General features: G+C 64.1%; 51 protein-coding genes (1 of these 51 running past the window's edge). 14 read left to right on the plus strand and 37 right to left on the minus strand.

From position 1 onward, the window contains the following. Positions 1-171: 171 nt before the first annotated feature. From rpoS to ACFW0B_RS09870, 8 genes are all read right to left on the minus strand, one after another. Positions 172-1,176, minus strand: a complete 1,005-nt coding sequence (rpoS, locus tag ACFW0B_RS09835) for an RNA polymerase sigma factor RpoS (RefSeq protein WP_449147725.1) — start codon at positions 1,174-1,176, stop codon at positions 172-174. A gap of 107 nt (positions 1,177-1,283) precedes the next feature. Continuing rightward, positions 1,284-2,156, minus strand: a complete 873-nt coding sequence (locus ACFW0B_RS09840) for a peptidoglycan DD-metalloendopeptidase family protein (RefSeq protein ID WP_449147874.1) — start codon at positions 2,154-2,156, stop codon at positions 1,284-1,286. Between the two features lie 158 nt (positions 2,157-2,314). After that, positions 2,315-2,992, minus strand: coding sequence for a protein-L-isoaspartate(D-aspartate) O-methyltransferase (locus ACFW0B_RS09845; RefSeq protein ID WP_459251699.1), 678 nt, complete (start codon positions 2,990-2,992; stop codon positions 2,315-2,317). Beyond that, a complete protein-coding gene (gene surE, locus ACFW0B_RS09850) occupies positions 2,992-3,741 on the minus strand; it encodes a 5'/3'-nucleotidase SurE (protein ID WP_449147726.1) in 750 nt (249 codons plus the stop codon). The genes ACFW0B_RS09845 and surE overlap by 1 nt, the downstream gene beginning before the upstream one ends. Next, positions 3,729-4,787 carry a tRNA pseudouridine(13) synthase TruD gene (truD, locus tag ACFW0B_RS09855; protein WP_449147727.1) on the minus strand — a complete coding sequence of 353 codons (1,059 nt, stop codon included), beginning with the start codon at positions 4,785-4,787 and terminating at the stop codon, positions 3,729-3,731. The genes surE and truD overlap by 13 nt, the downstream gene beginning before the upstream one ends. After that, positions 4,784-5,257: a 2-C-methyl-D-erythritol 2,4-cyclodiphosphate synthase gene (gene ispF / locus ACFW0B_RS09860; protein ID WP_449147728.1), complete on the minus strand. Its 474-nt coding sequence runs from the start codon at positions 5,255-5,257 to the stop codon at positions 4,784-4,786. The genes truD and ispF overlap by 4 nt, the downstream gene beginning before the upstream one ends. 43 nt (positions 5,258-5,300) lie before the next feature. Beyond that, a complete protein-coding gene (gene fghA, locus ACFW0B_RS09865) occupies positions 5,301-6,146 on the minus strand; it encodes an S-formylglutathione hydrolase (protein ID WP_449147729.1) in 846 nt (281 codons plus the stop codon). 61 nt (positions 6,147-6,207) lie between these two features. Then, positions 6,208-7,320, minus strand: a complete 1,113-nt coding sequence (locus ACFW0B_RS09870) for an S-(hydroxymethyl)glutathione dehydrogenase/class III alcohol dehydrogenase (RefSeq protein WP_449147730.1) — start codon at positions 7,318-7,320, stop codon at positions 6,208-6,210. Between the two features lie 103 nt (positions 7,321-7,423). Between ACFW0B_RS09870 and ACFW0B_RS09875 the strand changes: the two genes are divergently transcribed. After that, positions 7,424-8,338, plus strand: coding sequence for a LysR substrate-binding domain-containing protein (locus ACFW0B_RS09875; protein WP_449147731.1), 915 nt, complete (start codon positions 7,424-7,426; stop codon positions 8,336-8,338). Here ACFW0B_RS09875 and ispD read toward each other — a convergent pair. The 23 genes from ispD to rpsB all read right to left on the minus strand — a co-directional run bounded on the left by ispD (position 8,314) and on the right by rpsB (position 34,239). Next, entirely contained in the window at positions 8,314-9,024 is a 711-nt protein-coding gene (gene ispD / locus ACFW0B_RS09880) for a 2-C-methyl-D-erythritol 4-phosphate cytidylyltransferase (protein ID WP_449147732.1), read from the minus strand. The genes ACFW0B_RS09875 and ispD overlap by 25 nt on opposite strands. Then, a complete protein-coding gene (ftsB, locus tag ACFW0B_RS09885; protein WP_151136325.1) occupies positions 9,021-9,305 on the minus strand; it encodes a cell division protein FtsB in 285 nt (94 codons plus the stop codon). The genes ispD and ftsB overlap by 4 nt, the downstream gene beginning before the upstream one ends. A 318-nt stretch (positions 9,306-9,623) precedes the next feature. After that, positions 9,624-10,913 carry a phosphopyruvate hydratase gene (eno, locus tag ACFW0B_RS09890; RefSeq protein ID WP_449147733.1) on the minus strand — a complete coding sequence of 430 codons (1,290 nt, stop codon included), beginning with the start codon at positions 10,911-10,913 and terminating at the stop codon, positions 9,624-9,626. Between the two features lie 144 nt (positions 10,914-11,057). Further along, positions 11,058-11,903, minus strand: coding sequence for a 3-deoxy-8-phosphooctulonate synthase (gene kdsA, locus ACFW0B_RS09895; protein WP_449147734.1), 846 nt, complete (start codon positions 11,901-11,903; stop codon positions 11,058-11,060). A gap of 3 nt (positions 11,904-11,906) precedes the next feature. Next, positions 11,907-13,538 (minus strand): CTP synthase, encoded by a 1,632-nt coding sequence (locus ACFW0B_RS09900; RefSeq protein ID WP_449147735.1) that lies wholly within the window; start codon positions 13,536-13,538, stop codon positions 11,907-11,909. A gap of 175 nt (positions 13,539-13,713) precedes the next feature. Continuing rightward, positions 13,714-15,027 (minus strand): tRNA lysidine(34) synthetase TilS, encoded by a 1,314-nt coding sequence (tilS, locus tag ACFW0B_RS09905; RefSeq protein ID WP_449147736.1) that lies wholly within the window; start codon positions 15,025-15,027, stop codon positions 13,714-13,716. Between the two features lie 68 nt (positions 15,028-15,095). After that, positions 15,096-16,046, minus strand: a complete 951-nt coding sequence (gene accA / locus ACFW0B_RS09910; RefSeq protein WP_449147737.1) for an acetyl-CoA carboxylase carboxyl transferase subunit alpha — start codon at positions 16,044-16,046, stop codon at positions 15,096-15,098. Positions 16,047-16,174: 128 nt separating this feature from the next. Further along, entirely contained in the window at positions 16,175-19,699 is a 3,525-nt protein-coding gene (dnaE, locus tag ACFW0B_RS09915; protein WP_449147738.1) for a DNA polymerase III subunit alpha, read from the minus strand. 106 nt (positions 19,700-19,805) lie between these two features. Next, entirely contained in the window at positions 19,806-20,408 is a 603-nt protein-coding gene (gene rnhB, locus ACFW0B_RS09920; protein WP_449147739.1) for a ribonuclease HII, read from the minus strand. Then, positions 20,408-21,541, minus strand: coding sequence for a lipid-A-disaccharide synthase (gene lpxB, locus ACFW0B_RS09925; RefSeq protein ID WP_449147740.1), 1,134 nt, complete (start codon positions 21,539-21,541; stop codon positions 20,408-20,410). Before lpxB ends, rnhB begins: the two co-directional genes overlap by 1 nt. Positions 21,542-21,545: 4 nt before the next feature. Further along, positions 21,546-22,322 (minus strand): acyl-ACP--UDP-N-acetylglucosamine O-acyltransferase, encoded by a 777-nt coding sequence (lpxA, locus tag ACFW0B_RS09930; protein WP_449147741.1) that lies wholly within the window; start codon positions 22,320-22,322, stop codon positions 21,546-21,548. Further along, the gene (gene fabZ, locus ACFW0B_RS09935; protein ID WP_449147742.1) at positions 22,319-22,759 is read right to left on the minus strand and encodes a 3-hydroxyacyl-ACP dehydratase FabZ; all 441 of its coding nucleotides are present in this window, start codon (positions 22,757-22,759) and stop codon (positions 22,319-22,321) included. Before fabZ ends, lpxA begins: the two co-directional genes overlap by 4 nt. A gap of 48 nt (positions 22,760-22,807) precedes the next feature. Continuing rightward, entirely contained in the window at positions 22,808-23,869 is a 1,062-nt protein-coding gene (gene lpxD / locus ACFW0B_RS09940) for a UDP-3-O-(3-hydroxymyristoyl)glucosamine N-acyltransferase (RefSeq protein WP_449147743.1), read from the minus strand. Then, positions 23,869-24,372 carry an OmpH/Skp family outer membrane protein gene (locus ACFW0B_RS09945; protein WP_449147744.1) on the minus strand — a complete coding sequence of 168 codons (504 nt, stop codon included), beginning with the start codon at positions 24,370-24,372 and terminating at the stop codon, positions 23,869-23,871. The genes lpxD and ACFW0B_RS09945 overlap by 1 nt, the downstream gene beginning before the upstream one ends. A gap of 42 nt (positions 24,373-24,414) precedes the next feature. Continuing rightward, positions 24,415-26,766 carry an outer membrane protein assembly factor BamA gene (gene bamA, locus ACFW0B_RS09950; RefSeq protein ID WP_449147745.1) on the minus strand — a complete coding sequence of 784 codons (2,352 nt, stop codon included), beginning with the start codon at positions 26,764-26,766 and terminating at the stop codon, positions 24,415-24,417. A 74-nt stretch (positions 26,767-26,840) separates the two neighbouring features. Next, a complete protein-coding gene (gene rseP / locus ACFW0B_RS09955; protein WP_449147746.1) occupies positions 26,841-28,193 on the minus strand; it encodes a sigma E protease regulator RseP in 1,353 nt (450 codons plus the stop codon). A gap of 39 nt (positions 28,194-28,232) precedes the next feature. Further along, positions 28,233-29,423, minus strand: coding sequence for a 1-deoxy-D-xylulose-5-phosphate reductoisomerase (gene ispC / locus ACFW0B_RS09960; RefSeq protein ID WP_449147747.1), 1,191 nt, complete (start codon positions 29,421-29,423; stop codon positions 28,233-28,235). Further along, the gene (locus tag ACFW0B_RS09965) at positions 29,420-30,235 is read right to left on the minus strand and encodes a phosphatidate cytidylyltransferase (RefSeq protein WP_449147748.1); all 816 of its coding nucleotides are present in this window, start codon (positions 30,233-30,235) and stop codon (positions 29,420-29,422) included. The genes ispC and ACFW0B_RS09965 overlap by 4 nt, the downstream gene beginning before the upstream one ends. Next, positions 30,229-30,990 carry a polyprenyl diphosphate synthase gene (gene uppS, locus ACFW0B_RS09970; protein WP_449147749.1) on the minus strand — a complete coding sequence of 254 codons (762 nt, stop codon included), beginning with the start codon at positions 30,988-30,990 and terminating at the stop codon, positions 30,229-30,231. The genes ACFW0B_RS09965 and uppS overlap by 7 nt, the downstream gene beginning before the upstream one ends. 14 nt (positions 30,991-31,004) lie before the next feature. After that, complete coding sequence (gene frr / locus ACFW0B_RS09975; protein WP_449147750.1) at positions 31,005-31,562, minus strand: ribosome recycling factor; 558 nt, start codon at positions 31,560-31,562, stop codon at positions 31,005-31,007. Next, on the minus strand, positions 31,559-32,302 hold the full coding sequence (pyrH, locus tag ACFW0B_RS09980; protein WP_044873768.1) for a UMP kinase: 744 nt from the start codon (positions 32,300-32,302) through the stop codon (positions 31,559-31,561). The genes frr and pyrH overlap by 4 nt, the downstream gene beginning before the upstream one ends. 200 nt (positions 32,303-32,502) lie before the next feature. Next, entirely contained in the window at positions 32,503-33,372 is an 870-nt protein-coding gene (gene tsf / locus ACFW0B_RS09985) for a translation elongation factor Ts (protein WP_449147751.1), read from the minus strand. Between the two features lie 126 nt (positions 33,373-33,498). Then, complete coding sequence (rpsB, locus tag ACFW0B_RS09990) at positions 33,499-34,239, minus strand: 30S ribosomal protein S2 (RefSeq protein WP_449147752.1); 741 nt, start codon at positions 34,237-34,239, stop codon at positions 33,499-33,501. A gap of 265 nt (positions 34,240-34,504) precedes the next feature. Between rpsB and map the strand changes: the two genes are divergently transcribed. From map to ACFW0B_RS10025, 7 genes are all read left to right on the plus strand, one after another. Continuing rightward, positions 34,505-35,287 carry a type I methionyl aminopeptidase gene (gene map / locus ACFW0B_RS09995; protein ID WP_449147753.1) on the plus strand — a complete coding sequence of 261 codons (783 nt, stop codon included), beginning with the start codon at positions 34,505-34,507 and terminating at the stop codon, positions 35,285-35,287. Positions 35,288-35,317: 30 nt separating this feature from the next. After that, entirely contained in the window at positions 35,318-38,020 is a 2,703-nt protein-coding gene (locus tag ACFW0B_RS10000; RefSeq protein WP_449147754.1) for a [protein-PII] uridylyltransferase, read from the plus strand. A gap of 76 nt (positions 38,021-38,096) precedes the next feature. Further along, on the plus strand, positions 38,097-39,290 hold the full coding sequence (dapC, locus tag ACFW0B_RS10005; protein WP_449147755.1) for a succinyldiaminopimelate transaminase: 1,194 nt from the start codon (positions 38,097-38,099) through the stop codon (positions 39,288-39,290). A 19-nt stretch (positions 39,291-39,309) separates the two neighbouring features. Further along, positions 39,310-39,657, plus strand: a complete 348-nt coding sequence (locus ACFW0B_RS10010) for an ArsC family reductase (protein WP_449147756.1) — start codon at positions 39,310-39,312, stop codon at positions 39,655-39,657. Between the two features lie 76 nt (positions 39,658-39,733). Next, entirely contained in the window at positions 39,734-40,768 is a 1,035-nt protein-coding gene (gene dapD, locus ACFW0B_RS10015) for a 2,3,4,5-tetrahydropyridine-2,6-dicarboxylate N-succinyltransferase (RefSeq protein WP_449147757.1), read from the plus strand. A gap of 154 nt (positions 40,769-40,922) precedes the next feature. Beyond that, positions 40,923-42,128 (plus strand): aminotransferase class V-fold PLP-dependent enzyme, encoded by a 1,206-nt coding sequence (locus ACFW0B_RS10020; RefSeq protein WP_449147758.1) that lies wholly within the window; start codon positions 40,923-40,925, stop codon positions 42,126-42,128. Further along, positions 42,125-42,529 carry a SufE family protein gene (locus ACFW0B_RS10025; protein WP_449147759.1) on the plus strand — a complete coding sequence of 135 codons (405 nt, stop codon included), beginning with the start codon at positions 42,125-42,127 and terminating at the stop codon, positions 42,527-42,529. The genes ACFW0B_RS10020 and ACFW0B_RS10025 overlap by 4 nt, the downstream gene beginning before the upstream one ends. 231 nt (positions 42,530-42,760) lie before the next feature. Here the strand turns inward: ACFW0B_RS10025 and tcdA are convergent, their stop codons facing one another. Further along, on the minus strand, positions 42,761-43,564 hold the full coding sequence (gene tcdA, locus ACFW0B_RS10030; protein WP_449147760.1) for a tRNA cyclic N6-threonylcarbamoyladenosine(37) synthase TcdA: 804 nt from the start codon (positions 43,562-43,564) through the stop codon (positions 42,761-42,763). Positions 43,565-43,716: 152 nt separating this feature from the next. On the opposite strand from tcdA, the gene ACFW0B_RS10035 reads away from it, so the two are divergent. From ACFW0B_RS10035 to ACFW0B_RS10055, 5 genes are all read left to right on the plus strand, one after another. Further along, entirely contained in the window at positions 43,717-44,868 is a 1,152-nt protein-coding gene (locus tag ACFW0B_RS10035) for an iron-containing alcohol dehydrogenase (RefSeq protein WP_449147761.1), read from the plus strand. Positions 44,869-45,122: 254 nt separating this feature from the next. After that, positions 45,123-47,717, plus strand: coding sequence for a glycosyltransferase (locus ACFW0B_RS10040; protein ID WP_449147762.1), 2,595 nt, complete (start codon positions 45,123-45,125; stop codon positions 47,715-47,717). Between the two features lie 103 nt (positions 47,718-47,820). Next, on the plus strand, positions 47,821-48,963 hold the full coding sequence (dapE, locus tag ACFW0B_RS10045) for a succinyl-diaminopimelate desuccinylase (protein ID WP_449147763.1): 1,143 nt from the start codon (positions 47,821-47,823) through the stop codon (positions 48,961-48,963). After that, the gene (locus tag ACFW0B_RS10050) at positions 48,960-49,766 is read left to right on the plus strand and encodes a putative RNA methyltransferase (RefSeq protein WP_449147764.1); all 807 of its coding nucleotides are present in this window, start codon (positions 48,960-48,962) and stop codon (positions 49,764-49,766) included. The genes dapE and ACFW0B_RS10050 overlap by 4 nt, the downstream gene beginning before the upstream one ends. A 10-nt stretch (positions 49,767-49,776) precedes the next feature. Further along, positions 49,777-50,148, plus strand: coding sequence for a hypothetical protein (locus ACFW0B_RS10055; RefSeq protein ID WP_449147765.1), 372 nt, complete (start codon positions 49,777-49,779; stop codon positions 50,146-50,148). Between the two features lie 77 nt (positions 50,149-50,225). Here the strand turns inward: ACFW0B_RS10055 and ACFW0B_RS10060 are convergent, their stop codons facing one another. The 5 genes from ACFW0B_RS10060 to ACFW0B_RS10080 form a co-directional block, all read right to left on the minus strand. After that, positions 50,226-50,435, minus strand: a complete 210-nt coding sequence (locus ACFW0B_RS10060) for a cold-shock protein (protein WP_004421058.1) — start codon at positions 50,433-50,435, stop codon at positions 50,226-50,228. Between the two features lie 328 nt (positions 50,436-50,763). Then, positions 50,764-51,756, minus strand: a complete 993-nt coding sequence (locus ACFW0B_RS10065) for a DUF4340 domain-containing protein (protein ID WP_449147766.1) — start codon at positions 51,754-51,756, stop codon at positions 50,764-50,766. Positions 51,757-51,767: 11 nt separating this feature from the next. After that, a complete protein-coding gene (locus ACFW0B_RS10070) occupies positions 51,768-53,603 on the minus strand; it encodes a GldG family protein (protein ID WP_449147767.1) in 1,836 nt (611 codons plus the stop codon). Between the two features lie 2 nt (positions 53,604-53,605). Beyond that, entirely contained in the window at positions 53,606-54,340 is a 735-nt protein-coding gene (locus ACFW0B_RS10075) for an ABC transporter permease subunit (protein WP_449147768.1), read from the minus strand. Beyond that, the gene (locus ACFW0B_RS10080) at positions 54,337-55,260 is read right to left on the minus strand and encodes an ABC transporter ATP-binding protein (protein WP_449147769.1); all 924 of its coding nucleotides are present in this window, start codon (positions 55,258-55,260) and stop codon (positions 54,337-54,339) included. Before ACFW0B_RS10080 ends, ACFW0B_RS10075 begins: the two co-directional genes overlap by 4 nt. A gap of 229 nt (positions 55,261-55,489) precedes the next feature. Between ACFW0B_RS10080 and plsB the strand changes: the two genes are divergently transcribed. Next, a protein-coding gene (plsB, locus tag ACFW0B_RS10085) for a glycerol-3-phosphate 1-O-acyltransferase PlsB (protein WP_449147770.1) crosses the window boundary here: on the plus strand, positions 55,490-56,702 show its beginning. Its footprint extends 1,286 nt past the window's final position; the window shows 1,213 of its 2,499 coding nt (coding positions 1-1,213); the start codon lies at positions 55,490-55,492; the stop codon falls past the right edge of the window.

Consider the following 56,702-nt stretch of genomic DNA (forward strand, 5'->3'; position numbering starts at 1 on the left):
GCCTTCCGCTAGCACTTCCCCTTGCCGGGCGTGCAGAGGACTTCCACCTCCAAGTCGTCCAGTTCACCACCACAGTGAACCGAACAGCGCCAGTCACGGCGCTACGCGCCATGCCTGGCGCACCCATGAAAAAACCCGGCCAGGGCCGGGCTTATTCGAATCTTTCAACAGCTACTGGAACAGCGCATCGCTGGACAAGCCATTCTTCTCCAGGATTTCCCGAAGACGCTTCAGCGCTTCGACCTGGATCTGCCGTACCCGTTCGCGGGTCAGGCCGATCTCCTGGCCCACTTCCTCGAGTGTGCAACTCTCATGGCCACGCAGGCCGAATCTACGCACCACGACTTCACGCTGCTTGTCGGTCAGTTCGGACAGCCACTGATCGATGCTTTGCGAGAGGTCGTCATCCTGCAACAGCTCGCAGGGGTCGGTGGGACGATCGTCGGTCAGGGTGTCCAGCAAGGTCTTGTCGGAATCCGGGCCAAGGGAAACATCCACCGAAGTCACCCGCTCGTTGAGACCGAGCATGCGCTTGACCTCGTCCACCGGCTTTTCCAGCAGGTTGGCGATTTCTTCAGGCGAGGGCTCGTGATCCAGCTTGTGGGTCAATTCACGTGCAGCCCGCAGGTAGACGTTGAGCTCCTTGACCACATGGATCGGCAGGCGGATGGTCCGGGTCTGGTTCATGATGGCCCGTTCAATGGTCTGACGGATCCACCAGGTCGCATAGGTAGAGAATCGGAAGCCCCGCTCGGGATCGAACTTTTCAACCGCGCGAATCAGGCCGAGGTTACCCTCCTCGATCAGGTCGAGCAGCGACAGGCCGCGGTTGACGTAGCGTCGCGCGATCTTCACCACAAGGCGGAGGTTGCTTTCGATCATACGCTTGCGCCCGGCAGGATCACCGCGCTGCGCGAGGCGCGCGAAGTGCACTTCTTCTTCCGGGGTTAGCAGGGGGGAAAAGCCGATTTCGTTGAGGTAAAGCTGGGTCGCGTCAAGTGCGCGACTATAGTCGATGTACTTGTGCTGCTTGGGTGAGCTCGAATGCCGGGATTTCACGGTGGGCAGAGGCGCGTCGTTCTCCTCGCTCAACGCTTCATCCAGAATGACGCCTGGCTCAAGAATGAGCAGTTCGTCATCGACGTCAAACTCCGGCGCTTCTTTATTGAGTGCCATTGTTGTTGTCCCTTGCTGAGTTCGACAACAAGCCCCGGCGAAGCCTCATATCCCTGGCGCCGCCTGAGCCCGTCCTTACCACGTGGTGGAACGGGCTGGAAAACGGATCAACGACGTGGCAGGTATTGCAGCGGATCTACAGGTTTACCTTGACGGCGAATTTCAAAATGAAGCTTCACCCGGTCAGTTCCCGTTGAGCCCATCTCGGCAATTGTCTGCCCGACCTTGACCTGCTGTCCCTCCCGCACTAGCAACCTGCGGTTATGACCATAGGCGCTTACGTAGGTATCGCTGTGTTTGATGATGACCAATTCGCCGTAGCCCCGTAATCCACTTCCGGCATAAACAACTGATCCGTCTGACGCAGCCAAGACAGGCTGGCCTAATTCCCCAGCGATATCAATCCCTTTATTCAAACTGCCGTTTGACGAAAAACGCCCGATCAGAGGGCCGTTTGCGGGCCACACCCAACCGGCTGCAGAGCGCGAAATAGACGTGTTCGACGGAGTTGCTGGCGCGCTCACCACCGGTTTCGGCGCCGGCGTTTGAGGGCGGACGGCCGGTTGTTGCGTCTGCACAGGCGGGCGGGTCGAAATAGTGCTTCCAGTCCTTGGATTGGTCACCACAGGGGCGGCGGCAACCGCAGTCGGACGCGCCTTGCTCGGCTTTCCATCGAAACGGATGATCTGGCCTGGACGAATCACGTAGGGTGCAGGGATGCCATTGCGCGCGGCGAGGGCTTTCCAGTCCCAACCGAAGCGGAATGCGATGGAATAGAGGGTATCGCCACGCTGGACGCGGTACTGGCCACTGGTGACGGGTTTCCGTTGCTGCGCGGAGGTCGATCCCGAGTAATTGCGGTCGACCACGTTGACATTGCCCTTCTGAGTGCTGGAACAGCCGGCCAGCAGGATGCCCGCGGCGACCGCGGGCAACCAGGTGAGCCCATTCCCCATGCGAATCCACTGCCGAATGGCCATCAGGCTCACTCTAGTCCCCTTTACCAACATTCCAAGGTGTCATTTATTGTGCCGGAAATATCCGGACGAGCCAGCCGCCTGCCGCACAAAGTGCAGCAGGTGGACGACTTGGCGGTGCATCAGAAAGTTGCCCGCGATCCGGGTTCCCCGCTTGCGGATCAGGCCAGGGGCCCGCTCAGTAACGGAACGAATCGCACCGCATCGAGCACGTGGCGGGTGAAGCCCTGTTCTTCGCGAATGATCAGCATCAGTTGCTGGACGTCACCGGCGCCCACCGGAATCACCAGGCGCCCTCCCGGGGCCAACTGGTCCAGCAGGGCCTGGGGCACATCCGCAGCGGCAGCCGTGACAATGATGCCGTTGTAGGGCGCCAGCGCCGGCCAGCCTTCCCAACCATCGCCCCAGCGGAACACCACGTTGCGCAGGTTGAGTTCCGCCAGGCGCTCCTTGGCCTTGTCCTGCAGGACCTGGATGCGCTCCACGGAAAACACCCGCTCGACCAGCTGCGCAAGGATCGCGGTCTGGTAGCCCGAGCCGGTACCGATCTCCAGCACCTTGTCCAGCGGCCCCGCGGTCAGCAGCAACTCGGTCATCCGCGCAACCATGTAGGGTTGGGAAATGGTCTGGTTGTGCCCGATCGGCAGTGCGGTGTCTTCGTAGGCGCGATGGGCGAGTGCCTCATCGACGAACAAGTGGCGCGGTGTCCGGCGAATGGTTTCAAGCACGCGGGCGTTGGACAGCCCTTCTTCGTACAGGCGCTGGATAAGGCGCTCACGGGTGCGCTGGGAGGTCATGCCGATCCCGTGGCGCATCAGGTCGTCCTGTTCCCGGGACATCAGAGCAGGCCCTCCAACCAGCTGTCGAGACCCTGGAAGGCCTCGTTGAAAGTCCGATCGAGCTGCAGAGGCGTGATGGACACATAGCCCTGCATCACCGCATGGAAATCCGTGCCCGGACCGCCGTCTTCGGCGTCACCGGCCGCGGATATCCAGTATCCCTCCTTGCCCCGTGGATTGACCACCTTCACCGGAGCGGCCGCGCGCGCGCGATGGCCGAGACGGGTCAGCTGGATTCCCCGGATGCGTTCCAGCGGCAGGTTGGGAATGTTCACATTGAGCACGGTGCGCGGAGGCAGGTCGAGCCGATCATGGGCGGCCACCAGTCGGTGTGCGATGTAGGCAGCCGCGGGCAGGTTGTCCGCCTGGCGCGACAACAGCGAAAAGGCGAACGCCGGCAAGCCGAGGAAGCGCCCTTCCAGGGCGGCGGCCACGGTGCCCGAATAGAGCACGTCGTCCCCCAGGTTGGCGCCGAGGTTGATGCCCGACACCACCATATCCGGCAGCTCCTCGAGCAGGCCGTTGAGTCCGAGATGGACGCAATCGGTCGGCGTGCCGTTGAGGCTGATGAATCCGTTCTCCAGCGTGCTGGGGTGAAGCGGGCGGTCCAGGGTCAGGGAACTGCTGGCACCACTCTTGTCCTGGTCCGGTGCGATGACCACGCAATCGGCGTAATCCTTGAGCGCACCATGCAGAGCGGCGAGACCGGGTGCGTTCACCCCGTCGTCGTTGGAAATCAGAATGCGCATGGGTTTTCCGTCTGCCCTGCCGGCAGCAGATCGACGAGCTCACGCACCACTGCGGTGGCGAAGCATCCAGCCGGCAGGACGAATTCCAGTTGCAGAACGTCAGGCTCGGGATAATGCCACGTCAGATCGCCGATGGGGAGGCGCAGGATGCGCCGTTCGTGCGCCATTCCCGCTTCTGCCAGCCAGTGGCAAAGTGCCTTCTCGCCCGCGGTTACCGCCGCTTCCAGCGCATGGGCGTGTCCCTGGGCGGGTGAATCTCCCTCGCCCCAGAGCGGGCCGGTCGGGTGCAGGTCGAGCAGGGCGAGGCGCGGGTCATTGCACTCGGTCTCACCGGCCATGAAGAAGCTGCGGCTGTCGGTGAAGGCCAGCAGATCACCGACCTGGGCCTGGTTCCAGGTACCGGCAGCGATGCGCTCGGCCAGCACCCGGTTGAAGAGGAAACTGCGTCCGGCGGAGAGCAGGCGCGAACGCACATTGCGCTGTACCGGCAGCTCCTTGCGTTCAGCGAAGTGGCGGGCTTCGACCAGGTTGCCGCCGCCATGGCCGAAACGCTGCAGGCCGAAGTAGTTGGGTACCCCGGCCTCGGCCAGCCGCTTCAGGCGTGCGTCCAGCGCGCCCCGGTCGGCGACCAGGCGGGTCAGGCGCAGGGTGAAGCCGTTGGCGGAATGGGCGCCACGCTGCAGCTTGCGCTTGTGGCGGACGCTCTTGAGGATTCGCAGGCTGGCATTCTCGGCGGCAGACAGGTCCGGATCGGCCTTGCCCGGCAAGTGCAGGCTGAACCATTGACGGGTCAGTGCCTGGCGATCCTTGAGGCCGGCATAGCTGACCACCTTCAACGGCACACCGGCCGCACGGGCAATGCGCCGCGCGGCCTCCTCGGTGTTCAGCTCGCGCTTTTCCACCCAGAGCCAGAGGTGCTCGCCCTCGCCTTCCAGCGGGATATCCAGAACCTCGTCGACCTGGAAGTCCTCCGCCACGGCCTTCAGTTGCGCGTGTCCGAGGGCTTCGCCATGGGCACGCGGGCCCAGCAGTTCCAGTTCGGTCATGTGGGCAGCAGCAGGGCCACCGCATGCACGGCGATCCCCTCCTCGCGGCCGGTGAAACCGAGCTTTTCGGTGGTGGTCGCCTTGACGTTGACCTGGTCCGGTTCAACCTCCAGGTCAGCGGCGATGTTCGCGCGCATGGTCTCGATGTGCGGTGCCATCTTCGGCGCCTGGGCAACGATGGTCCCGTCGACATTGCCGACCTTCCAGCCCTTGGCCTTCACCAGGGACACCACATGGCGCAACAAAGCACGGCTGTTGGCGCCCTTGAACTGCGGGTCGGTATCCGGGAAGTGCTTGCCGATGTCGCCCAGCGCGGCAGCGCCCAGCAAGGCATCGGATAACGCATGCAGAAGCACGTCGCCATCGGAGTGGGCAACCAGTCCGAACTTATGGGGAATGCGCACGCCGCCCAGGGTGATGAAGTCGCCTTCGCCGAAGCGGTGTACGTCGTAGCCGTGGCCAATTCGCATAAAGAAGAACGCCCTGAAAAGTCAGGGCGTGATTCTACCTGCTTTAACCCTTCAGGGCCTCGGCGTGATGCTTCAGGTGGTCGCCGATGAAACTGGCGATGAAGTAGTAGCTGTGGTCGTAGCCCGGCTGCAGGCGCAGGGTCAGCGGATGCCCCGCTGCCTTGGCCGCAGCTTGCAGCGCTTCGGGCTTGAGCTGGGTGGCGAGGAAGTCATCGCGGTCGCCCTGGTCCACCAGGATCGGCAAGCGTTCGCTGGCCTCGGCGAGCAGCACGCTCGCATCCCATTCACGCCAACGGGCACGATCATCACCCAGGTAGCGGCTGAAGGCCTTTTCGCCCCAGGGACAAGCCATCGGGTTGCTGATCGGCGCGAATGCCGACAGCGACTGATAACGCCCCGGGTTGCGCAAGGCGCACACCAGCGCGCCGTGGCCGCCCATGGAGTGACCGCTGATGCCGCGCTTGCCGGAGACCGGGAAGTTGGCCTCGATCAGCGCCGGTAATTCGTGCACCACATAGTCGTACATACGGTAGTGGCGCGCGTAGGGCTCCTGGGTGGCGTTCAGGTAGAAACCCGCGCCCAGGCCGAAGTCCCAGGCATTGTCCGGGTCGCCGGGCACTTCGGCGCCACGGGGGCTGGTGTCCGGAGCGACGATGATCAGTCCGAGTTCCGCCGCCAGGCGCTGCGCACCGGCTTTCTGCATGAAGTTCTCGTCGGTGCAGGTCAGCCCCGACAGCCAGTAGAGCACTGGCAGCTTCGCACCCTGCTCCGCCTGGGGTGGCAGGTACACGGCGAACACCATGTCGCAGTTGAGACTGGTGGAGCGGTGGCGATAGCGCTTGTGCCAACCGCCGAAGCTCTTGTTGCTGGAAACGATTTCGAGGGTCATGGAGCGTTCTCCCCTGAGCCGGCCCGGCACCGGACGAAACGGTTCCGGGCTGGCAACCAGATCAAAAGTGGACGACCGAGCGAATGCTCTTGCCTTCGTGCATCAAGTCGAAGGCCTTGTTGATGTCTTCCAGACCCATGGTGTGAGTGATGAAGGTGTCCAGCGGAATCTCGCCTTTCTGCGCCTTCTCCACGTAGCTCGGCAGCTCGGTGCGGCCCTTCACGCCGCCGAAGGCCGAACCGCGCCAGACGCGGCCGGTCACCAGCTGGAACGGACGGGTCTTGATCTCGGCACCCGCCGGCGCCACACCGATGATCACGGATTCGCCCCAGCCTTTGTGGCAGCACTCGAGCGCGGCACGCATCAGGTCGACGTTGCCGACGCACTCGAAGCTGTAGTCGACGCCGCCATCGGTCATCTCGACGATGACGTCCTGGATGGGCTTGCTGTGTTCCTTCGGATTGACGAAGTCGGTGGCGCCCAGCTCGCGGGCCACGGTGAACTTCTCCGGATTGATGTCGACGGCGATGATGCGCGAAGCCTTCGCCATCTTCGCCCCGATGATCGCCGCCAGGCCGATGCCGCCCAGGCCGAAGATGGCCACGGTAGCGCCCTCTTCCACCTTGGCGGTGTTCAGCACGGCGCCGATGCCGGTGGTCACGCCGCAACCCAGCAGGCAGACTTTTTCCAGCGGTGCGTCCTTCGGAATCTTCGCCAGGGAGATTTCCGGCAGCACGGTGTACTCGGAGAAGGTCGAGCAGCCCATATAGTGGTAGATCGGCTGGCCGTTGTAGCTGAAGCGGGTAGTGCCATCGGGCATCAGGCCCTTGCCCTGGGTGGCGCGCACCGCCTGGCAGAGGTTGGTCTTGCCGGACTTGCAGAATTTGCACTCGCCACATTCTGCGGTGTACAGCGGGATCACGTGGTCGCCCACCTGCAGGGAGGTTACGCCCTCGCCCACTGCCTCGACGATGCCGCCGCCCTCGTGGCCGAGGATGCAGGGGAACACGCCCTCGGAATCCGCGCCGGACAGGGTGTAGGCATCGGTATGGCAGACGCCGGTGGCCACGATCCGCACCAGGACCTCGCCAGCCTTGGGCGGTGCAACGTCCACTTCGACGATCTGCAGCGGCTGGTTGGGCGCGAAGGCCACAGCGGCACGGGACTTGATCATGGTCATACTCCAGCTGATTGAGATGGCCAGGGAGTGTAGTGGAGCCGCCAATGGTAAATAATCCATGGCAAAGCAAAACATTCTTGCTATGGAGGGATAATCCATGAGTCGCTGGGAAGGCCTGGACGAGTTCGTTGCGGTTGCAGAGACAGGCCAGTTCACGGCTGCGGCGGAGCGTCTGGGCATCTCTTCGTCCCACGTCAGCCGACAGATCGCCCGGCTTGAAGAGCGCCTGCAGACGCGCCTGTTCTATCGCAGCACGCGCAAGGTGGCGCTTACCGAAGCCGGGCAGACCTTCCTGCAGCATTGCCAGCGCCTGATGGACGCCCGCGAGGAAGCGCTGCGCGCGGTCAGCGATCTCACCAGCGAGCCCAAGGGCCTGCTGCGCATGACCTGCGCGGTGGCCTATGGCGAGCGCTTCATCGTGCCGCTGGTGAATGAGTTCATGGCGCGACACCCGCAGTTGCGGGTAGAGATCGAACTGAGCAACCGCACCCTGGACCTGGTGCATGAAGGCCTCGACATGGCGATACGCCTGGGTCGCCTGCAGGACTCGCGATTGGTGGCGACGCGATTGGCGCCACGGGTCATGTACCTGTGCGCGGCGCCCGCCTACCTGGAACGCTATGGCCGCCCCCACAGCCTTTCGGAACTGGCCCGGCACAACTGCCTGGTCGGCAGCTCGGACCACTGGGACTTCTTGCAGCAGGGACGCGAGCACTCCATCCGCGTTCAGGGAAACTGGCGCTGCAACAGCGGCCAGGCAGTGCTGGATGCCGCCCTGCGGGGTTTCGGCCTGTGCCAGCTGCCGGATTACTACGTGCTGGAGCACCTGCAGAGCGGCGCCCTGGTGTCATTGCTGGAACAGCACCGCCCGCCGAACACCGCGGTCTGGGCACTTTATCCACAGCAACGGCACCTCTCACCCAAGGTGCGGCAGCTGGTGGATCTGTTGAAGGAAGGGCTGGCCCAGCGGCCGGAGTACGCAGCAGCTCAGCTGCGCGTCGACCAACGCTGACGCAGCCAGTCGAGGTCTTCAGGGCGAGTGATCTTGAGGTTGTCGGCGCGGCCTTCCACCAGCCTGGGGGCATTGCCGGCCCATTCCATGGCGGAGGCTTCGTCGGTGATGGCGACACCCGCCACCAAGGCATCGGCCAATGCGCGGTGCAGTGCGCCGAAGCGGAACATCTGTGGCGTGTAGGCCTGCCAGATCAGGCTGCGATCGACGGTTTCCGCCACACGCCCGTCTGCGCCGACGCGCTTCAAGGTATCCCGTGCGGGAACGGCCAGCAGGCCGCCCACCGGGTCATCGGACAGTTCGGCCAGCAACAGGTCGAGGTCGAATCGCGACAAGTTCGGCCGCGCCGCATCGTGCACCAGCACCCAGTCGTGCGCTCGGGCACCGTGTTCGGCCAGGCGCAGCAGGGCACTGAGTACTGAGTCCGCACGCTCCTTGCCACCGTCGGCGCGGATGATGCGCTCGTCATTGGCACAGGGCAGCGCCGGCCAGTAGGGGTCATCCACCGAAAGGCTGATCACCAGCCCCTTGAGTTGCGGATGGTCGAGGAAACAATCGAGGCTGTGCTCGAGGATGGTGCGCCCGGCGAGCTCAAGGTACTGCTTGGGACGGTCGGCGCGCATGCGGGCACCGACGCCGGCGGCGGGGATCACCGCCCAGAAGAAGGGAATATCGGCCTGGTTCATTCGGCAATCTGGTAGAGGGTTTCGCCTTCCTTGACCATGCCCAGTTCGTGACGGGCACGTTCCTCGACGGTTTCCATCCCCTTTTTCAGCTCCATCACTTCCGCTTCGAGGATACGGTTGCGCTCCAGCAGGCGCTCGTTCTCGCCTTGCTGCTCGGCGATCTGCCGTTGCAGGTCCTGGACTTGCGCCAGGCTGCCGTCGCCCACCCACAGGCGATACTGCAGGCCAGCCAGCAGCAGGATCAGGACAACGAACAACCAGTAAGTGTTAGGGCGAGTCATTTTGCCAGGGAGTATCCATGCGAAAAGGGCAGCTTGCGCTGCCCTTTTACCATTCCTGAACGGATTACGTCGCTGCCGCGCGGCGGGAGACGACCGGCCAGGAGAAATCAGGTATGGCTGCGAAGTTTACATGAAGTAAAGGTGCATTCAGCGCCTGATTTCAACGTGGATCCGCTGAGACTTGCTCACGATCGAACGAGCTAGAGAAAAACAAGGCGAGAATGGCTGAGGGCGCGGAGTTTACAAGCTGTAAATGAGCAAGCCCGAAGCCATTCTCAACGCAGTTATTTCGACGCGCAGCCGATCGTAGCCAGTCTCTTAGCCGCGAAACTCGGCACGACCGCGGTACGGAGCCTTCTCGCCCAGCTGCTCTTCGATACGCAGCAGCTGGTTGTACTTGGATACGCGGTCGGAACGGCACAGGGAGCCGGTCTTGATCTGGCCGGCGGCGGTGCCTACAGCCAGGTCGGCGATGGTGCTGTCCTCGGTCTCGCCGGAACGGTGGGAGATCACCGCGGTGTAGCCGGCAGCCTTGGCCATCTGGATCGCTTCCAGGGTTTCGGTCAGGGAGCCGATCTGGTTGAACTTGATCAGGATCGAGTTGGCGATGCTCTTCTCGATGCCTTCCTTGAGGATCTTGGTGTTGGTCACGAACAGGTCGTCACCGACCAGTTGAACCTTGGCGCCGATCTTCTCGGTCAGGCCTTTCCAGCCGGCCCAGTCGGACTCGTCCATGCCGTCTTCGATGGAGATGATCGGATAGCGCTGGGTCAGGCCGGCCAGGTAGTCGGCGAAACCGGCGGCGTCGAACGCCTTGCCTTCACCGGACAGTTCGTACTTGCCATCCTTGAAGAATTCGCTGGAAGCGCAGTCCAGGGCCAGGGTCACGTCGGTGCCCAGCTTATAGCCGGCGTTGGCAACGGCTTCGGCGATGGCGGCCAGGGCGTCTTCGTTGGAAGCCAGGTTCGGGGCGAAACCACCCTCGTCACCGACTGCGGTGTTCAGGCCACGGGCCTTCAGTACGGCTTTGAGGTGGTGGAAAATCTCGGCGCCCATGCGCAGGGCGTCGGCGAAGTTCTTGGCGCCAACCGGCTGCACCATGAACTCCTGGATGTCGACGTTGTTATCGGCGTGCTCGCCACCGTTGATGATGTTCATCATCGGTACCGGCATGGAGTACTGGCCGGGGGTGCCGTTCAGGTCGGCGATGTGGGCATAGAGCGGTACGCCCTTGGCCTGCGCAGCGGCCTTGGCGGCAGCCAGGGACACGGCGAGGATGGCGTTGGCGCCCAGCTTGGCCTTGTTCTCGGTACCGTCCAGCTCGATCATCGCGCGGTCCAGAGCTTTCTGGTCAGCAGCGTCCTTGCCCAGCAGCAGGTCGCGGATCGGGCCGTTGATGTTGGCCACGGCCTTCAGAACGCCCTTGCCCAGGTAACGGCTCTTGTCGCCATCACGCAGTTCCAGTGCCTCGCGGGAACCGGTGGAAGCACCGGACGGCGCGCAAGCGCTGCCTACGATGCCGTTCTCGAGGATCACATCGGCTTCCACGGTGGGGTTGCCGCGGGAGTCCAGAACCTCGCGGCCCTTGATGTCGACGATCTTTGCCATTGTTATTAGCACTCCAAAAGTTGACGAAAACGCTCAGCAGAAAGTGAGGCGACTCGCCGGGTCTCGGGGTCGGCCGACCCGGCGAATGTCCTGACCAATCGGTCAGATTGTGCCCACGCGGCACTTTACCGGAGAACGGCCGGTTCAGGCAGTCTCGATTGGCGGAAAACTCTTGACCAGCTCGTCCAGCTGCTTGAGCTGGGACAGGAAGGGTTCGAGTTTGTTCAGGCGCAGGGCACACGGGCCATCGCACTTGGCGTTGTCCGGGTCCGGATGGGCCTCGAGGAAAAGGCCTGCCAGGCCTTGGCTCATGCCGGCCTTGGCCAGGTCGGTGACCTGGGCACGGCGGCCGCCAGCGGAGTCGGCACGACCGCCCGGCATCTGCAGGGCGTGGGTGACGTCGAAGAATACCGGGTACTCGAACTGCTTCATGATGCCGAAGCCGAGCATGTCCACGACTAGGTTGTTGTAACCGAAGGACGAACCGCGCTCGCAGAGGATAAGGCGATCATTGCCGGCCTCCTCGCACTTGGTGAGGATGTGCTTCATCTCCTGGGGCGCGAGGAACTGGGCCTTCTTGATGTTGATCACCGCACCGGTCCTGGCCATGGCGACCACGAGATCGGTCTGGCGGGACAGGAAGGCCGGTAGTTGGATGATGTCGCACACCTCGGCCACCGGAGCCGCCTGATAGGACTCGTGGACGTCGGTGATCACCGGCACGCCGAAGGTCTTCTTCACTTCCTCGAATATCTTCATGCCCTCTTCCAGGCCCGGGCCACGGAAGGAGTTGATCGAGGAGCGATTGGCCTTGTCGAAGCTGGCCTTGAATACGTAGGGGATGCCGAGCTTCTCGGTCACCCGTACGTATTCCTCGCAGACCTTCAGTGCCAGGTCGCGGGACTCCAGCACGTTCATGCCGCCGAACAGCACGAACGGCTTGTCGTTGGCGATATCGATGTTGCCGACGCGGACGATCTTCTGCGCCATGGCTCAGGCCTTCTTCGCTTTCTGCGCCAGGGCGGCGTTGACGAAGCCACTGAACAGCGGGTGGCCATCACGCGGGGTGGAGGTGAATTCCGGGTGGAACTGGCAAGCCACGAACCACGGGTGATCCGGAACCTCAACCACCTCGACCAGCGCACCGTCGCCGGAGCGGCCGGTGACTTTCAGGCCGGCTTCCTGCAGCTGCGGCAGCAGGTTGTTGTTCACTTCATAGCGGTGGCGATGGCGCTCGACGATCTCGTCCTTGCCATAGCAATCGTGTACCCGCGAACTGTTCTCCAGCTGGCAGGCTTGGGCGCCGAGGCGCATGGTGCCGCCCAGGTCGGAGGCTTCGGTACGGATTTCGGTAGCGCCGGTGGCGTCCTGCCACTCGGTGATCAGGCCCACGACCGGGTGGCCGCTGGACTTGTCGAATTCGGTGGAGTTGGCGTCGGACCAGCCCAGTACGTTACGGGCGTACTCGATCACCGCCACCTGCATGCCGAGGCAGATGCCGAGGTAGGGGATCTTGTTCTCGCGGGCGTAGCGCACGGTGGAGATCTTGCCTTCCACGCCGCGCAGGCCGAAGCCGCCCGGAACGAGGATGGCGTCGACGCCTTCGAGCAGGCCGGTGCCCTGGGTCTCGATGTCTTCGGAGTCGATGTAGCGCAGGTTGACCTTGGTACGGTTCTGGATGCCGGCATGGCTCATCGCTTCGATCAGCGACTTGTAAGCGTCCAGCAGCTCCATGTACTTGCCGACCATGGCGATGGTGACTTCCTTCTCGGGATTCAGCTTGGCGTCCACCACGCGGTCCCACTCGGAGAGGTCGGCGCTGCCGCATTGCAGGCCGAAGCGCTCGACGACGATGTCGTCCAGGCCCTGGGCGTGCAGTACGGAGGGGATCTTGTAGATGGTGTCGACGTCCTGCAGGGCGATCACCGCGCGCTCTTCCACGTTGGTGAACAGCGCGATCTTGCGACGGGAGGACAGGTCGACCTCATGGTCGGAACGGCAGATCAGCACGTCGGGCTGCAGGCCGATGGAGCGCAGCTCCTTCACCGAGTGCTGGGTCGGCTTGGTCTTGGTCTCACCGGCGGTGGCGATGTAGGGCACCAGGGTCAGGTGCATCAGCATGGCGCGCTTGGCGCCCACTTCCACGCGCAGCTGGCGGATGGCTTCGAGGAAGGGCTGGGACTCGATGTCACCGACGGTACCGCCGATTTCCACCAGGGCCACGTCCGCACCAGCGGCGCCCTTGATGATGCGGTGCTTGATCTCGTCGGTGATGTGCGGGATCACCTGGATGGTGGCGCCCAGATAATCACCACGGCGCTCCTTGCGCAGCACATCGGCGTAGACGCGGCCGGTGGTGAAGTTGTTGTTCTGGGTCATGGTGGTGCGCACGAAGCGCTCGTAGTGGCCCAGGTCGAGGTCGGTCTCGGCGCCGTCCTCGGTCACGAAGACCTCACCGTGCTGGAAGGGGCTCATGGTGCCCGGATCCACGTTGATGTACGGATCCAGCTTGAGCATGGTGACCTTCAGCCCCCGCGCTTCCAGAATGGCGGCCAAGGATGCCGAGGCGATGCCTTTCCCCAATGAAGAAACAACACCACCCGTGACGAAGATGTAGCGCGTCATGAAAAACCCTAGAAGTCTGCGTTTAGGCGGAAAGCCGCCGGGGAAAGCGATGAAGGGCTATGGCCTTCAACCATGGAGCGCCACTGGGCGCTGCTTCAAAAGCAACAACCGCCGACTCCGAAGGAATCAGCGGAAGCTATGTAAGACGGGAGCGTAGTCTACCGGAAAGACCCTATCAGCTCAAACCTTGGTCATTCGTCGGCGGCCTCCAGCGCAGCCGCCAGTTGCCCGCGGGCGGACCATCCAGGCCGGGAAGATTGGCGATGGCCTGCAGATCGCCGTCCACCAGCAGCAGCGGCAATCGGCCGCGGACAAAAGCCGGCACGCGGGATTCATTGAGCAGACGCTTGAGATCACGACGCCCCCGCCCCGCCACGGCCAGTACCTCGCCGCCCTGGCGATAGCGGACCTCGAGCCTGCCGGCAGGCGGCACTCCGTCGATTTCCAGCCGGCCGTTGCCGGGCAGCTCAAGCGGCCGCGCGGGGTCAGGCCAGGCGAGGTTCGAAACCGGCGCAGCGAGCCAGTCGCCGGACAACCACCACAACCGTCCGTCGGCACGCTGCAGCTCGCCACTGGCCAGACGCCAGACCGGCCTCGCATCGACCGCCGCATCCCGCAGGTCTTCCCACCCGGCCCAATGGTCGCTGTCGGGCAACTGCGTCAGTGACGCCAGCCAGAAACGCAGTGCATTGCGCTGCCGGGCAGGCGAGAGCGACGCGAGCGCTCGCAGCTCCAGGGACAGCAGGGGCAGCCAGGGAAATTCGCTGACGCCCGATGCCCTGTCGAGATCGGCCCGTGCCAGTTCGCCCAGCAGGCTTTCCGCTTCCGCCATGTGCTCGGCGCTGCGCGCGAGGCTTTCTACAGCCCCGGGCCAGCGCCTCTGCAACACCGGGAAGACCTGGTGACGGAGAAAATTCCGCGCGAGCGAAGTGTCGGCGTTGCTCGGATCCTCCACCCAGGTGAGGCCTTCCGTGCGGGCGAAGGTCTCCAGTTCCGAACGGGAAAACTGCAGGAATGGCCTGGCCAGGACGCCCGCGCCCAGGGGGCGGCTTTCCGGCATGCCCGCCAGACCGCGCACGCCCGCCCCGCGCAACAGGCGGAAGAGCAGCGTTTCCGCCTGGTCGTCACGATGCTGGGCGCTCAACAGCACTTCCCCCGCCCCCAGCTGATGGCCGAAGGCGGCGTAGCGGGCATCCCGGGCAGCCCTTTCCAGGCTGGGGCCGGAGTCGACCTTCACCCGCAGCACTTGCAGCGGCACTCCCAGTTCGTCGCAGACCCGCTGGCAATGCCCGGGCCAGGCATCAGCCGCAGGCTGCAGGCCGTGATGGATATGGATGGCGGAAATCGGAGGTAGGGCTTCGCGACGGGCGATATGCACCAGTAGATGAAGCAATACGCTGGAGTCGAGCCCGCCGGAGTAGGCGACGCGCCAGGCCGGCGCATCGCGCCAAGGGGCCAGGGCAGTCAGAAGGCGGGACTCGAGAGACATGGTGCGGCTCAAAAAAATCGGGCCCCAAGCATAAAGCCGGGGCCCGATCTTTACAGCGTCTGGCGGGATCAGGCTACGCCGTAGCTCATCAGGCGGTCATAACGACGCGCCAGCAGATCCTCGTTGCTGAGTTTCTGCAGGGTGCTGAGCTGCTCGGAAAGTTCCTTGCGGATCGACTCGGCGGCAGCGGCCGGATCGCGATGGGCGCCGCCCAGGGGCTCGGCGATCACCTTGTCGACGATACCCAGGCCCTTCAAGCGCTCGGCAGTGATGCCCATGGCTTCGGCAGCATCCGGCGCCTTCTCGGCAGTTTTCCACAGGATCGAGGCACAGCCTTCCGGCGAGATCACCGAGTAGGTGGAGTACTGCAGCATGTTCAGGCGGTCGCAAACGCCAATCGCCAGGGCGCCGCCGGAACCGCCTTCACCGATCACGGTGGCGATGATCGGTGTCTTCAGGCGAGCCATGACGCGCAGGTTCCAGGCGATGGCTTCGCTCTGGCCGCGTTCCTCGGCGTCGATGCCCGGGTAGGCACCGGGGGTGTCGATGAAGGTGAGGATCGGCAACTTGAAGCGTTCGGCCATTTCCATCAGCCGGCAGGCCTTGCGATAGCCTTCGGGGCGCGGCATGCCGAAGTTGCGGCGAACCTTCTCGCGTACGTCACGGCCCTTCTGGTGACCGATGACCATCACCGGCTGGTCGTTCAGGCGGGCAATGCCGCCGACGATGGCCGCGTCATCGGAGAAGTGACGGTCACCGTGCAGTTCGTCGAACTCGGTGAAGATGTGCTCGATGTAATCGAGGGTGTAGGGCCGGCGCGGGTGGCGTGCCAGTTGGGCAATCTGCCAGCTGGACAGGTTGCCGAAGATGCTCTCGGTGAGCGCGCTGCTCTTTTCCTGCAGGCGAGAGATCTCGTCAGTGATGTTCAGGGCGTTGTCGTTACCGACCAGACGCAGCTCCTCGATCTTGGCTTGCAGATCGGCGATGGGCTGTTCGAAATCCAGAAAGTTCGGGTTCATAGGCTTCCGTCGTGCGCTTGGGGCCAGGCGGCTGGTTCCATTTGGCGCCCTACCTTTAAGAGATCGGGCGCGTTCGGGTCGAGATCAAATCGAAATCGGGCCGGTGCGGGCGTGACAGCACGTTCGCATCAGCGGTAGTGCAGGAAGACGTTGTCGCGCCCGAACTGGTCACGCAATGCCTGAATCAAAGCGTCAGCCGGTGCGATTCGCCAGTCATCGCCGAACTGCAGCAGGGCTTTTGCGTCGTTGCCGCTGTAGTCCAGGGTCAGGGGGCAGGACCCGCGATGGCGGCCGCACAGTTCGGCCAGCCAGCGCAGGCGATCGCCTTGCAGGGCGCTGAAGTCCACCTTCATCCGCAGGCTTTCCGCCAGACCGGTGCGGGCTTCCTCCAGGCTCAGCACGCGCTTGGCGCGCAGGCGCAGGCCGCCGGAGAAGTCGTCGTGGCTCACCTCGCCCTCCACCACCACCATGGCGTCGGTCTGCAACAGGCCGCTGGCCGCGTTGAAGGCATCGGCAAACAGCGAGGCTTCGATACGTCCGGAACGGTCGTCGAGGGTGATGAAGCCCATCTTGTCGCCCTTCTTGTTCTTCATCACCCGCAGGTTGACGATCAGGCCGGCGATGATCTGGATGTCCCGTGCCGGCTTCAGCTCAACGATGCGCTGGCGCGCAAAGCGGCGGATCTCGCCCTCGTATTCGTCGATCGGGTGGCCGGTGAGGTACAGGCCCAGGGTGTCCTTCTCGCCCTTCAGGCGCTCCTTGAGGGACATTTCCTTGGCCTTGCGGTGATTGGCGTAGACATCCGCCTCCGGCTCGGCGAACAGGCCGCCGAACAGGTCCATGTGGCCGCTGTCATGACTGCGGGCAGTCTGTTCCGCGGCCTGGATGGCTTCTTCCATGGCGGCCAGCAGTACTGCGCGGTTGGCGTCGATACCTGCCTGGTAGGCCTTGGGCTCGTTGCTGAAGAACGGACCGAGACGATCCAGCGCGCCGCAGCGGATCAGGGCTTCCAGGGTGCGCTTGTTGATGCGCTTGAGATCGACGCGGTTGCAGAAGTCGAACAAATCCTTGAAGGGTCCGCCTTCGGCACGGCACTCGGTGATGGCCTCGACCGGCCCCTCGCCCACGCCCTTGATCGCACCCAGGCCGTAAACGATCTGGCCGTCATCATCCACGGTGAAGCGGTACTCGGAGTTGTTCACATCCGGGGCGACGATGCGCAGCTTCATGTTCCGGCACTCTTCGATCAGCGTCACCACCTTGTCGGTGTTGTGCATATCCGCGGTGAGTACCGCGGCCATGAAGGGCGCCGGGAAGTGTGCCTTGAGCCAGGCGGTCTGGTAGGAAACCCAGCCATAGGCGGCGGAGTGGGACTTGTTGAAACCGTAGCCGGCGAACTTTTCCACCAGGTCGAAGATGTTGCCCGACAACTCGGGATCGATACCGTTGCGGGAACAGCCTTCGATGAAGCCTCCCCGCTGCTTGGCCATTTCCTCGGGCTTCTTCTTGCCCATGGCGCGGCGCAGCATGTCGGCACCGCCGAGGGTGTAGCCGGCCATCACCTGGGCGATCTGCATCACCTGTTCCTGGTACAGGATGATGCCGTAGGTGGGCTTGAGCACCGGCTCGAGGCCTGCGTACTGGTAATCCGGGTGCGGGTAGGAAAGCTCCGCGCGACCGTGCTTGCGGTTGATGAAGTCGTCCACCATGCCCGACTGCAGCGGCCCCGGGCGGAACAGCGCCACCAGAGCGATCATGTCTTCCAGGCAGTCCGGCTTGAGCTTCTTGATCAGCTCCTTCATGCCGCGGGATTCGAGCTGGAAGACCGCGGTGGTCTCCGCCTTCTGCAGCATGTCGTAGGTTTTCTTGTCATCCAGGGGGATGCGGTCGATGTCCACCGGCGGCAGGCCCTGCTTCTCCTGCTCGCGGTTGATCATCTCCATGGCCCACTTGATGATCGTCAGGGTACGCAGGCCGAGGAAGTCGAACTTCACCAGGCCGGCGGCCTCCACGTCGTCCTTGTCGAACTGGGTCACCAGGCCGGCGCCCTCTTCGTCACAGGCGATCGGCGAGAAGTCGGTCAGCTTGGTCGGTGCGATCACCACGCCACCGGCGTGCTTGCCGGTACCCCGGGTGATGCCTTCCAGCTTCAGGGCCATGTCCCAGATTTCCTGGGCTTCCTCGTCGGACTTGAGGAAATCACGCAGCGCCTCTTCCTGGTTGTAGGCCGCCTCCAGGGTCATGCCGACTTCGAAGGGGATCATCTTCGACAGGCGATCAGCCAGGCCGTAGGACTTGCCCTGCACCCGGGCGACGTCGCGCACCACCGCCTTGGCCGCCATGGAGCCGAAGGTGATGATCTGGCTCACCGCGTTGCGCCCGTACTTGTCGGCCACGTAATCGATCACCCGGTCGCGGCCGTCCATGCAGAAGTCGACGTCGAAGTCGGGCATGGATACCCGCTCGGGGTTGAGGAATCGCTCGAACAGCAGATCATAGGCCAGCGGGTCGAGGTCGGTAATCTTCAGCACATAAGCCACTAGCGAGCCGGCACCCGAGCCCCGCCCCGGCCCCACCGGCACGCCGTTGTTCTTGGCCCACTGGATGAAGTCCGCAACGATCAGGAAGTAACCGGGGAAGCCCATCTGGATGATGGTGCCCAGCTCGAATTCCAGGCGATCGACGTAGGCCTGCCGCTTCGCTTCGTAGTCAGGCGTGCTGTCCTTTGGCAGGAGCACGGCCAGACGCTCTTCCAGCCCCTCGTAGGAGGCATGGCGCAGGTAGTCGTCTATGCCCATGCCGTTGGGCGTGGGAAAGTCGGGCAGGAAGTGCTTGCCCAGCTGGACCTCGATATTGCAGCGCTTGGCAATCTCGACGGTGTTTTCCAGGGCCTCGGGGATGTCGGCGAACAGCTCGGCCATTTCCGCCGGGGACTTGAGGTACTGCTGATCGGAATAGTTGCGCGGGCGGCGCGGGTCATCCAGGACCCGGCCTTCGCCGATGCACACACGGGTTTCGTGAGCCTCGAAGTCGTCGGGCTTGATGAAGCGCACGTCGTTGGTGGCCACCAGTGGCGCGCCGCAACGATCGGCCAGGGCAACCGCCGCATGGACGTGCTCTTCGTCGTTGACCCGTGCGGTGCGCTGCAGCTCCAGGTAGAAACGGTCGGGGAACACGGCCTGCCACTCGGCCAGCAAGGCTTCGGCGCCGGCCTGGTCACCGCTGAGCAGGGCCATGCCGATCTCCCCTTCCTTGGCGCCGGACAAGGCGATCAGGCCTTCGGCCGCCTCCTTCACCCACTCGCGCTGGATGATCACCAGGCCGTTGCTCTGGCCTTCTGACCAGCCGCGGGAAACCAGCTCGGTGAGATTGCGATAGCCCTTGGCATTCATCACCAGGAGGGTCATGCGGCTCAGGGGGCCGTCCTCGACAGGGCTGTCGAGCCAGATATCGGCGCCGCAGATGGGCTTGATGCCGCCGCCCATGGCGGCCTTGTAGAACTTCACCAGCGAGCACATGTTGCTCTGGTCGGTGATCGCCACCGCCGGCATGCCCGCTCCCGCCACAGCCTTGACCAGTGGCTTGACCCGCACCAGGCCGTCTACCAGGGAGTATTCGGAATGCAGACGCAGATGGACGAAGGAAACGGTCATGGAAGTCCTATGCAAAACGCGAAAACGACAGGGCCCGGATTGTACCGGGCCCTCGGACAAAGCTACAGGCTTGGGGCAAGCTCGCGGACAGGAGCGACGAAGGGACTCAGCGAGTGCCCTCGATCAGCTCCCTGACCGGGCCAAAGGAGCGGCGGTGTATGGGGGTCGGCCCCAGGCGGCGCAGGGCCTCCAGATGGACGGCGGTGGGATAGCCCTTGTGCCCGGCGATGCCATAACCGGGGTAGATCGAATCCAGCTCGGCCATTTCCCGATCACGGCTGACCTTGGCCAGGATGGAAGCCGCAGCGATGGCCGGTACCTGGCTATCTCCCTTGACCACCGGAGCGCTGGGCACCTTGAGCTTGGGGCAGCGGTTGCCATCGATCAGCGCCAGCTTCGGCGTCACGCTGAGCCCCTCCACCGCACGCTGCATCGCCAGCATGGTGGCATGCAGGATGTTCAGCTGATCGATCTCCTCCACCTCGGCACGGGCGATGCACCAGGCAAGGGCCTTCTCGCGGATTTCGTCGAACAGCGCATCGCGGCGCGCTTCCGAGAGCTTCTTCGAATCGTTCAGGCCGAGGATCGGCCGCGCCGGGTCGAGGATGACCGCAGCGGTCACCACCGGACCACAGAGCGGGCCACGGCCGACTTCGTCGACGCCGGCCACCAGCTCTTCCACCAGGCTGAAATCCAGACCGAGCTGCATCAGGGCACTCCAATTAATTGCAGGATGGCGTCAGCCGCCTGACGCGACGCGTCCTGGCGCAGCGAGCGGTGAATGACATCGAAGCCGTGGGTCTGTACCTCGCCGTCATCCAGCAGCGGAGAGACGGTCTGTGCCAGGGCCTCTGGGGTCGCTGCGTCCTGCAGCAACTCAGGCACGAGCAGGCGCTGGGCCAACAGGTTAGGGAGAGACACGTAAGGGGTCTTCACCAGACGCCGGAGGATCCGATAGGTGAGCGGCGCCACCTTGTAGGCCACCACCATCGGACGCTTGTAAAGGAGCGCTTCCAGCGTCGCGGTGCCAGACGCGATCAGCACCGCGTCGCAGGCGGCCAGGGCCTCGTGTGAGCGCCCATCCAGTAGTTTCAGGGGAAGGTCGCGGCCAGCCACCATTGCCTCGACCTGTTCGCGCCGCTCCGGGCTCGCGCAAGGCAGGACGAATCGGATGCCCGGCCGGATCGAGCGCAGGCGCTCGGCGGCATCGAGGAACAGGGCCCCGAGTTTACCGACCTCACCGCCCCGACTGCCCGGCAACAGCGCTACCACAGGAGAGTCTTCGGGCAGGTCGAGCCGCCCCCGCGCCAGGGCGCGATCCGCTTCAAGCGGAATGGCATCGGCTAGCGGATGGCCGACGAAGCGCACCGGCACGCCGTGCTCTTCATAGAAACGCGCCTCGAAGGGGAAGAGCGTGAGCATCAGGTCGCAGCCTTCGCGGATCTTCAGCACGCGCTTCTGCCGCCAGGCCCAGACCGAGGGGCTGACGTAATGCACGGTCTTGATCCCGGCCCGGCGCAACTTGAGCTCGACCCCGAGGTTGAAGTCCGGTGCGTCGATGCCGATGAAGACGTCGGGGCGTTCGTCGATCAGGGTCTGGATCAGCCGCTTGCGCCGACGCAGCAGCTCCGGAAGGCGACCGAGCACCTCCACCAGGCCCATGACCGCCAGGCGCTCCATGGGGAAATAGGATTGCAGCCCTTCGGCCTGCATGCGCGGGCCGCCAACGCCGATGAACTGGACGTCGGGATGGCGCGCCTTGAGCGCCTGCATCAGGGTAGAGCCGAGGATATCGCCGGACGCCTCGCCGGCAACCAGCGCGATGCGCAGGGGACGATTCATGATCTCAGCGGGTGATGCCGCGGGTCGAGGACTGGATGGAGTTGCGGAAAACGGCAACTTCCGGGAACTGGGCAGCGGATTCGGCCAGCTCGGCCAGTGCCTGCTCCACGGTCAGCCCCTGGCGATAGACCACCTTGTAGGCGCGACGCAGGGCCGCGATAGCCTCCGCGCTGAAACCGCGACGGCGCATGCCCTCGAAGTTCATGCTGCGGGCCTCGGCCGGGTTGCCGAAGACGGTGACGTAGGCCGGTACATCCTTGCCGATGGCAGTTCCCATGCCGGAGAAGCTGTGAGCACCGATCCGGCAGAACTGGTGAACCAGGGTATAGCCGGAGAGGATCGCCCAGTCGTCAACATGCACATGGCCGGCCAGCGCGGTGTTGTTCACCAGGATGCAGTGGTTGGCGATGACACTGTCATGGCCAACATGCACATAGGCCATCAGCAGATTGTGGTCGCCAATGGTGGTTTCAGAACGGTCTTGCACCGTGCCGCGGTGGATGGTCACGCCTTCGCGGATCACATTGTGGTCACCGATCACCAGGCGGGTGGGTTCACCCTTGTACTTCAGGTCGGGCGTGTCCTCGCCCACCGAAGAAAACTGGAAGATGCGGTTGTGCTTGCCGATGCGGGTCGGTCCCTTGATGACCACATGGGGTCCGACCACGGTGCCCTCGCCGATTTCCACATCAGGTCCAATGATCGACCAGGGGCCGACCTGAACGCCATCCGCCAGCCGGGCTGTCGGATCGATAATGGCGCGAGGGTCAATCAAACTCATAGTTTGCGTTCCGCACAGATGATCTCTGCCGAGCAGACTTCCTTGCCATCGACAGTGGCATGGCAGTCGAACTTCCAGATACCACGCTTGACGCTGACGAACTTGGCTTCGAGGATCAGCTGATCACCCGGCAGCACCGGCTGGCGAAAGCGCAGCTTGTCGGACCCCACGAAATAATAGAGGGTGCCGTCGGCGGGCTTCACGTCGAGCATCTTGAAGCCGAGGATGCCGGCCGCCTGGGCCATGGCCTCGATGATCAGCACGCCGGGCATGATCGGGTGCTGCGGGAAGTGCCCATTGAAGAAGGGCTCGTTGATGCTGACATTCTTGTAGGCGCGAATGCGCTTGCCTTCAACATCCAGATCCACCACCCGATCCACCAGGAGGAAAGGGTAGCGGTGCGGCAGATATTCGCGAATCTCGTTAATGTCCATCATGTTCCTGGAGCCTTTTCAGAGGATTGGGGATGCACGGCGCTGCGTGAATCACGCTTCTGATGAAACATCCCCGCCCGGGGTCACTGCCGCCAGGCGCTTTTCCAGTTGCTGCAGACGACGCGCCATGTCGTCCAACTGGCGGATCCGGGCAGCACTCTTCTTCCATTCCGCGGCGGTTTGCATCGCGGTACCGGAGGAATAGGCTCCCGGCTCGGTGATATTGCGCGTCACCATGGTCATGCCGGTGACGAATACGTTGTCGCACACTTCGATGTGGCCAACCATGCCCACGCCGCCGGCGATCATGCAGTTGCGGCCGATCTTGGTACTGCCGGAAATACCCACGCAGCCTGCCATGGCCGTGTTGTCACCGACCTGCACGTTGTGCGCGATCATGATCTGGTTATCCAGCTTCACGCCGTTGCCGATCAGGGTATCGGAGAGAGCACCACGGTCGATGGTGGTGTTGGCGCCGACTTCGACATCGTCGCCCAGGGTCACGCCACCGATCTGTGCAATTTTCTGCCAGACACCCTTTTCGTTGGCAAAGCCGAAACCCTCGCCGCCGATCACGGCGCCAGACTGGATCACCACGCGCTTGCCGATCTTCACATCGTGATAGAGGGTCACACGGGGAGCCAGCCAGCCACCCTCACCGATGACGGTGCGGGCACCGACCACGCAGTGGGCACCCAGGGTCACGCCAGCGCCGATCTGCGCACCGGACTCGATCACCACGTAGGCGCCAACGCTGGCGCTGGGATCGACCTTGGCATCGGCCGCGACCACGGCAGTCGGGTGAATCCCCGGCTGTGCCTTGGGCTTGGGATCGAACAGGTGGGACAGCTCGGCGTAGGCCAGGTAGGGATTGGCCACCACCAGGGCATTGCCAGCAAAGCCTTCGGCGTCGGCTGCAGTGAGCAGCACGGCGGTGGCCTTGGTATCGGCAAGGAACTTGCGGTATTGCGGGTTGGCCAGGAAGGTGAGCTGACCCGGACCGGCCTCCTGCAGGGTGGCCAGGCCGCTGATAGCCTTGTCCTCGGAGCCACGCAGGGTGGCGCCGAGACGTTCGGCCAGTTGGCCGAGTGTGAAGACCGGGGCCGCCATCATCAGCGCTGCTGGTTCATGCGCTCGATGACCTGGCGGGTGATGTCGTACTGCGGTTTGACGTCAACCACTGCACCGCGCTCCAGCACCAGGTCATAGCTGCCTTTCTTCAGCACTTCTTCGACAGCCTTGTCCAGCTTGGGCTTGAGCTGCTTGAGCATATCGCGATCGGCAACGGCCTTGGCTTCGTTCAGTTCCTTGGACTGGAACTGGAAGTCACGGGCCTTCTGCTTGAATTCGAGCTCCAGGCGCTCACGCTCGGCCTGCTGCATCCTCTCGCCATCCTTCACCAGGCGGTCCTGGATGCGCTTGGCGTCGCTTTCCAAGGTCTTCAGCTTGTTCAGCTGGGGACCGAACTTCTTCTCGGCGTCGACGGCGTATTTCTTGGCGGCGTCGGATTCCAGCAGGGCCATCTGATAGTTCAATACCGCAATCTTCATTTCCGCGAAGGCCGGAGTCGCCATCATGGCAGCGGCAACCAGAACGAATTGAGTCAACTTACGCACGATGCAACTCCTGCAACACATACTGTTGTCTTGATGAAACACTTAGAACGTCTGGCCCAGGGAGAACTGGAATACCTGGGTATCGGCATTGTCCGGCTTCTTGATCGGCATGCCCAGACTGAAACTCAGCGGCCCCAGGGCGGTGATCCAGGTCAGGCCCACACCCACGGAGCTGGCCAGATCACCGGCGTTGATGCTGCTGCAGTTGGTCGCAGTGGACGAGCAACTGGTGTCGAACACATTACCCACATCCCAGAAGAGCACGGTACGCAACTGACGCTGGTCCTTGACGAACGGCATCGGGAACAGCAATTCCACACCGCCCTGGATCAGCACGTTACCACCGAAGGGGAGCGGGTCCTGGTCCGGGTCCAGAGCGGTGCCCGGGTTAGTACCTTTACTCGGCGTACTGCGCGGGCCGAGGCTGCTGTCCTCGAAGCCGCGTACGGAGTTGAAGCCGCCGGCGAAGTAGTGCTCGTAGAACGGCAGCTCGGAGGTGGAACCATAGCTGTCGCCATAGCCCAGCTCGGTGTGCCAGCGCAGAGCGGTGTTCTGGCTCAACGGGGTGAACAGCTGGCCACGGTAGTCGAGCTTGTAGAACGACAGGTCGCTACCCGGGATGGTGCTTTCCAGCACCAGGCTCTGGGAATGGCCGCGGGTGGCCAGCACGCCCTTGTTCAGGGTCGATTCGGACCAGCCGATGGAGCCCTTGAAGTTCAGGTAGCTGTCGCCTTCCTGCTCGATGAAATCGAAAATCTCATCGACGGTGTAGATACCGGTATTGATCTTGTCCTGCTGTACGGTCAGACCGTAGGTCAGGCGCGACGTCTCGCTGATCGGATATCCGATGCTGACGCCGGCGCCGTAGCTGTCCACGGCATAGCTGGACACGTCGGTGTCGAGATCGTCGTAGTCGGTGCTGCGGTAGAAGGCGTTATAGCCCAGACTGACGCCATCCGGAGTCCAGTAGGGATCGACGAAGCCGAAGTTGTAGCGGGTCTGGTACTCGGAGCGGGTCAGGCCGATGCTGACCTTGTTACCGGTACCCAGGAAGTTGTTCTGGCTGATGGAGCCACCGAGGATCAGGCCGGCGCTCTGGGCGAAGCCCACGCTCGCGGTGATGGAGCCGGACGGCTGCTCTTCCACGGTGTAGTTGACGTCGACCTGGTCGTCGGTGCCGGGCACCTGCGGGGTTTCGACGTTCACTTCCTTGAAGAAGCCGAGGCGTTCCAGACGGGTCTTGGACTGGTCGATCAGGTAGGTCGAGGCCCAGCCACCTTCCATCTGGCGCATTTCGCGGCGCAGCACTTCGTCTTCGGTCTTGGTGTTGCCGCGGAAGTTGATGCGGTTGACGTAGGCACGCTTGCCCGGGTCCACCACGAAGGTGATGGAAACGGTGTTGTCCTCGTCGTGGGCTTCCGGCACGCCGTTGACGTTGGCGAAGGTATAGCCCTCGTTACCCAGGCGGCGGGTGATCAGTTCGGAAGTGGTAGTCATCACCTTGCGCGAGAACACCTGGCCCTGCTGAACCAGCAGCAGCTTCTTCACTTCGTCCTCGGGCACCTTGAGGTCGCCGGAGAGCTTGACTTCGCGAACGGTGTACTTCTCGCCTTCATCGACGTTGACGGTGATGTAGACGTGCTTCTTGTCCGGAGTGATGGATACCTGGGTGGAAGAGATATCCATGTTGATGTAGCCGCGGTCCAGGTAGTAGGAACGCAGGCGCTCCAGGTCACCGGAGAGCTTCTCGCGGGCGTACTTGTCGTCGTTCTTGAAGAAGGACAGCCAGTTGGTGGTCTTCAGCTCGAACAGGTCGATCAGGTCTTCGTCAGGGAAGACGGTATTGCCGACGATGTTGATGTGCTGGATGGCTGCGACCGAGCCTTCGTTGATCTTGATCTTCAGTGCCACACGGTTGCGCGGCTGCGGAATCACTTCAGCCTCGATCTCGGCGGAGTAACGGCCCTGAGCGACGTACTGGCGCTGCAGCTCGTTACGCACACCTTCGAGGGTGGCACGCTGGAAGATCTCGCCTTCGGAAAGGCCGGATTGCTTCAGGCCCTTGAGCAGGTCTTCGGTGCTGATGGCCTTGTTGCCCTCGATCTCGATGCTGGAGATCGACGGACGCTCGACAACGGTGATGACCAGGACGTCGCCATCGCGACCCAGCTGGATGTCCTGGAAGAAGCCGGTCTTGAACAGTGCGCGGGTGGCTTCGACCAGGCGACGGTCGTCCGCGGTGTCGCCGACGTTGAGCGGCAGGGCGCCGAACACGCTGCCGGCGGAAACCCGCTGCAGGCCGTTGACGCGAATGTCGGAGATGTTGAAGGACTCGGCGTGAACCTCGGCGATCATGAGTGCGGCAAGCACCGCAGGTAGCAGCAGGCGTTTCATGAAGTCCTTTTTTATTCCAACCGGTAATAAAGAATCTGCCGCACAAGGCGGCAGACTCGAAAATCAGTGACTCGTTACAGACGGCTCAGATCATTTACCAGGGCGAGCAACATCACCCCTACAACCAGACTGATACCGATCTGCACCCCCCAAGCCTGCACCCGCTCTGACAATGGGCGACCCCGCGTCAATTCGATCAGATAGAACAGCAGGTGCCCCCCATCAAGGACGGGAATTGGCAACAGATTGAGAACCCCCAGGCTTATGCTCAGATAGGCGAGGAAATTGAGAAAATCCCCCACCCCGGACTGGGCTGAAGCGCCCGCCACTTTAGCAATGGTTATCGGCCCGCTCAAGTTTTTTACCGAGAGCTCACCAAGCAGCATTTTCTTTAGGGAATCCAGAGTTAGCAGGCTCATGGACCAGGTCCTGGCCGCTGCTTCGGTCACCGCATCGAGCGGACCGAAACTGACTTCCCGGAGCATTTCCGCCGGCCAGTCGACACCTTTCACTCCAGCACCGAGGTAGCCGCTGCGCGCCTCACCCTCGCCACGGGACGCCAGGGTCACCTGGACGTCACGCGCCTGCCCTTGAGTCTCGACGCTGAGGGTGATGCGCTCGGCGGGACGCTTGCGCACCCGCTCGACCAGTTGCTGCCAGTCGTCCAGAGGTTGGCCATCCAGGGCCAGCAGGCGGTCGCCAACTTTGAGGCCGGCGGCCTGGGCCGGGCCTTTCGGATCCAGTTCATCGAGGACAGGCGGGATAGCCGGGCGCCAGGGAGTAATACCCAGAGCGCCAATCGGGTCAGGCTCTTCCACGCCCTTGAGCCAGGCGCTCAGCTGCAGCTCGCGGATCTCTTCGGTGGTGGCGCCGGCCTCGCGGACGCCTACCTGCAAGGTTCCGGATTCGCCCAGGCGCCGAACCAGCTGCAGATTGACCTGGGCCCAGCCGGTGACGGCCTTGCCATCGACCGAAACGATTTCCTCGCCAACCTCGAGGCCAGCGCGAGCAGCGATGCTGTCGGGGGCGATGCTGCCGATGACCGGCCTGATCTGCTGGCTGCCGAGCATCGCCAGTACCCAGAAGAACAACAGCGCAAGCAGGAAGTTGGCGACGGGACCGGCCGCGACAATTGCGATGCGCTGCCCCACCGGCTTGCGATTGAAGGACTGCCCGAGCAGTTCCGCGGGCACTTCGGCCTCACGCTCGTCCAGCATCTTCACGTAGCCGCCGAGGGGAATGGCAGCGACGACGAACTCCGTGCCGTGGCGATCATGCCAACGGAACAGCGGCGTGCCGAAGCCGACGGAGAATCGCAGGACCTTGACCCCGCACCGACGGGCCACCCAGAAGTGACCGAACTCGTGGAAGGTCACCAGCACCCCGAGTGCGATCAGGGTGCCAAGAATCATGTAGATAGCGCTCATCGGTTTCCTCCGGAGCAGGCGGCCGCTGAAGACCGGTCGCTAGCGCCCTTGACGGACCAGCCACTGCTGCGCCGCGGCCCGGGCCCGGGCGTCGGCTTGCAGGACGGAGTCCAGCGTTTCGACCGCATTCGCTGCTTCGCGGTTCAGCACTTCGTCGATGATACTCGCGATCTCGGTGAAACGGATGCGCCGATCCAGGAAGGCTGCAACGGCCACCTCGTTCGCCGCATTGAGCATCGCCGGGGCGCTGCCGCCCTCCTCCGCCGCCTGTCGAGCCAGGCGCAAGCAGGGGAAACGCCCTTCGTCCGGAGCCTGGAAATCCAGGCGGGCCACAGCGAACAGATCCAGCGGCGAAACGCCGGATTCGATGCGTTCCGGCCATGCCAGTGCGTGGGCGATGGGGGTGCGCATGTCCGGATTGCCCAGCTGGGCCAGTACCGATCCATCCACGTAGTCCACCAGCGAGTGGATCACGCTCTGCCGATGGATCACGACTTCCACCTGGGCCGGGCGTGCGTCGAACAGCCAGCAGGCCTCGATCAGTTCCAGCCCCTTGTTCATCATGCTGGCCGAATCCACGGAAATCTTGCGCCCCATGGACCAGTTCGGATGCGCACAGGCCTGCTCAGGCGAGACCTCTGACAACTGCTCCAGCGGCATCTCGCGGAACGGGCCGCCAGAAGCCGTCAGGAGGATGCGGCGCACGCCTACAGGCGCCAGCCCGCGGGCGTAATCCCGGGGCAGACACTGAAAAATCGCGTTGTGTTCGCTGTCGATAGGCAGCAACACGGCGCCACTCTTGCGCACGGCCTGCATGAACAGGGCACCGGACATCACCAGCGCTTCCTTGTTGGCCAGCAGGACGCGCTTGCCCGCCTCGACCGCCGCCAGGGTCGGTTTGAGGCCGGCAGCGCCGACGATGGCCGCCATCACGGCGTCGACTTGCGGATGGGCAGCGACTTCGCAAAGCCCCTCTTCCCCCACCAGCACGCGGGTCCGAAGCCCGGCTGCAAGCAGACTGCCTTGCAGATGACGGGCAGAGTCGGCGTCCGGCACCACGGCGAATTCGGGGCGATGGCGCAGACACAGGGCCTCCAGCTCGCTCAGCCGGCTGAAGCCGCTGAGGGCGAAGGCCTGATAACGATCAGGATGGCGCGCGACGACATCCAGGGTGCTGAGGCCGATGGAGCCGGTAGCCCCCAGCACGGTAATGCGTTGCGGCTGGTTCACAGAGCACCCCAGCCAGCCGCCCAGAGCAGCGCGGCGAACAGCGGGATGGCGGCGGTCAGACTGTCGATGCGGTCCAGCACGCCACCATGGCCGGGCAGCAGGTTACTGCTGTCCTTGATGCCAGACTGGCGCTTGAACATGCTTTCGGTCAGGTCGCCCACCACCGAGATCAGCACCACCAGGGCCGCGCCGGCCAGGGCCAGCACCAGCTCGGAACCCACCCAGCCACGGTAGAAACCGACCCCCACGGTGATCAGCAGGCTGGCCAGCAGACCACCTACCAGCCCTTCCCAGCTTTTGCCGGGACTGACGTTGGGCGCCAGCTTGCGCTTGCCGAATGCCTTGCCGGAAAAATAGGCGCCGATGTCGGCTGCCCAGACCAGCACCATCACGGCGAGAATCAGCCAGTTGGCCAGCGGCCATTGCTTGAACAGCACCAGGCCTTGCCAGGCCGGCAGCAGGATCAGCAGGCCGATGACCAGCTTGCCCGGCGTACCGCCCCAGTAGCGGCTGGTTTCGGGATAACCCAGCACGAGGATGGTCGCTGCCCCCCACCAGAGCACGCCGAGTATCAGGACCAGCGGCGCCAGTGCGGGTACGAGATAAAGTCCGTAGAGCAGTGCCGCCACGAGCAGGCCGTAGGCGACGCGCAGGGGCTGCGAGGAAAAGCCCGCCAGGCGTGCCCATTCCCAGCCGCCGAGGCTAACCACGGCACCGATGAACAGCGCGAAGGCGCCGCCGTCCAGCCAGAAAAAGCCCGCAAGGGCGATGGGCAACAACACCAGGGCGGTGATGACGCGTTGTTTCAGCATTTGGCTCGGGCCTCGGCTTCCAGCTGCTCGCTTGTCTTGCCGAAGCGACGCTGGCGCTTGGCGAAGTCGGCCAGCGCCTTGCGCATGGCTTCGTGCTTGAAGTCAGGCCAGAAGAGATCGGAGAAATACAGCTCGGCGTAGGCGAGCTGCCAAAGCAGGAAGTTGCTGATGCGATGCTCGCCACCGGTGCGGATGCACAGGTCGGGCAGCGGCAGGTCGCCGGTGACCAGGCAGCTTTGCAGCAACTGCGGAGAAATGTCATCGACCTGCAGGTGACCGGCCTGGACCTCACGCGCCAGGCGCTGTGCGGCCTGGGTTATGTCCCACTGGCCACCATAGTTGGCGGCGACCTGGAGGACGAACTTCTGGTGGGTGGAGGTCAACTGCTCGGCCTCGCGCATGGCGGCCTGCAGCTCCGGATGGAAGCGCGAGCGGTCGCCGATGATGCGCAGGCGGATGTCGTTCTGGTCCAGACGCCTGGCCTCGCGGCGCAGCGCCCCCAGGAACAGCTCCATCAGGGCGCTCACCTCGTCGGCCGGTCGCTGCCAGTTCTCACTGGAGAAGGCGAACAGGGTGAGCACCTCGACACCGGCCTCGGCACACACCTCGATTACCGCCCGGACCGCGTCCACGCCGGCCTTGTGACCGGCGATGCCAGGCAGCAGACGCTTCTTCGCCCAACGGTTGTTACCGTCCATGATAATCGCCACATGCCGTGGCACCGCGGGGTTCGCGCCTTGCTGGTTCTTGTCCATGGCGATTCCGGACGTCAGACGGCCATCAGGTCTTTTTCTTTGGCTTCCAGAGCCTTGTCGACTTCGCCAACGAACTTGTCGGTCAGCTTCTGGACGTCATCAGCGGCACGACGCTCCTCGTCTTCGCTGATTTCCTTTTCCTTGACCAGGTCCTTCAGCTGCGCCAGGGCATCACGACGGATGTTGCGCACGGCAACACGGGCGTTTTCGGCCTCGGCACGCGCCTGCTTGGTGTAGCCCTTGCGGGTTTCCTCGGTCAGGGCGGGCATCGGCACACGAATGGTGGTGCCGGCGGTAGCCGGGTTCAGGCCAAGGTCGGAGGTCATGATGGCTTTTTCCACAGCCTGGATCATGCTCTTGTCGAACACGGTCAGAGCCAGGGTACGGGAGTCCTCGGCCACCACGTTGGCCACCTGGCGCAGCGGAGTGTCGGCGCCGTAGTAGGAGACCATGACGCTGTCCAGGATGCTCGGGTGCGCACGCCCGGTGCGGATCTTGGCGAAAGCATGATCCAGCGATTCCAGGGTTTTCTTCATGCGCTCCTGCGCTTCTTGCTTGATCTCGTTGATCACTGTTCGCCCTCCTCGATCAGGGTTCCTTCGGCGCCGCCGACCACGATGTTCAGCAGGGCACCCGGTTTATTCATATTGAAGACCCGCAGCGGCATCTTCTGATCACGGCACAGACAAATGGCCGTGAGGTCCATGACGCCCAGCTTGCGATCGAGCACCTCGTCGTAGGTCAGACGCTCGAACTTCTCGGCATTGGGGTCCTTGAACGGGTCGGCAGTGTACACGCCATCGACCTTGGTGGCTTTCAGCACCACGTCGGCATCCACTTCGATGGCACGCAGGCAGGCGGCCGAATCGGTGGTGAAGAACGGGTTGCCGGTGCCGGCGGAGAAGATCACCACTTCGCCGGAACTCAGGTGGCGCATGGCCTTGCGGCGGTCGTAGTGGTCGGTCACGCCAACCATGGAAATGGCCGACATCACGATGGCGGGGATGTTGGAACGCTCCAGCGCATCGCGCATGGCCAGGGCGTTCATCACGGTAGCCAGCATACCCATGTGGTCGCCGGTCACCCGATCCATGCCGGCGGCGCTCAGGGCCGCACCACGAAACAGGTTGCCGCCGCCGATCACCAGGCCGACCTGGACGCCAATACCGACCAGCTGGCCGATTTCCAGCGCCATGCGATCGAGGACTTTCGGATCGATACCGAACTCCTCGGAGCCCATAAGGGCCTCACCGCTGAGTTTGAGCAGAATGCGTTTATAGCGAGGTTGGCGGCCACTCACCTGCTGAGCCATTGCGTATCTCTCCTGCGGCGCTATTGAATTCATGGGCCTAGAGGCCCGGTGTACTGGCGAGTCCTGAGACTGCGCAAACGGCGCTTGGTGCCCGGCTACCGGGTCCGCCGCCGGAACCGCCCCGAATGGGTTCCCCAGTTTGACGAAGAGGCCGCGCGCGTGAGCGGGCAGCCTCTTGCGGGGCGACAGCCGAAGCCGTCTTATTGCTTGGTAGCGGCGACCTGGGCAGCTACTTCGGCAGCGAAGTCGACTTCGACCTTCTCGATACCTTCGCCTACTTCGTAACGAACGAAGGAAACGATTTCAGCGCCGGCCTTCTTGGCCAGGTCACCGACCTTGACTTCCGGATCCTTGACGAACGGCTGCTCGACCAGGCTGGCTTCGGCCAGGAACTTGGCGATACGGCCCTTGACCATGTTCTCGACGATGTTTTCCGGCTTGCCGGCGATCTTGTCGGCGTTCAGGGCCAGGAAGATTTCCTTTTCCTTGGCGATGGCTTCTTCGGAAACCTGGTTCGGGCTCAGGAACTGCGGGTTGCTGGCAGCCACGTGCATGGCGATGTCCTTGGCCAGTTCCGGGTTACCGCCTTTCAGGCTCACGACTACGCCGATGCGGTGGCCGTGCAGGTAGGCACCCACCACGTCGCCTTCAACGCGGGTCAGACGGCGGATGTTGACGTTTTCGCCGGTCTTGGCAACCAGGGCCAGACGAGCTTCTTCGCGAGCTTCGATCAGCGGAGCAGCGTCGGTCAGCTTGTCGTTGAAAGCCTGTTCCAGGGATGCGGCAACGAAGCCTTTGAAGTCGTCCTGCAGAGCCAGGAAGTCAGTCTGGGAGTTGACTTCGATGATGACGGCAACCTTGTTGTCGTCAGCCACTTTGACAGCGATGGCACCTTCGGCGGCGATGTTGCCAGCCTTCTTGGCAGCCTTGATGGCGCCAGCGGCGCGCATGTCGTCGATGGCCTTCTCGATGTCGCCATCAGCGGCGGTCAGGGCCTTCTTGCAATCCATCATGCCCAGGCCGGTACGCTCGCGCAGTTCTTTAACCAGGGCTGCAGTAATCTCTGCCATGTCGCAATCCTCTTGAATAGGTTTTCAACCATTCAGCCCGGAGACCGGGCATTCACAATTCGGAGGTGGCAAAAAGGGGGCCTAGCCCCCTTCTTGCGCACCGGGTAACGCTAGATGGCTGTCAACTCAGCCTTCTGCGGCCTCGGAAGCAGCTTCTTCGACGAACTCGTCAGCACCGCCAACGGCATTCTGACGGCCGCGGATTACAGCATCGGCAACGCTGGAGAGGTACAGCTGAACGGCGCGGATGGCGTCGTCGTTACCCGGGATGACGTAATCAACGCCTTCAGGGCTGCTGTTGGTATCGACAACGCCGATTACCGGGATGCCCAGCTTGTTGGCTTCGGTGATGGCGATGCGCTCGTGGTCAACGTCGATCACGAACAGAGCGTCCGGCAGGCCGCCCATGTCCTTGATACCGCCCAGGCTGCGCTCGAGCTTCTCGAGGTCGCGGGTGCGCATCAGGGCTTCTTTCTTGGTCAGCTTGGCGAAGGTGCCGTCCTGGGACTGGGTTTCCAGCTCGCGCAGGCGCTTGATGGACTGACGGATGGTCTTGTAGTTGGTCAGCATGCCGCCGAGCCAGCGGTGATCGACGTACGGGGAGCCACAACGAGCAGCTTCTTCACGAACGATCTTGCCAGCGGAGCGCTTGGTGCCGACGAACAGAACCTTGTTTTTGCCCGCAGCCAGCTTCTCAACGAAGCTCAGGGCCTCGTTGAACATCGGCAGGGTCTTTTCAAGGTTGATGATGTGAATCTTGTTACGCGCACCGAAAATGTACTTGCCCATTTTCGGGTTCCAGTAACGGGTCTGGTGGCCGAAGTGCACACCGGCCTTCAGCATATCGCGCATGTTGACTTGGGACATTTCTATTCCTCGATAAGTCGGGTTAGGCCTCCACGTATCCCAATATCCAACCCTTTCGGGCACCCAGGAGATCGTGTCGATACGTGTGTGGGTTCAAGGCTTCCGGACAGCACGCCCGTAAAGCGGCGCGTTTTATAGCACAAAAAGCCGGGCAGAGCTACTGCAACGATACGCCGCAAATCAGCTGCCTTGCTCCCTGGAGCTTATGGCTTGCGGCTTTAAGCTGTTAATATCAGGCCTTTTCCGTTTGCGCCCGAGAGCCAATATGACCGTCACCATCAAGACGCCCGCCGAAATCGAGAAAATGCGCGTTGCCGGCCGCCTGGCCGCCGAAGTGCTGGAGATGATCGGCGAGCATGTCAAACCCGGCGTGACAACCGAGGAACTGGACCGCATCTGCCATGACTACATCGTCAACGTGCAGCAGGCCATCCCCGCGCCCCTGAACTACAAGGGCTTCCCCAAATCGATCTGCACTTCGGTCAATCACGTGGTATGCCACGGCATTCCCAACGAGAAGCCGCTGAAGGATGGCGACATCATCAACATCGACGTCACCGTCATCAAGGACGGCTACCACGGCGACACCAGCAAGATGTTCCTGGTGGGCAAGACGCCGGAATGGGCCGACAAGCTCTGCCGCGTGACCCAGGAGTGCATGTACAAGGGCATCCAGCTGGTAAGGCCGGGCGCACGCCTGGGCGATATCGGCGAAGTGATCCAGAAGCACGCCGAGAAGCAGGGCTATTCGGTGGTCCGTGAATACTGCGGCCATGGCATCGGCGCCGTGTTCCACGAAGAGCCCCAGGTCCTGCACTACGGCCGCGCCGGCACCGGCATGGAGCTCAAGGAAGGCATGACCTTTACCATCGAGCCGATGATCAACCAGGGCCGCCCGGAAACCCGCCTGCTGGGTGACGGCTGGACCGCCATCACCAAGGACCGCAAGCTTTCCGCGCAGTGGGAGCACACCGTCCTGGTGACCGCCAACGGCTATGAAATCCTGACCCTGCGCAGCGACGACACCCTGTCGCGCACCTCGTCCTGATCACCCACCTTATATAAGGAACGCCGCCCCATGCCGCAGGTGGATCCCGAGTTGTTCGACCGCGGCCAGTTCCAGGCGGAACTGGCCTTGAAGTCCAGCCCCATCGCTGCCTTCAAGAAGGCCATTCGCCAGGCCCGCGACGTACTCGACAACCGTTTCACCAGCGGCCGCGACATCCGTCGCCTGGTAGAAGACCGCGCCTGGTTCGTCGACCAGATCCTGCGGGCGGCCTGGGAGCGCTTCGACTGGAGCGAGGACGCCGACATCGCCCTGCTGGCCGTGGGCGGCTACGGGCGCGGCGAGCTGCACCCCTTCTCCGATATCGACCTGCTGATCCTGCTGGACAGCGCCGACCACGAAATCTTCCGCGAGCCCATCGAAGGCTTCCTCACTCTGCTCTGGGACATCGGCCTGGAAGTGGGCCAGAGCGTGCGCTCGGTGGCCGAATGTGCCGAAGAGGCGCAGGCCGACCTGACGGTGGTCACCAACCTGATGGAAAGCCGCACCATCGCCGGCCCCGAACATCTGCGCCAGCGCATGCTGGAGGTCACCAGCCCCGAGCAGATGTGGCCGAGCAAGCACTTCTTCGTCGCCAAGCGAAAGGAACAGAAGGCCCGCCACGCCAAATACAACGACACCGAATACAACCTGGAACCCAACGTGAAGGGTTCGCCGGGCGGCCTGCGTGATATCCAGACCATCCTCTGGGTCGCCCGCCGCCAGTTCGGCAGCCTCAACCTGCACGGCCTGGTGCAGCAGGGCTTCCTGGTGGAAAGCGAGTGCAGCATGCTGGCCTCCAGCCAGGAATTCCTCTGGAAGGTACGCTACGCCCTGCACATGCTGGCCGGACGCGCCGAAGACCGCCTGCTGTTCGATCACCAGCGCAAGATCGCCTCCCTCCTCGGCTTCGAAGACGGCGACAGCAAGCTCGGCATCGAGCGTTTCATGCAGAAGTACTATCGGGTGGTGATGGGAGTTTCCGAACTCAGCGACCTGATCAACCAGCACTTCGAGGAAGTCATCCTGCGCGCAGGCGAGACCGGCCAGGCGCAGCCGCTGAACAGCCGATTCCAGCTGCGCGACGGCTATATCGAGGTGACTCACCCGAATGTCTTCAAGCGCACCCCCTTCGCCATGCTGGAAATCTTCGTGCTGATGGCCCAGCACCCGGAGATCAAGGGCGTGCGCGCGGACACCATCCGCCTGCTGCGGGACAGCCGCCACCTGATCGACGACGATTTCCGCAAGGACATCCGCAACACCAGCCTGTTCATCGAGCTGTTCAAGTCCAGCCAGGGTATCCACCGCAACCTGCGCCGGATGAACCGCTACGGCATCCTCGGCCTGTACCTGCCGGAGTTCGGCAAGATCATCGGGCAGATGCAGCACGACCTGTTCCACATCTATACGGTGGACGCCCACACCCTCAACCTGATCAAGCACCTGCGCAAGCTGAAGTGGCCGGAGCTGGCGGAAAAATTCCCCCTGGCCAGCAAGCTCATCGACAAGCTGCCCAAGCCGGAGCTGATCTACCTCGCCGGGCTCTATCACGACATCGGCAAGGGCCGCGGCGGCGACCACTCCGAGCTGGGTGCCGTGGACGCGGAGGCCTTCTGCGCCCGCCACCAGCTGCCGGTGTGGGATTCGCGCCTGGTGGCCTGGCTGGTGCAGCACCATCTGGTGATGTCCACCACCGCCCAGCGCAAGGACCTCTCCGACCCGCAGGTGATCTTCGACTTCGCACGCCTGGTGGGCGACCAGACCCGCCTGGACTACCTCTACGTGCTCACCGTGGCCGATATCAACGCCACCAACCCGAGCCTGTGGAACTCCTGGCGCGCCAGCCTGCTGCGCCAGCTCTATACCGAGACCAAGCGCGCCCTGCGCCGCGGCCTGGAAAACCCGCTGGACCGCGAAGAGCAGATCCGCCAGACCCAGACCGCCGCCATCGACATCCTGGTGCGCAACGGCATCGACCAGGACGAGGCCGAGCAGCTCTGGAGCCAGCTGGGCGACGACTACTTCCTGCGCCACACCGCCAACGACGTGGCCTGGCACACCGAGGCGATCCTCCAGCACCCGCCCGGCAACGACCCGCTGGTACTGATCAAGGAAACCGCCCAGCGCGAGTTCGAGGGCGCCACCCAAATCTTTATCTACGCGCCGGACCAGCACGACTTCTTCGCCGTGACCGTGGCCGCCATGTCGCAGCTGAACCTGAACATCCACGACGCGCGGATCCTCACCTCCACCAGCCAGTTCACCCTCGACACCTACATCGTGCTCGATGCCGACGGCGGGCGGATCGGCGACAACCCGGCGCGTATCCGCGAGATCCGCGAAGGCCTGATCGACGCCCTGAAGAACCCGGACGAGTACCCGGCCATCATCCAGCGCCGCGTCCCGCGCCAGCTCAAGCACTTCGCCTTCCCGCCGCAGGTGACCATCTCCAACGACGCCCAGCGCCCGGTGACCATCCTCGAACTGACCGCCCCCGACCGCCCCGGCCTGCTGGCGCGCATCGGGCTCATCTTCCTCGAGTTCGACCTGTCGCTGCAGAACGCCAAGATCGCCACCCTCGGCGAGCGGGTGGAAGACGTGTTCTTCGTCACCGACGCCAACAACCAGCCGCTCTCCGACCCCGAGCTCTGCCGACGACTGCAGGAGGCCATCGTCTCCCAGCTGTCCGACGCCAACGGCAAGAGCCAGGGCCCGACCCGGATGAGCATCTGAACCCGTAGGGTGCAATAAGGCCGCTGGCCGGATTGCACCGATTGACCCACGACCTCCCTGTTGACGCCCTACAACCATGAATGACGCCCTGAACCAGTTGCAGCCCTACCCCTTCGAGAAACTCCGTGCCCTGCTCGCCGGCGCCCAGCCGGCCGGGAAAAAGGCCATCGCCCTGTCCATCGGCGAGCCCAAGCACCGCTCCCCGGCCTTCGTCGCCGAAGCGCTGACGGCGAATCTCGATCAACTGGCGGTCTACCCCACCACCCTGGGCATCCCGGCCCTGCGCGAAACCATCGCCCAGTGGTGCGAGGGCCGCTTCAGGGTGCCCGCCGGCTGGCTCGACGCCGCCCGCCACGTGCTGCCGGTGAACGGCACCCGCGAGGCGCTGTTCGCCTTTACCCAGGCGGTGGTGAACCGAGCCGACAGCGGCCTGGTGGTAAGCCCGAACCCGTTCTATCAGATCTACGAAGGTGCGGCCCTGCTGGCCGGCGCCGAGCCCCATTACCTGCCGTGCCTGGCGGAGAACGGTTTCAACCCGGACTTCGACGCCGTGCCGGCGGACGTCTGGCAGCGCTGCCAGATCCTCTTCCTCTGCTCCCCGGGCAACCCCACGGGTGCGCTGATCCCGGTGGAGACGCTGAAGAAGCTGATCGCCCTGGCCGATGAGCATGACTTCGTCATCGCCGCCGACGAGTGCTACAGCGAGCTGTACTTCGACGAACAGAACCCGCCCGCCGGCCTGCTCACCGCCTGCGCCGAACTGGGCCGCTCGGATTTTGCGCGCTGCGTGGTGTTCCACAGCCTGTCCAAGCGCTCCAACCTGCCGGGCCTGCGCTCCGGTTTCGTCGCCGGCGACGCCGACATCCTCAAGTCCTTCCTGCTGTACCGCACCTATCACGGCTGCGCCATGCCGGTGCAGACCCAACTGGCCAGCGTCGCGGCCTGGAAGGATGAAGTGCACGTGCGCGCCAACCGCGCCATGTACCGCGAGAAATTCGACGCCATGCTGGATATCCTTGGTCCGGTACTGGACGTGCAGCGTCCCGATGGCGGCTTCTACCTCTGGCCGAAGACCCCGGTGGACGACGAAACCTTCACCCGCGAGCTGTTCGCCCGCGAGCACGTCACCGTGGTGCCCGGGTCCTACCTGTCGCGCGCCGTCGATGGCTTCAACCCCGGCGCCGGCCGCGTGCGCATGGCCCTGGTGGCCCCGCTGGCCGAATGCATGGAAGCCGGCGAGCGCATCCGCGACTTCATCAAGGGCCTGTGAGATTCGAAGGAAACACACCATGAGCATCACCCTCTACGGCATCAAGGCCTGCGACACCATGAAGAAGGCGCGCACCTGGCTCGAAGAACAGGGCGTGGCCTACAGCTTCCATGACTACAAGGCGTCAGCCATCGATCGCGCCAGCCTGGAGAAATGGTGCGCCGAGCATGGCTGGGAAACCGTCCTGAACCGTGCCGGCACCACCTTCCGCAAGCTGGAAGACGCGCAGAAGGCCGACCTGGACCAGGACAAGGCCATTGCCCTGATGCTGGCCCAGCCGTCAATGATCAAGCGTCCGGTGCTTGACCTGGGTGACCGCACCCTGGTCGGCTTCAAGCCGGACCTCTACGCCGCCGCGTTCAAGTAACCCGATCGACGACCAGGCACCGCCGCGCAACCGCCTGGCCCGGTGCCTGACCAACCCCTTAGCAAGAGGAATCCCCATGTCCAACGCTCTCTTCAGCATCGCCTTCGGCGTCGGCACCCAGAACCGCCAGGGCAACTGGCTGGAAGTCTTCTACGCCCAGCCCCTGCTCAAGCCGTCCGAGCAACTGGTCGCCGCCGTCGCCCCGGTGCTCGGCTACAGCGCCGGCAACCAGGCCATCGCCATCAGCAAGGCCCAGGCGGCACAGCTGGCCACCGCCCTGAAGGACATCGACGCCGCCCAGGCCGCCCTGCTGACCCGCCTGGCCGAAAGCCAGAAGCCGCTGGTCGCCACCCTGCTGGCCGAAGACGCCGCGCTGACCTCCACCCCCGAGGCCTACCTCAAGCTGCACCTGCTGTCGCACCGCCTGGCCAAGCCGCACGGCCTGAACCTGACCGGCATCTTCCCGCTTCTGCCGAACGTCGCCTGGACCAGCCAGGGCGCCATCGACCTCGCCGAACTGGCCGAGCGTCAGCTGGAAGCCCGCCTCAAGGGCGAGCTGCTGGAAGTCTTCTCCGTGGACAAGTTCCCGAAAATGACCGACTACGTGGTCCCGGCCGGCGTGCGCATCGCCGACACCGCCCGTGTACGCCTGGGTGCCTACGTGGGTGAAGGCACCACCGTGATGCACGAGGGCTTCATCAACTTCAACGCCGGCACCGAAGGCCCGGGCATGATCGAAGGCCGCGTCTCCGCAGGCGTCTTCGTCGGCAAGGGCTCCGACCTCGGCGGCGGCTGCTCCACCATGGGCACCCTGTCCGGCGGCGGCAACATCGTCATCTCCGTGGGCGAAGGCTGCCTGATCGGCGCCAACGCCGGCATCGGCATCCCGCTGGGCGACCGCAACATCGTCGAAGCCGGCCTGTACATCACCGCCGGCACCAAGGTTGCGCTGCTGGACGACCAGAACCAGCTGGTGAAAGTGGTCAAGGCCCGCGACCTGGCTGGCCAGGCCGACCTGCTGTTCCGCCGCAACTCGCAAAACGGCGCCGTCGAGTGCAAGACCAACAAGACCGCGATCGAGCTGAATGAAGCGCTGCACGCCCACAACTAAAAAATTGGCCTGAAGCTACTGCGCTAGGCCATGCTGCGTTGAGATCGGGCTCGGACGTGCTCATTTACACTCGTAAACTCCGCGTCCTCGCCTGATCTCGTCTTGCCTGGCCGTCGCTCGCGACGCTTCACTTCCAATTTTTGCGTGCTACATCATGTCTCTTTCCTCCCCCTGGCGCTCCGACTTCCCTGCCCTTTCGGCCTTCGCAGCCGAGGGCCAAACCTATCTCGACAGTGCCGCCACCTCGCAGAAGCCCCAGGCGGTGCTCGACGCCCTTCTCGGTTACTACACCAGCGGCGCAGCCAATGTGCATCGCGCCCAGCATCTGCCGGGCGAGCGCGCCACCCGCGCCTTCGAAGGCACCCGGACGCGGGCGGCACAGTGGCTGAATGCCGCAAGCCCGGCGGAAATCCTCTTCACCCGCGGCACCACGGAGGCCATCAACCTCCTGGCCTACGGACTCGAACACCTGTTCCAGGCCGGCGACGAAATCGTCATCAGCGCCCTGGAACACCACGCCAACCTGCTGCCCTGGCAGCAACTGGCCCTGCGCCGGCAACTCAGGCTGGTGGTATTGCCGCTGGATGATCGCGGCCTGATCGACCTGGAACAGGCGCGCCGGATGATCGGCCCGCGTACCCGCCTGCTGGCGGTGAGCCAGCTGTCCAATGTCCTGGGTCGCTGGCAGCCGCTGGGCGAACTGCTGTCCCTGGCCCGCAGCCAGGGCGCCGTTACCGTGGTCGACGGTGCCCAGGGCGCGGTCCATGGCCGCCACGACGTACAGGCGATGGGCTGCGACTTCTATGCATTCTCCAGCCACAAGCTCTACGGCCCGGACGGCGTCGGCGTGCTCTACGGTCGCAGCGAGGCACTGGCGCGCCTCGGGCACTGGCAGTTCGGCGGCGAGATGGTCCACACCGCGGCCTACCAGAACGCCGACTTCCACGGCGCGCCCCTGGGCTTCGAGGCCGGCACCCCGGCCATCGCCTCGGTGATCGGCCTGGGCGCCGCGCTGGATTACCTGGGCGGCCTGGACGCCGCCGCCATCGCCGGCCATGAAGCGGCCCTGCACGCCAAGCTGCTGGCCGGGCTGGCTGCACGGGACGGCGTGCAGCTGTTGGGCGAGCCCGAACTGGCGCTGGCCAGTTTCAGCGTCGAAGGCGTGCACAACGCCGACCTCGCGCACCTGCTTACCGAGCAGGGCATCGCCGTGCGCGCCGGCCACCACTGCGCCATGCCGCTGATGCACCGCCTCGGCCTGCAGGGCGCCATTCGCGTGTCACTCGGCCTTTATAACGACGGCAATGACCTGGAGCGCTTCTTCGGCGCCCTGGACAAGGCCCTGGAGATGCTGCGATGAGCCTGCCCGCCAAGGCCCGGGAAGCCCTGGACGCATTCACCGTTGCCGGCGGCTGGGAACAGCGCGCGCGCCTGCTGATGCAATGGGGCGAACGGCTGGAAGCCCTGAGCGACGCCGAACGCAGCGATGCCAACCGGGTTCACGGCTGCGAAAGCCAGGTGTGGCTGGTGGCAGAGCGCCGGGGTGAGCAATGGCATTTCCGCGCCGGCAGCGATGCGCGGCTGATCCGCGGCCTGCTGGCGGTCCTGCTGGCCCGCGTCGACGGGCTGGAAGGCAGCGAACTGGCGGGAATCGACCTGGCGGACTGGTTCAATCAGCTGGGATTGGGTCGGCAACTGTCACCATCACGCAGCAATGGCCTGAATGCCGTGCTCAAGAAGATGCGTGAACTGAGCCTGTAGGAGCTGGCTTGCCAGCGAATGGCCCCTTTTCGCTAGCAAGCTAGCTCCTACAGACTCCTATCTCTGCCAGCAACAAACGCAGACATAGCCAATTCATTCGCCTAGCAGGACGTAGTCCTGCCGTAGGTTGGTGCGGGCCACGCTGGTCTGATCCTACGAAGCCCGACAAGGCGCGCCTGGCGTGCCCGGAATCGTTGGGCCTTGTTCCTCGGCACCAAGCTACCAGGAACCTTATCCCGCAGTGCGCTCCGACGGCCTGCGCGCACCAGCCACCAGCTTGTCCACAATCCGCGCCGCCGCCACCATGCCGAAGGTGGCGGTCACCATCATCACCGCGCCGAAGCCGCCGGCGCAGTCCAGCTTCACGCCTTCGCCGACGAAACTCTTCTGCTGGCAGACCGAGCCATCCGGCTTCGGGTAGCGCAGCTGCTCCGTCGAGAACACGCAGGGCACGCTGTAGGTGCGCCCCGGCGTACGGGAGAAGTTGTAGTCTCGGCGCAGGGTGGAACGCACCTTGGCCGCCAAGGGGTCATTGAAGGTCTTGTTCAGGTCGGCGACCTGGATCTGCGCCGGGTCCACCTGGCCACCGGCGCCGCCCGTGGTGACAATCTGGATCTTGCGCCGCTTGCACCAGGCGATCAGCGCCGCCTTGGCCGCCACGCTGTCGATGCAGTCGATCACGGCATCCAGCTCGGGGGTGATGTACTCGACCATGGTTTCACGGGTGACGAAGTCAGCCACCGCATGGACCACGCAGGCCGGGTTGATGGCGCGGATGCGCTCGGCCATCACCTCCACCTTGGCCTTGCCCACGGTGCCTTCTATGGCATGCACCTGGCGGTTGGTGTTGGTGATGCAGACGTCGTCCAGGTCGAACAGGGAGATCTCGCCCACTCCGGAGCGGGCCAGGGCCTCTGCCGCCCAGGAGCCCACGCCGCCGATGCCGACCACCGCCACATGGGCCGCCTGCAACCGGGCAAGCCCGTCCAGGCCATAAAGCCGGGCAATGCCGCCGAAACGCTCGTCTGTATTCATGCCGATCACTCCCATCGCCAACCTTGGGGCGGGCGCGCATTATAGGAAGCGCTCTGCTTCGGCCCAAGTCCATCGCCGCTGAATGGCGGCCCATGGCTTCGGGCCCGGTCCGCCAGGGCTATAGTCGGCCGATAACGACAATGGAGCCGGTCATGCGCAATTTCACCTTCTACAACCCCACCCGCATCCATTTCGGCGAAGGCCAGATCAGCAAGCTGGGGCGGGATGTGCCGGCCGGCAGCCGGGTCCTGGTGACCCACGGCGGCGGCAGCATCTTCCAGAACGGCGTCTGGCAGCAGGTAGAGGAAGCGCTGGCTGGTTACCAGCTGGTCCGTTTCGGTGGCATCGAGGCCAATCCGCAGTTCGATACCCTGGTCAAGGCCGCCGGGCTGGCCAAGGCCGAACGCTGCGACTTCATCGTCGCTGTCGGTGGCGGTTCGGTAATCGACGGCAGCAAGTTCATCGCCGCCGCGACCTGCTACGAAGGCGACCCGCTGGACCTGCTCAGCGGCAAGCGGATCACCGCAGCCCTGCCGCTCGGCTGCGTGCTGACCCTGGCCGCCACCGGCTCGGAGAGCAACCCCCACGGCGTGGTCACCCACGTCGCCCGCCAGGAGAAGCTGCCCTTCTCCAGCGCCCTGCTCTACCCGCGCTTCGCCATCCTCGACCCACGCACCACCTTCAGTCTGCCGTCCAGGCAGATCGGCAACGGCGTGGTGGATGCGTTCGTCCACACCATCGAGCAATACCTGACCTACCCAGCCGACTCCCCCCTGCAGGACCGCTACGCCGAAGGCCTGCTGCTGACCCTGATCGAAGAAGGCCCCAAGGCGCTGGCCACCCCCGATGACTACGCCGTGCGCGCCAACCTGATGTGGTGCGCCACCCAGGCGCTGAACGGCCTGCTCGGCTGCGGCGTCCCCCAGGACTGGTCGACCCACATGATCGGCCACGAACTGACCGCGCTCTACCACATCGACCACGCCCAGACCCTGGCCGTGGTGCTACCGGCGCTGCTGGCCGAACGCCGCCAGGTCAAGCGCGAGAAGCTGCTGCAGTACGCCTCCCGCGTCTGGGGCCTGAAGGAAGGTGACGACGATCAGCGCATCGATTCGGCCATCCAGGCCACCCGCGATTTCTTCAAGCGCATGGGCGTGCCCACCCGCCTGTCCGAACACGGCCTGGATGCCGACGTGATCCCCCAGGTGCTGGCACAACTGGAGCGGCATGGCATGACCGCCCTGAGCGAACGGCGTGACCTTGACCTGATGATCAGCGAGCGCATCCTATTGAGGGCGCTCTGAAGAGCCCCCATCCGGGGCGGCATTTCGCCACATGGCGAGAACTTCTGGCGCCAAAGGCAAACAAACCCTCTGGCGGGGCGGCCATCCGGCTCCCCCGCTGGTTGCAATCTATACAGCTGTTGGGCGCCGGAGTAGGATTCGCGCCGGCCGGCAGTTCGCTGGCCCTGTCCCCCCCCGGTTTCGTATGAAAGACCGCCTGCAGCAGGCCGTTCTCCTATGGGACCCAGTTCCTCTATTCGGAACCCTTGACCTCTATGCCATCGCGTAAATTTGGACTCAATCTGGTGGTCTTCGTGGCGGTTGCTGCGTTGTTCACCGGTATCTGGGCGCTTTACAACCGTCCGGTCACCGCGCCGGACTGGCCGGAACAGATCTCCGGTTATTCCTTCTCGCCGTTCCGCGCGGACCAGAACCCGCAGCAGAACCGCTACCCCACCGACGAGCAGATCCGCCAGGACCTCGAACTGCTGAGCAAGCAGACCGACAACATCCGCACCTACTCGGTGGACGGCAGCCTGGCCGACATCCCGCGCCTGGCCGAGGAATTCGGCCTGCGGGTGACCCTGGGTGTGTGGATCAGCCCGGACGAGGAACGCAACGAGCGCGAGATCGCCAAGGCCATCGAAATCGCCAACACGTCCCGCAGCGTGGTTCGCGTGGTGGTGGGTAACGAGGCCCTGTTCCGTCGCGAGATCAGCCGCAAGGACCTGGTGGATTACCTGGACCGTGTCCGCGCCGCGGTGAAGGTGCCGGTGACCACCTCCGAGCAGTGGCACATCTGGCTGAAGTACCCGGAACTGGCCAAGCACGTCGACCTGGTAGCGGCCCACGTGCTGCCCTACTGGGAATTCGTGCCGATGGAGGATTCCACCGAATTCGTCCTGGAGCGCGCCAAGGACCTGAAGAAGGCCTTCCCGAAGAAGCCGCTGCTGCTGTCGGAAGTGGGCTGGCCGAGCAACGGCCGCATGCGTGGCGGTGCCGACGCGTCCCAGGCCGACCAGGCCATCTACCTGCGCACCCTGGTCAACGCCCTCAACGCCAAGGGCTACAACTACTTCGTCATCGAAGCCTTCGACCAGCCGTGGAAGGCCAGCGACGAGGGCTCGGTGGGCGCCTATTGGGGCGTCTACAACCTCGACCGCCAGCCCAAGTTCGCCTTCGAAGGCCCGGTGATCGCCATCCCGCAATGGCGCATGCTCGCCGTGGCCTCGGTGGTCCTGGCGCTGCTGGCCCTGGCCCTGATGCTGATCGACGGTAGCGCCCTGCGCCAGCGCGGCCGCACCTTCCTCACCTTCGTCGCCTTTGCCGGCGGCTCGGCGCTGGTGTGGATCGCCTACGACTACAGCCAGCAGTACAGCAACTGGTTCAGCCTCACCGTGGGCCTGCTGCTGGGTATCGGCGCCCTGGGCGTGTTCATCGTGCTCCTCACCGAAGCCCATGAACTGGCCGAGGCGGTCTGGGTGCGCAAGCGCCGCCGTCCGTTCCTGCCGATATTGGCCGACACCGCCTACCGGCCGAAAGTGTCGGTACACGTACCCTGCTACAACGAGCCGCCGGAGATGGTCAAACAGACCCTCGACGCCCTGGCCAACCTCGACTATCCGGACTTTGAGGTCCTGATCATCGACAACAACACCAAGGACCCGGCCGTCTGGGAACCAGTGCGCGATTACTGCGAGCAGCTGGGCCCGCGCTTCAAGTTCTTCCACGTCGCCCCGCTGGAAGGCTTCAAGGGCGGCGCGCTGAACTACATCCTGCCGTACACCGCACCGGACGCCGAAGTCGTGGCGGTGATCGACTCCGACTACTGCGTCGACCGCAACTGGCTGAAGTACATGGTGCCGCACTTCGCCGACCCGGAAATCGCCGTGGTGCAGTCGCCGCAGGACTATCGCGACGGCAACGAGAACACCTTCAAGAAGCTCTGCTACGCCGAGTACAAGGGCTTCTTCCACATCGGCATGGTCACCCGCAACGACCGCAACGCGATCATCCAGCACGGCACCATGACCATGATCCGCCGCAGCGTGATGGACGAGCTGAAGTGGGCCGACTGGACCATCTGCGAAGACGCCGAACTGGGCCTTCGCGTGTTCAAGAGCGGCTACGCGGCAGCCTACGCGCACGAGAGCTTTGGCCGCGGCCTGATGCCGGACACCTTCATCGACTACAAGAAGCAGCGCTTCCGCTGGGCCTACGGCGCCATCCAGATCATGAAGGGGCATGCCCGCAGCCTGTTCCTGGGCAAGGACTCCAAGCTCAAGCAGGGCCAACGCTACCACTTCATCGCCGGCTGGCTGCCCTGGGTCGCCGATGGCCTGAACATCTTCTTCACCATCGGTGCCCTGCTCTGGTCGGCGGCCATGATCATCGTGCCGCAGCGGGTCGACCCGCCGCTGCTGATCTTCGCCATCCCGCCTCTGGCGCTGTTCTTCTTCAAGGTGGGCAAGATCGTCTTCCTCTACCAGCGCGCGGTGGGGGTCAACCTGAAGGACGCCTTCTGTGCGGCGGTTGCAGGGCTCGCGCTCTCACACACCATCGCCAAGGCGGTGCTCTACGGCTTTTTCACCAAGAGCATCCCGTTCTTCCGCACGCCGAAGATGCGCAGCAACCACGGCCTGATGATGGCCCTGGCCGAAGCCCGCGAAGAGGTGTTCGTGATGCTCCTCTTGTGGGGCGCGGCCATCGGCATCGCCATCGTACAGGGCATGCCCAGCCCGGACGTGATGTTCTGGGTGGCCATGCTGCTGGTACAGTCGCTGCCGTACCTGGCGGCGCTGATCATGGCGCTGCTCTCCTCCATGCCCAAGGGCCGGGAAGAGGAGCAGGAAGAGGTCGCCACCGCCTGACAGGCGAGCGAAACCCTCAAACGGCGGCCATTGGCCGCCGTTCTTGTTTTAAGATATCCGCCTTTTCTTCCCTAGCGTTCCCGCGCTGCTTTCCGGAGCTCCCATGTCTGCCCTGTCCCCCACCCTCGAACTCGCCTGCGACCTCATTCGCCGCCCCTCGGTCACCCCGGTCGACGAAGGTTGCCAGGAGTTGATGATGCGCCGTCTGGAGGCCGCGGGCTTCCGCATCGAGCGCATGCGCATCGAGGATGTGGAAAACTTCTGGGCCATCCGTGGCGGCGAGGGCCCGGTGCTCTGCTTCGCCGGCCATACCGACGTGGTGCCCACCGGTCCGGTGCAGGCCTGGCAGCACCAGCCGTTCGACGCCCTGATCGACGAACAGGGCATGCTCTGCGGCCGGGGCGCGGCGGACATGAAGGGCAGTCTGGCCGCCATGCTGGTAGCGGTTGAACGCTTCGTCAGCGAACACCCGCAGCACAAGGGCGCCATCGCCTTCCTCATCACCAGCGACGAAGAAGGCCCGGCGCAACATGGCACCAAGGCCGTGGTGGAGCGGCTGGCCGCCCGTGGCGAGCGCCTGGACTGGTGCATCGTCGGCGAGCCCTCCAGCACCTCCTTGGTGGGTGACGTGGTGAAGAACGGCCGTCGCGGCTCCCTCGGCGGCAAGCTGACCGTGCGCGGCGTGCAAGGCCACGTGGCCTACCCGCACCTGGCGAAGAACCCCATCCACCTGGCCGCACCCGCCTTGGCGGAACTGACCGCCGAGCACTGGGACGACGGCAACACCTTCTTCCCGCCGACCAGCTTCCAGGTCTCCAACCTCAACGCCGGCACCGGCGCCACCAATGTGATCCCGGGCGAGCTGGTGGCGGTGTTCAACTTCCGCTTCTCCACCGAATCCACGGTGGAAGGCCTGCAGCGCCGGGTCGAGGCCATCCTCGACAAGCACGGCCTGGACTACCACCTGGAATGGGCGCTTTCCGGCCTGCCCTTCCTTACCGAACCGGGCGAGCTGCTGGACGCGGTCGCGGCGAGCATCAAGGCCGTCACCGGCCGTGACACCACGCCGTCCACCAGCGGCGGCACCTCCGATGGCCGCTTCATCGCCACCATGGGCACCCAGGTGGTCGAACTGGGCCCGGTGAACACCACCATCCACCAGGTGAACGAGCGGGTACTGGCGAGCGATCTCGACCTGCTGACCGACATCTACCAACAGACCCTGGTCCGCCTGCTCGCCCAATGAAACTCATCTGCCCCCTTTGCCAGGGTGCGCTGAGCGCCCGTGAACAGAGCCTGGCGTGCCCGGCCAACCACAGCTTCGACCGCGCGCGCCAGGGCTACTACAACCTGCTGCCGGTGCAGCACAAGAAGAGCCGCGATCCGGGCGACAACGCCACCATGGTCGAGGCACGCCGGCGCTTCCTCGACGGCGGCCATTACGCCCCACTGGCCAGCCGCCTGGCCGCACTCGCCGCCGCACGCGACCCGGAAAGCTGGCTGGATATCGGCTGTGGCGAGGGCTACTACACCGGCCAGCTGGCCATGGCCCTGCCAGCCAGCGATGGCTACGCCCTGGACATCTCCCGCGAGGCGGTGAAGCGCGCCTGCCGCCGCGCCCCGCAGTTGCACTGGCTGGTGGCGAGCATGGCTCGGGTTCCCCTGGCCGATGGCAGTTGCGACCTGCTCGCCAGCGTCTTCAGCCCGCTGGACTGGCAGGAAGTGCTGCGCCTGCTGGCCCCCGGTGGCGGCCTGCTGCGCATGGGGCCGACCCGCGAGCACCTGCTGGAGCTGCGCGAGAATCTCTACGATGAAGTCCGCGACTACGACGACGAGAAACACCTGGCGCAGATTCCAGCGGGCATGCGCCTGGCCCACAGCGAAACGCTGAGCTATCGCCTGCACCTGGCCGACGCCGAGGCGCGCGCGGACCTGCTGGCGATGACCCCGCACGGCTGGCGCGCCAGCGCCGAACGCCGCGCCGCGGTGGTGGCCGAAGCCTTCGATGTGACGGTGTCCATTCGCTACGATTGGATCGAGAAAATCTAGGGAGTCCCCCATGCGCCAACCCGATATCGAGATCTACCTCAAGGACGCCGACCAGGAGGCCGTCACCGCCTGGCTCAACGCGGCGCTGGGTTCCTGCACGCCCTGGCAGCAGAAAGGCCAGACCTTCAAGTGCCTGGCCGGGGATGTTCCCGTCACCTGGCTGCCCAAGGCCGTTGGCAAGTGGCACAGCCTCTATCTGGAAAGCGACGCTACGCCCTGGGAGGATGATCTGGGTTGTGCACGCGCAGCCTTTGCGGCCCTGGGCGTGGAAATCCGCTGCGCGCCAGGTGGCTGGCAGGAAACGCAGGGCGAAGAAGACGCCGACCGCTGGATCAAGGTGAACGCGGAAGGCGAGCAGGAAATCATCTGGCGCACCGACTGATCGATCGGCAGCCCGATTGGATTGGGAAACCGCAGACAGCAAAAGGCCCGTCACTGACGGGCCTCTTGTTTTGAGTCTCAGACCTTGGCGACGTCTTCCGCCTGCAGGCCTTTCTGACCCTGAATCACGGAAAACTCCACCTTCTGGCCTTCCAGCAGAGAGCGATGACCCTCGCCACGGATAGCACGGTAGTGAACGAACACATCAGGACCGCTTTCGCGCTGAATGAAACCATAGCCCTTGGCGTCATTGAACCACTTGACGGTTCCGATCTCACGATCAGCCATTACTGCTCTCTCCAACTCGCAATTTTATTGTGTACCCCCTTTGCTGGGGGTTTCGACGGTGCGGCAAAGACGTTCTTCTTGTTATATCCGACCCCGGCCGAATCAAGCATGGAGCGGGTATTTCGAATGGCGTTCTTTATATGACCGCGACCGGAGTATACGACAAGAGTTCGCGCTGAAAAGCACTTTTTTATGACCGTGCAGAATGGCCGCGCCATGCGGGCTGGACGCCCTTTTCTGGTTCCCGGACGGGACAAAATGGGGCATGAAGAAAGGCGGAAACGGACCGGCCAAAGTCCGATTTACCGCCTTGCTTCAATAACTTGCACTACTTTGCGGCAAGTACATCCTCGAGCTTCTTGGCCAGTGCCTGATATTGGAATGGCTCCAGTCGATAGGCCCAATCCAGTTTGCCGGGCACCTGCTTTTCACCGAACTTCTGCTTATCCTTGAGCACCAGCCAGGGCTGTTCGCCCTGCCCGTAGACTTCACCGCGCAGCTCGCCCCCGTCGAAAGTGGACAGGCTGAAACTCAGCAGCGGCTTGCCCTTGAACTGCACCTGCGCCAGGGGGGCGTTGTCGGCGAATTCCAGGCCGGCGAAGAGGGTCGCCATGCCGTTGGCCGCCGCCTCATAGGCCAGTTTCCGGCCCTTGGGCAGTTGCTTGAGCTTGAGATTCGGCTCCTCGGCGGTATCCCGGTAGACGGTCAGCTGGCTGCCGTTCGGGTAGGTCACCTCGACCTGCCGGACGCTGGCGAAGGGAATCGCCGCCACCCGGCGGTCCAGCCAGTTGAGTTCGCTCGTCGGCAGCGGCATGGCCTGGTCGACCAGCCAGACCTGGTTGTCGCCATAGAGGCGCACCAGTTGCCCCTTGCCCTGCTGTGCCGGCTTGCCCACCAGCAGTTCCAGCGGCGCTTCGCTGCCGCGTTCGACCTTGATGCGCGAACCCTGCTCGCCGGCCTCGCCCTTGTCCGCCAGGCCTACTCGACCGTGCAGTTCGGGGTTGGCGGTCTTGGCTTCCACCTTGCGTGCCTCGGCCAGTGCCCTCAGCAGCGTGGCCACGGGTTGGCCGGCCGCCGGGTAATCAGCCTTGGCCGGCAGCACCCAGGTGCCATCCTTGCGCGCCAGGCGCACGTCCGGCTGGCCGGGCACCTGCACGTCCAGCGCCGTCACGCCGTCCAGCCTGCCCTGCAGTTGCGGCAGCAGCAGGTCACGGCTGGCGACGGACTGCGGCTGGGGCCGCGCACTGTCCTGCTTGATGTAGTAGGCCGCACCCAGCCCGGCAGCCAGCAGGGCGAGAAAGATCAAGCCTTTGCGTCCCATATCGTCCCCCCTCAGGCCTTGCGCCGACGACGCCAGAACCACAGCACCAGCACGCCCAGGGTCAGCACCAGCGGCACCAGGGCGATGTTGACGAACTTCAGGGTGCGCCCCAGGTCCTCGATGCTGGCGTTGAGCTGGAAGCGCACGTCGCGCAGTTCCTTGCGGATGCGCAGCTTCTCCTGGATGAACTGCTGCAGCGTCGCCTGCTGTTCCGGGGTCAGTTCCAGCGCCTTGGCCGGGTCCTGGTTCTGCTGCAGCGACGCCAGTTTCTGCTCGGTGTCGGCCAGACGCTGCTGGAGCACCTGTTCCTGCTCGCGGAACTTCACCTCGGCGTCACGCTGGAGTTTCTCCACCACGTCGAAGGGACGGCTGAAGCGGCCACGGGAACGCACGCTGATCAGCGCGTCGGAACCGGCCAGGTTGTCCAGGGCATTGATGGCGAAGCCGGAGTTGTCGGCCCAGGGCTGCGGTACGCGCTGACCGAAGAAGTCCTGCACCTGCACCCACATGCGATCGCTGAGGATGTCGGTATCGGCCACGGCGATCACATTGATGTTCTTCGCCGATTTCAGGCCATCCTTGCGGCCCTCGATGCCATCGGGGAACGCCGATTGCGCCGGACCGCTGATGCGCGCCGCCACCGTATAGCGCTCGCCGGTGGGTTCGAGTTCGCGGATCAGCTCCTCGGGGTCGGTGAGCATGCCGAAGCGCTGCACGTCGAAGGGCATGGCGTACTCGGAGCTCTGGATCAGCGGCACGAACTGGGTCTTGGCACCTTCCAGCGGCTTGAGGATGCCCGCAGTGGCCACGGTGATGTTCTCCAGGCCGGCGGTGCTGACGTCGGACTGGTCGAGGCTGTGCCTGGGCAGGTTGAGCCAGGCGGCATGGCGCGCCGGCGGCCGGCCCTCGCCAACGTTCACCGACATGGCGTTGGCACCGTCACCCAGCACCTTGCCCGGCACCATCTGCAAGCCCCAGGCCTTGAACAGGACGTTCAGGTCGGAAGCCTTGTCGCCCCCGGGCTCGCCCGGCATTTCCATGCCGCTGTCGGCTTCGCTCCACGGATCGACGAAGGCCAGCAGCTTGCCTCCGCGCAGGACGAACTGGTCAATGGCGTACTGCGTCTGCTGCGGCAGGTTCTTCGGATGCACCAGCAGCAGCACCGAGACCTTTTCCGGAATCTGGTCGATATCGCCCTTCAGGCTCTCGATCTGGAAGAGCTGGCGGATGCCTTCCATCACCATCCAGGGCGCGGTCGGCTGGCGGGTCGCCATGTCGAAGCCGCCATTGAGCTTCAGCCCGGAAATCACGCCCACCACCGGGCGTTCCGGCTTGGCCAGGCTCTGCACCAGGCGGCTGATCTCGTATTCGAGGAACTCTTCCTGATCCAGCGGGAAGAACGGGATGATCTGGGTATCGTCCACGCTGTTGGTACCGGCCAGACCGAAGTAGACCTGGTCACCCCCCTGCTGCAGCGGTACCGCCTGCAGGCCGAACTCGGCGGCCTTGTCCTCAGCCTCGGAGAAGGGCTCGGGATCGACGATGTGCAGCTTGATCTTGCCGCCAGCAGCCCGCTCGTAGGCTTTCAACATCTCTTCCACGCGTCGCGCGTAGTTGCGCAGCACCACCAGGTCCTTGGCGGTCTTGTCGGAGTAGAAGAAATACAGGTTGATGGGTTCGTCGATCTCGCCAAGGATCTTCCGTGTCCCGTCGGAGATGGTGTAGAGCTTCTGTTCGGTGAGATCGACCCGCGCGTTGGTCAGGGTCAGCCCGGCGAGCATGTTGAACGCCAGGAAAGCCAGGGCGATCAGCAGCAGCCCGGCGCCGGAATACATCAGTCTTTTCATGTTCAGTCGGCCTTCTTCAGATCGACCACCACGGCGGTGGCGGCCAGCCAGGCGGCGATCAGGGTGACGAAGTAGAGCAGGTCACGCAGGTCGATCACGCCCTTGCTGATGGCATCAAAACGGGTCAGGAAACTCAGCGAGGCCACGGCGTCCAGCAGCCATTGCGGTGCCCAGGCGCTGAAGGCATCCAGCACCAGCGGGAAGCCGCTGACGATGAACAGGAAGCACACGCTGACGGCGAGGATGAAGGCGATCACCTGGTTCTTCGCCAGCGCCGACATGCAGGAGCCGATGGCGAGGAAGGCCCCGGCCAGCAGCCAGCTGCCGATGTAGCCGGTGATGATGGCGCCGTTATCCGGCTCGCCGAGATAGTTGACCGTGATCACCATAGGGAAGGTCAGCAGCAGAGCCAGGCCGGCGAAGGCCCAGGCGGCGAGGAACTTGCCGGTGACCGCCTCGAAGCGGGTGATGGGCAGCGTCATCAGCAACTCGATGGAGCCGGACTTGCGCTCCTCGGCCCACAGGCGCATGGCGATGGCCGGCACCAGGAACAAGTAGAGCCAGGGGTGGAAGTTGAAGAACGGCGCGAGGCTCGCCTGGCCGCTTTCGTAGAAGCCCCCCAGGTAGAAGGTGAACACCCCGGACAGCACCAGGAAGATCACGATGAACACGTAGGCCAGCGGGGTGGCGAAGTAGCTCGCCAGCTCGCGTTTGAAAATAACCGGCAACTGCGTCATGCCGCTTCTCCCCGGGTCAGTCGGCGGAACACCTCATCGAGACGGCCGCGCTCCACGTCCAGCTCCCTCACTTTCCAGCCCCGCTGGTGAATCAGCTGGTTCACCTGCGGGAAGATCACTTCGCCCGGCTTGGCCAGGATGGTCAGGCCGCCTTCGATGGCGTTCTCCTCGATGCCGGCCACACCCGGCAGCACCGCCAGGGCCAGCATGTCCAGCGGCTCGTCGGCCACCAGCGTCACCGCCTGGTGGTAGCGGGAGCGGCTTTCCAGCTCGAACGGCGTGCCGTCGGCCACCACCTTGCCGGACGCGATCACCAGGGCGCGGGTGCAGACCGCCGCGACCTCTTCGAGGATGTGGGTGGAGATGATCACGATCTTCTCGTGGGCCAGGCTCTGGATCAGTTGGCGCACCTGGTGCTTCTGGTTCGGGTCGAGGCCATCGGTGGGCTCGTCGAGGATCAGCACGCGCGGATCATGGAGAATCGCCTGGGCCAGGCCGACGCGGCGCTTGTAGCCCTTGGAGAGGGTTTCGATAGACTGGCCGAGGACGTTATCCAGCTCCACCTGCGCCACCGCACGGGCCACCCGTGCCTTCTTCTCGGCACCACGGAAGCCGCGTACCTCGGCAATGAACTCAAGGAAGCCGCGCACCGTCATGTCGCCGTAGCAGGGGGCGCCTTCCGGCAGGTAGCCGATCTCGCGCTGGGCCTTGAGGGTGTGGGTCTGGATGTCGGCGCCGAAGATGCTGGCGCTGCCCGAGGTCGGCGCGAGGAAGCCGGTGAGCATCTTCATGGTGGTGGACTTGCCTGCGCCGTTGGGGCCCAGGAACCCCAGCACCTCCCCCGGCGCGACGCTGAAGGACAGATTGTCCACAGCTGTGTGCTGCGCAAAGCGCTTGGTCAGATTTGTTATCTCGATCATGGCCTCTAGTCCCTTCGGGAACAGCCCCTGGCCATGCTGGCCACCGGGGCCTTGCAAAACGCTGGCGGACTATAAGGAGTCCCCCGCAGGCATTGCAAGACTGCCCCTGATGGGAAAAGTTGCAGGAAAATTCGGGCAAAACGACGGCCCGCGGCTTTTTGCGACCCGGCGGCGAATACGGCAAACTAGCCGCCCCGAGCAATCGCTCGTTTCACAGCCTCACCCTGTCATGACCCGCTCCCCGTTCCGCCGACTCGCCTTTGGTGCCCTGCGCCGCCTGCTTTACCTCTGGGTGCGCTCCGAGACCATCAACCAGTCCGCACTCACCCTGAAGCTCGACCGCAGCAAGCCGGTGCTCTATGTACTGCAGCAACCCTCGGCCAGCGACCTGGCGGTGGTGGATCGGGAATGCACCAAGGCCGGCCTGCCACGTCCGGTGTTGCCGGTGGCGGTGGGCGACCTGCTGGAGCCGGCCGCGTTCTTCTATCTGACCCGGGAGCCGGGCTGGCTCGGCGGCCAGGACAAGCGCGGCGCCTCACCGACCCTGGTGCGGGTGCTGGGCGCCATCCAGCAACATGCGGTGGAAGATGCGCAGATCATTCCGGTGACGGTGTTCTGGGGCCAGTCACCCGACCGTGAAACCAGCCCCTGGAAGCTGCTCTTCGCCGACAGCTGGGCAGTGACCGGCCGCCTGCGCAAGCTGGTCAGCATCCTCATCCTCGGCCGCAAGACCCGGGTGCAGTTCTCCGCTCCCATCCACCTGCGCGAACTGGTGGAGCAGGACAAGGGACCGGAGCGCACGCTGCGCATGGTCAACCGCATCCTGCGCGTCCACTTCCGCAACCAGAAAACCGCGGTCATCGGCCCCGACCTGTCCCACCGCCGCAACCTGGTGAAAGGTCTGGTGCGCGGCCCGCTGGTGCGCCAGGCGATCGCCGAACAAGCCGAGCGCGAGAAGGTCAGCCTGGCCACCGCCGAGACCCAGGCGCTGAAGTACGGCAACGAGATCGCCTCCGACTTCGCCTATACCGCCATCCGCTTCCTCGAAGTGGTGCTGTCCTGGTTCTGGAACAAGCTCTACGAGGGCATCAAGGTCAATCACATCGAGCAGGTGCAGGACATCGTGCATGGCCACGAGGTCATCTACGTACCCTGCCACCGCAGCCACATCGACTATCTGCTGCTGTCCTACCTGCTGTTCCGCAACGGCCTGACCCCGCCGCACATCGCCGCCGGCATCAACCTCAACATGCCGGTGATCGGCGGCCTGCTGCGCCGTGGCGGTGCCTTCTTCATGCGCCGCACCTTCAAGGGCAACCCGCTGTACACAGCGGTATTCAACGAATACCTGCACACCCTGTTCAGCCGCGGCTTCCCGGTGGAGTACTTCGTCGAAGGCGGGCGCTCGCGCACCGGCCGCATGCTGCATCCGAAGACCGGCA

This window comes from Metapseudomonas phytobenefica (assembly GCF_043392685.1).
Taxonomy (GTDB): Bacteria; Pseudomonadota; Gammaproteobacteria; order Pseudomonadales; family Pseudomonadaceae; genus Metapseudomonas.

What these genes read in the sequence shown, in the direction of transcription:
- rpoS (WP_449147725.1), bottom strand. Translation starts at nt 1,176, where the DNA reads ATGGCACTCAATAAAGAAGCGCCGGAGTTTGACGTCGATGACGAACTG.
- ACFW0B_RS09840 (WP_449147874.1), bottom strand. Translation starts at nt 2,156, where the DNA reads ATGGCCATTCGGCAGTGGATTCGCATGGGGAATGGGCTCACCTGGTTG.
- ACFW0B_RS09845 (WP_459251699.1), bottom strand. Translation starts at nt 2,992, where the DNA reads ATGTCCCGGGAACAGGACGACCTGATGCGCCACGGGATCGGCATGACC.
- surE (WP_449147726.1), bottom strand. Translation starts at nt 3,741, where the DNA reads ATGCGCATTCTGATTTCCAACGACGACGGGGTGAACGCACCCGGTCTC.
- truD (WP_449147727.1), bottom strand. Translation starts at nt 4,787, where the DNA reads ATGACCGAACTGGAACTGCTGGGCCCGCGTGCCCATGGCGAAGCCCTC.
- ispF (WP_449147728.1), bottom strand. Translation starts at nt 5,257, where the DNA reads ATGCGAATTGGCCACGGCTACGACGTACACCGCTTCGGCGAAGGCGAC.
- fghA (WP_449147729.1), bottom strand. Translation starts at nt 6,146, where the DNA reads ATGACCCTCGAAATCGTTTCCAGCAACAAGAGCTTCGGCGGTTGGCAC.
- ACFW0B_RS09870 (WP_449147730.1), bottom strand. Translation starts at nt 7,320, where the DNA reads ATGATCAAGTCCCGTGCCGCTGTGGCCTTCGCGCCCAACCAGCCGCTG.
- ACFW0B_RS09875 (WP_449147731.1), top strand. Translation starts at nt 7,424, where the DNA reads ATGAGTCGCTGGGAAGGCCTGGACGAGTTCGTTGCGGTTGCAGAGACA.
- ispD (WP_449147732.1), bottom strand. Translation starts at nt 9,024, where the DNA reads ATGAACCAGGCCGATATTCCCTTCTTCTGGGCGGTGATCCCCGCCGCC.
- ftsB (WP_151136325.1), bottom strand. Translation starts at nt 9,305, where the DNA reads ATGACTCGCCCTAACACTTACTGGTTGTTCGTTGTCCTGATCCTGCTG.
- eno (WP_449147733.1), bottom strand. Translation starts at nt 10,913, where the DNA reads ATGGCAAAGATCGTCGACATCAAGGGCCGCGAGGTTCTGGACTCCCGC.
- kdsA (WP_449147734.1), bottom strand. Translation starts at nt 11,903, where the DNA reads ATGGCGCAGAAGATCGTCCGCGTCGGCAACATCGATATCGCCAACGAC.
- ACFW0B_RS09900 (WP_449147735.1), bottom strand. Translation starts at nt 13,538, where the DNA reads ATGACGCGCTACATCTTCGTCACGGGTGGTGTTGTTTCTTCATTGGGG.
- tilS (WP_449147736.1), bottom strand. Translation starts at nt 15,027, where the DNA reads ATGTCTCTCGAGTCCCGCCTTCTGACTGCCCTGGCCCCTTGGCGCGAT.
- accA (WP_449147737.1), bottom strand. Translation starts at nt 16,046, where the DNA reads ATGAACCCGAACTTTCTGGATTTCGAACAGCCCATCGCCGATCTGCAA.
- dnaE (WP_449147738.1), bottom strand. Translation starts at nt 19,699, where the DNA reads ATGACCGTTTCCTTCGTCCATCTGCGTCTGCATTCCGAATACTCCCTG.
- rnhB (WP_449147739.1), bottom strand. Translation starts at nt 20,408, where the DNA reads ATGCAGCTCGGTCTGGATTTCAGCCTGGTGGAAGAGCTGGTGGCCGGC.
- lpxB (WP_449147740.1), bottom strand. Translation starts at nt 21,541, where the DNA reads ATGAATCGTCCCCTGCGCATCGCGCTGGTTGCCGGCGAGGCGTCCGGC.
- lpxA (WP_449147741.1), bottom strand. Translation starts at nt 22,322, where the DNA reads ATGAGTTTGATTGACCCTCGCGCCATTATCGATCCGACAGCCCGGCTG.
- fabZ (WP_449147742.1), bottom strand. Translation starts at nt 22,759, where the DNA reads ATGATGGACATTAACGAGATTCGCGAATATCTGCCGCACCGCTACCCT.
- lpxD (WP_449147743.1), bottom strand. Translation starts at nt 23,869, where the DNA reads ATGATGGCGGCCCCGGTCTTCACACTCGGCCAACTGGCCGAACGTCTC.
- bamA (WP_449147745.1), bottom strand. Translation starts at nt 26,766, where the DNA reads ATGAAACGCCTGCTGCTACCTGCGGTGCTTGCCGCACTCATGATCGCC.
- rseP (WP_449147746.1), bottom strand. Translation starts at nt 28,193, where the DNA reads ATGAGCGCTATCTACATGATTCTTGGCACCCTGATCGCACTCGGGGTG.
- ACFW0B_RS09965 (WP_449147748.1), bottom strand. Translation starts at nt 30,235, where the DNA reads ATGCTGAAACAACGCGTCATCACCGCCCTGGTGTTGTTGCCCATCGCC.
- uppS (WP_449147749.1), bottom strand. Translation starts at nt 30,990, where the DNA reads ATGGACAAGAACCAGCAAGGCGCGAACCCCGCGGTGCCACGGCATGTG.
- pyrH (WP_044873768.1), bottom strand. Translation starts at nt 32,302, where the DNA reads ATGGCTCAGCAGGTGAGTGGCCGCCAACCTCGCTATAAACGCATTCTG.
- tsf (WP_449147751.1), bottom strand. Translation starts at nt 33,372, where the DNA reads ATGGCAGAGATTACTGCAGCCCTGGTTAAAGAACTGCGCGAGCGTACC.
- rpsB (WP_449147752.1), bottom strand. Translation starts at nt 34,239, where the DNA reads ATGTCCCAAGTCAACATGCGCGATATGCTGAAGGCCGGTGTGCACTTC.
- map (WP_449147753.1), top strand. Translation starts at nt 34,505, where the DNA reads ATGACCGTCACCATCAAGACGCCCGCCGAAATCGAGAAAATGCGCGTT.
- ACFW0B_RS10000 (WP_449147754.1), top strand. Translation starts at nt 35,318, where the DNA reads ATGCCGCAGGTGGATCCCGAGTTGTTCGACCGCGGCCAGTTCCAGGCG.
- dapC (WP_449147755.1), top strand. Translation starts at nt 38,097, where the DNA reads ATGAATGACGCCCTGAACCAGTTGCAGCCCTACCCCTTCGAGAAACTC.
- ACFW0B_RS10010 (WP_449147756.1), top strand. Translation starts at nt 39,310, where the DNA reads ATGAGCATCACCCTCTACGGCATCAAGGCCTGCGACACCATGAAGAAG.
- dapD (WP_449147757.1), top strand. Translation starts at nt 39,734, where the DNA reads ATGTCCAACGCTCTCTTCAGCATCGCCTTCGGCGTCGGCACCCAGAAC.
- ACFW0B_RS10020 (WP_449147758.1), top strand. Translation starts at nt 40,923, where the DNA reads ATGTCTCTTTCCTCCCCCTGGCGCTCCGACTTCCCTGCCCTTTCGGCC.
- ACFW0B_RS10025 (WP_449147759.1), top strand. Translation starts at nt 42,125, where the DNA reads ATGAGCCTGCCCGCCAAGGCCCGGGAAGCCCTGGACGCATTCACCGTT.
- tcdA (WP_449147760.1), bottom strand. Translation starts at nt 43,564, where the DNA reads ATGAATACAGACGAGCGTTTCGGCGGCATTGCCCGGCTTTATGGCCTG.
- ACFW0B_RS10035 (WP_449147761.1), top strand. Translation starts at nt 43,717, where the DNA reads ATGCGCAATTTCACCTTCTACAACCCCACCCGCATCCATTTCGGCGAA.
- ACFW0B_RS10040 (WP_449147762.1), top strand. Translation starts at nt 45,123, where the DNA reads ATGCCATCGCGTAAATTTGGACTCAATCTGGTGGTCTTCGTGGCGGTT.
- dapE (WP_449147763.1), top strand. Translation starts at nt 47,821, where the DNA reads ATGTCTGCCCTGTCCCCCACCCTCGAACTCGCCTGCGACCTCATTCGC.
- ACFW0B_RS10050 (WP_449147764.1), top strand. Translation starts at nt 48,960, where the DNA reads ATGAAACTCATCTGCCCCCTTTGCCAGGGTGCGCTGAGCGCCCGTGAA.
- ACFW0B_RS10055 (WP_449147765.1), top strand. Translation starts at nt 49,777, where the DNA reads ATGCGCCAACCCGATATCGAGATCTACCTCAAGGACGCCGACCAGGAG.
- ACFW0B_RS10060 (WP_004421058.1), bottom strand. Translation starts at nt 50,435, where the DNA reads ATGGCTGATCGTGAGATCGGAACCGTCAAGTGGTTCAATGACGCCAAG.
- ACFW0B_RS10065 (WP_449147766.1), bottom strand. Translation starts at nt 51,756, where the DNA reads ATGGGACGCAAAGGCTTGATCTTTCTCGCCCTGCTGGCTGCCGGGCTG.
- ACFW0B_RS10070 (WP_449147767.1), bottom strand. Translation starts at nt 53,603, where the DNA reads ATGAAAAGACTGATGTATTCCGGCGCCGGGCTGCTGCTGATCGCCCTG.
- ACFW0B_RS10075 (WP_449147768.1), bottom strand. Translation starts at nt 54,340, where the DNA reads ATGACGCAGTTGCCGGTTATTTTCAAACGCGAGCTGGCGAGCTACTTC.
- ACFW0B_RS10080 (WP_449147769.1), bottom strand. Translation starts at nt 55,260, where the DNA reads ATGATCGAGATAACAAATCTGACCAAGCGCTTTGCGCAGCACACAGCT.